The following is a 53,137-nucleotide window of genomic DNA, read 5'->3' as shown; positions in this document are numbered from 1 at the left end:
AGCGTTGAACGCATGAGCGCTTCAGAACGTCAGATCTCCACCACCGTCCTCGTCATCGGCACCGGCGGGTCCGGCCTGCGAGCCGCGATCGAGCTCGCCGAAGCCGGGGTCGACGTGCTGGCTTTGGGCAAGCGTCCCAAGTCCGACGCGCACACCTCGCTCGCCGCCGGCGGCATCAACGCGGCCCTCGGCACCATGGACACCGAAGACAGCTGGCAGCAGCACGCCGCCGATACGCTCAAGGAGTCGTACCTCCTGGCCAACCCGCACACTGTTCAGATTGTCACTGAGGGCGCGGCCCGGGGCATCGACGATCTCGAGCGCTACGGCATGCCGTTTGCCCGCGAAGCGGATGGTCGGATTTCCCAGCGTTTCTTCGGTGCCCACACGTATCGCCGCACGGCGTTCGCCGGGGACTACACCGGTCTGGAGATCCAGCGCACGCTCATCAACCGGGCCGCGCAGCTGAAGGTGCCGATCCTCGACACGGTCTACGTCACCCGCATCCTGGTCAACGATGACGGCGCGGTGTTCGGCGCCTACGGCTTCGACGTGGAGGACGGCACCCGGTATCTCATCCACGCCGATGCCGTCATCCTCGCCGCCGGCGGGCACAACCGAATCTGGCGGCGCACCTCGTCCCGCCGCGACGAGAATACCGGTGACTCGTTCCGGCTCGCCGTGGAGGCCGGCGGCCGGTTACGCGACCCCGAGCTTGTGCAGTTCCACCCCTCAGGAATCATCGAACCCGAGAACGCGGCCGGCACCCTCATCTCCGAGGCGGCGCGCGGCGAGGGCGGCATCCTGCGCAACGGGCTTGGTGAACGCTTCATGCACAAGTACGACCCCGAGCGGTTGGAGCTCTCCACCCGCGACCGGGTGGCGCTGGCCTGTTACACCGAAATCCAGGAAGGCCGCGGCACCCCCAACGGCGGAGTGTGGCTGGATGTCTCCCACCTGCCTCGCGAGACCATCATGACCCGCCTCCCCCGCGTGTACCAGACGATGCTCGAGCTGCAAATGCTCGATATCACCCGGGAGCCGATTGAGATCGCTCCCACGGCGCACTACTCGATGGGTGGCGTGTGGGTTCGGCCCGAGGATCACGGCACCGACGTTCCCGGGCTGTATGCCATCGGCGAAGCCTCGTCGGGCCTGCATGGCGCGAACCGGCTCGGCGGCAACTCGCTCATCGAGCTACTCGTGTTCGGGCGCATCGTGGGTCAGGCAGCGGCCGCGTATTCCTCGGCGCTGACCGCGCACACCCGTTCGGCTGCGGCGGTGCACACCGCGCGCGACGAGATCGCCGGGCTGCTCAAGGCGGACGGCACCGAGAATGTGCGCACCCTGCAACGCGCGATCCGCAACACCATGACCGAGCACGCCGGGGTGGTCCGCGACGAGGCCGGCCTCTTCGCCGGACTCACAGAACTCGACGCGATCGAGGCCCGTATCGGCGACATCGGCGTGCACCCCGACATCGCCGGCTTCCAGGACCTCGCGCACGCCTTCGACCTGAAATCGGCCGCTCTCGCGGCGCGGGCCACTCTCGAGGCGGCACTCGAGCGGCGCGAGACTCGCGGCTGTCACAACCGCTCCGACTACCCGGAGCTCGACCCGGAGCTGCAGGTGAACCTGGTCTGGTCGCCCGCGGCTGGCGTGGTCCGCGAATCGATCCCGCCGATCCCTCCGGAGCTTGCGGCTCTCATGCGGGAGGTTTCGGTGGTCGGCAAGCTGGTCGAGTAGTTCGAACCATGCCGCTCGCTTTCGGCGAATCCGCTTAGCTGAGTTGCGCCGTCGTCACACAGGTCGGGTCCTCCGCCCGAGTGCCCAGCGGCAACTCGACGGTGCGCTCACCATCGTCGATGAGCACGGTGATGTCCAGCCCCGCGGGCAGTGTCACGTCGAAGAACCCGTTCTCGAAGGTGGTGATGTCGCTGTCGAAGAGCACCTTCTCACTCGCGTCATCGGTGACTGTCACGTGGAAATCCTCCCCACCGAGCTCGCCGAGGCAGGTGGTGAGCGAATGGTAGAAGCACTCGTGCGTGTCGGTCAGGTACGGTGCGATGGACAGGTGGAACTCGTCCTCGGGCAGCGCCAGGCTGACTTCGTCGTCCCCGCTGACGAGCAGTAGCTCGTCGACACGCACCGAGGCCATCAGGCCGTCCGGGCGCTCAGAGAGGGGCTGTGCCTGCAGCTGATCGATGAGATCGGTCGCGGAGGCCGGAGCCTGGATGTCATAGTTCGCGAGCATGGCGGCCGCCTCAGCGCCGAGGCCGGCGGATGCGCCGGTGTCGGTCGGGGCGTCGTCCGTCCCGCCGGCGGCGGTGCAGGCGGTGAGGGACAGGAGCACAGTCAGCGCGGCGAGGCTTGCCGCAGTCTTCGAGGGGAGCATTCCTCCAGCCTGGGCGCATCCGTTCGGCCGCCGTAGTGACTAAAGACCTGGCACCGCAGACTCCCAGGTTCGGCCACGCCGTGTCCCCGCCGCGACCTCGTCGGCCATGCCGGCAGAAGCGTCAGCGCGGCAGCGGATGCAGGCTACGGCCTCAATGCGTGTGTCGGTGGTGACTGTCCGGGTAATGCTCGTGCCTGTGGGTCGTGACCTCGTGGGTGTGTTCGTGTTTGTGCCATCCGTTCGATACGACCGCGTGACCCGGTTCGTGGTCATGTTGGTGGTGCTCGTCGTGGGTATGCCAGTGCTCATGCGTCAGCTCCGGATGGGTGTGTTCGTGCTCGTGCCTCTCGGTGAGGTGCAGCCAGACACCCACTCCCATGAGGAGGCCCGCGACCACTATCGGCCAGCTGATCTGGTCACCAAAAACGAGGGCGAGTATTGCGCCGAAAAACGGGGCGATCGAGAAGTATGCGCCGGCACGGGCGGTGCCGACGTGACGCATCGCGATGATGAAGAGCGTGAGGCTGATCCCGTAGGCGACGAGACCGACGACCATCGCGGCCACGACGTTGAACGCACCGGGCAGCTGCGCGCCGAGGGCAAACGCGAGGATCAGGTTCACCGGGCCGGCGACCCCGCCCTTGACCGCCGCGAGCCAGGTTGCGTCGTTGAGCGCGATCTTGCGAGTGAGATTGTTGTCCAAACCCCAGCAGAGGCACGCGCCAAGGATCGCCATCGACGGCCATGGGCTGCCGAAATTCGCTCCTGACGGGATGCTCAAGACGACGGCTCCCCCAACGATTGCGAGCATGCCCAGCGCAATGCGGCGATCGAAGTTTTCCTTGAAGACGAACCAGGCCAACGCCGCGGTGAATACTCCTTCGGCGTTCAAGAGCAACGATGCGCCGGACGCCGGCATGTTGGACAGACCCAACATCAGCAGCACGGGCCCGGCGACTCCTCCGAAGAGCACCGCGCCGACCAAGGGCGGAACCTCGTGAGGAACAATGCGCACTCGGGGCGCGCGACGGATCACCCGATACAGACCCAGGCCGAGGCCGGAGCCGCAGTAGAGCAGGCCGGCAAGGAGCCACGGGCTCACGTCCTCATCAAGGAGCAGCTTCGCGAACGGTGTGCCAGCTCCAAAAAGGACAGCGGAGACGAGGGCCGCCTGCACCCCCCGGTGTTGAAAAGCACGGAGTATCACACGCCACCTCGGTGATGCGCCGGCACATTCGACACAGCATGCTCGGCTTGGAAGATCGCGTCAGCCACCAACCGACTCGCGTGTTCATTGGCCAGGCGGTAGAAGATGCGGGTACCGTCCTGTCGAGTCGCCACGATACGGGCGAGCCGCAGTTTGGCCAAGTGCTGCGAGACCGTAGCGGGTGACTTGCTCACGATCTCGGCCAGGTGATTCACGGACCGTTCACCGTCGCGCAGCGCGAGCACGATCCGCAACCGGGTCGCGTCCGCCAACATCGAGAAGACCTCCACCGCCAGCTCGACATACGGGCTCGCCGGATCCCGACCACACAATGACTTATCTGCATCCATACGCAGATTCTTGCACATGCCGTCTCGATGCCGGCTGCGACCGGAACTCCGTCAACGCGTGATTCACCCCAATCACGTCAGCCGATGCTGTAATGTCAGTGCATGCTGACTATTGCTTCTCGACTTGATGTGATGAATCGCCTCGGCCGGGCGATGGCCGATCCCACTCGGTCGCGCATTCTGCTGGCGTTGATTGAGCAACCGGGGTACCCGGGCGCGTTGGCGAGGTCGTTGGAACTGACGCGGTCCAACGTGTCGAATCATCTGACCTGCCTGCGCGGATGCGGGATCGTGGCCGCGATCCCGGAGGGACGCAGCACCCGGTACGAGATCGCGGATCCGCACCTCTCGAAGGCGCTGCTGGCGATGCTCGATGTCGTTCTCGCTGTCGACTGCGCGGATGAGAACTGCGACGTGCCACTGTGCTGTGCGGTGCCGGCATGAGCGCCGAGTGCTGCGACGACAACACCTCGACCACCTGCCTTGGTGGTGCGACCTGAACGTCCTGATCCCGCTCGCTGCCGGTGTGCTCCTGTTGATCGGCTACGAGCTGGAATGGGCCGGGTTCGACGTGGCCGGCACGATCGTGCTGGGCGCGAGCCTGGTCGCAGGCGCATCCACGTTCGTTCCTGGGGCCGTCCGGCGTCTGTTGCGCCGGAAGCTGGGCGTTGGTCTGTTAATGACGATCGCCGCGGTGGGTGCAGTGCTGCTCGGTCACGTCGGCGAAGCGGCGGCGTTGGCCTTTCTGTTCTCGATAGCGGAAGCACTCGAAGACCGGGCGATGGACAAGGCTCGGGGCGGGTTGCGAGCGCTCCTCGGGCTCATGCCCGACACAGCGGTCGTGTCTCGTCTCGGCGGCGAGGTCACGATCCCGGCTCACGAGCTGCGTGTGTTGGACCACCTTGTCGTGCGCCCTGGCGACCGGATCGCGACCGACGGCATCGTCATTTCGGGGAGAAGCAGCCTGGACACCTCGGCGATCACGGGCGAGTCGATCCCGGTCGAGGTGGGCCCGGCCGACGCTGTCGCGGCCGGGTCGATCAACGGCAACGGGCCGCTGCAGGTCGAAGCGACCGCGGACGGTACCGACAACTCCCTCACCACGATCGTGAAGCTGGTGGAGCAGGCTCATGCCCACAAGGGTGACCGGGCCCGCCTCGCGGACCGGATCGCGAAACCGCTCGTGCCTGCCGTGCTGATCGCGGCCGCACTCATCGCTCTCTTCGGCATCCTGGTCGGCGATACCGACACCTGGACAGAACGTGCGTTGGTCGTGTTGGTCGCGGCGTCCCCCTGCGCGTTGGCCATCGCGGTGCCGGTGACCGTGATCTCGGCCATCGGCGCCGCGAGCCGGTTCGGGCTGATCATCAAATCCGGTGAGGCGTTCGAGCGTCTCGGGTCCGTCCAGCTGGTCGCCTTCGACAAGACCGGCACGTTGACCCGCAACCGGCCGACCGTTGCCGAGGTGGCCGTCGCGGGGCCCGGCGACCGGGACGAGGTCCTGCGTGTGGCGGCGGCGCTGGAGGTGCACAGCACCCATCCGCTGGCGTCGGCGATCCTCGCCGCCGGTGCTTCCGCCGAGCCAGCCACCGACGTCACTGAACATCCAGGCGACGGCGTCACCGGTGTGCTCGACGGGTTGCCGATCCGGATTGGCAACCCGCGTTGGGTACCCGCCGGCACCCTGGCCGATCAGCTGAGCAGCATGGAAGAGCGCGGGATGACGGTTGTCGTCGCTGAGCGCTCCGGCACGGTCCTCGGCCTCATCGGGATCCGGGACGAACTCAAACCCGAAGCCGCCGAGACGATCGCCGAACTCAAACGACTCCACATAGGCTCGGCCATGCTCACCGGCGACAACATCCGCACCGCGCACGCTCTCGCCCGCCAGGTGGGGATCACCGAGATCCGCGCCGAGCAGAAACCCGCCGACAAGGCCGTGAGCGTCAGTGAATTCCAGAAACACCGGCACACCGCCATGATCGGCGACGGCATCAACGACGCCCCGGCACTGGCAACCGCTGATGTCGGTATCGCGATGGGCGCGACCGGCTCCGCCGCGGCCATCGAATCGGCCGACGTCGCCTTCACCGGCACCGACCTGCGTCTCATTCCCGCCGCGCTCCTACACGCCCGACGCGGCCGCCGGATCATGACCGTGAACATCGCGCTCGCGCTCGGCGTGATCGTCGTCCTGTTCCCCCTCGCCCTCACGGGAGTGCTCGGTCTGGCCGGCGTTGTCCTCGTGCACGAGCTGGCGGAAGTCGTCATCATCGCCAACGGCATCCGCGCTGCCCGCCACAACACAACCCGGCAGGCCGTCGCCAGATAACGACCACGCTGTAGGACCCGCTCTACTTCTCCGCAACACTAGAGGAAACCAGCTCCACAGCGTCGGCACTTCAAGCCAACGCTCACCGCGTCAACGTCGCACCCGTCGGCAAGGCTCAGCTCAGAGGCTGCAGCAGCTACTCGTCCTCGAATCGAAGGCTCCGGCAAACGTCGTGACCTGCGCGGCCGCGACGGCCTCTACCGGTCTCACGTGGGTTCTGCCGTCACTACGTGAATCAAGCGCGCTGCAAGGTCGGATGGAAGCGGCGATCGTATCTTCTGGAAATGGCGTCCAGCTGCGGGTCCTGCGCCTGCTCGGGCAGCCAGATATCACCGCGATAGGGCCGCCCTGGCCCGGCGTCCTGGCCTGACAGCAGAATGAGTCGGATCCTCTCCGTGAAGCCGCGACTCCAGGCTTCCTCGGTCGCGGGATGATCCCAATGCAATTCGAAACGCGCCAGCGCCTCGCCCAGAGGCATGGCGCAACTGCCCTGCAACTCCGTCATTCGGCCGCCACCGAGGATGACCAAGGCGTACATCCTCTCGCGCAACGGATGCTCTTGCGCCGATTCGAATGCGGCGTAAAGATCCACAATCATCGGCTCGCAATCGGGAACAACCCAACTCGAGATAGACGTCGCGTAGGAACTGGCCATTTCCCGCTTGGACGAGGACTCACTCCAATACCGCAACGGATCGGAGTGCAGCGCCTGAGCGGTCACCTCGCCCAGCATCTCCGGCCGGGCGGCTAGAAAGTCCGACGCGGGGAGCATCCGCAGATCGACCAAGGTCTTTTCCGACCACTCCGAAAGGTCCCCCACGACGTCGGCGACCCTGTCGCCCAGATACTCACGCATTATTCTCACGGTGGTTTCGGCGGAATGAAGGCTTACGACATTGAACGAGCAAACCGGAGCCAGCTGGTCAGGTTCGAAATGCATGCGTACCGAGACCGACACCTCGCGGGGCAGCGCACCGGATCGTTCGAAGAAGCCTTCGGCAACGCAGGTGGCGAGTTCCTCGTGCGTCATCCGGGTGAAGCGCCACGTTGCAAGCGCCGGCTCGTCGAATACCTGCAGGCGGATCTCGGTGACGACACCCACCCCGGCGATGGCTCCGCCCCGCATCGCCAGCAAAAGGTCGGGATGGCATTCCTCGTCCACCTCGAGGACGCTGCCGTCCCAGAGCACGACGCGACCTCCCACGACCGATTGACACCCCAGACCGTCCCGACGAGCGAAGATAAGGTCCCACCCGGCAGTGAGAAAATGCCCGCCCGCGCCGACACCGAAGCAGTCGCCATGCGGTACCGCCTTGTGATTCCTCGCCAGGATGTCGATGGTCTGTCCGAGAACGCAGCCGGGTTCTAGAACCAAAACGTCGCCCGCGATGCGGCGCTGGGTCATGCCCGCCATATTGATCATGATGCCGGCGCAGGTCCCGCCGTTGAAGTAGCCGTGCCCGCCGCTCCTCACCGACACCGGAACGGTTTCGTACAGATTCAGTTCGGCCATCAACAGCAGAGCCTGCGAGACGCCCCATTCGCTGCGCGGAGAGACGATCACGGCTGGCACCTCCGCCGCGCGGTCATGCATGGCGGAGTTCGGCGGGAAATCTATGCCGTTTCCCTCTTCAACAGGGATTCCCCTCAGCCTCAGACTGTCAATGAACTCTTGGTAGTCAGGTAGGTCTTCGTAAACGTGCATCCGGTGACTCCTAGCGACGACTGTGGAGTTCTCAGCACGTGCGCGCCGTGCGGAGAACTCCAAATCGCAGGACGTGGAGACGCGAAAATCCACTGCTCCTCGTCACCAACAATAGGGAACGGGTCCATTCACGCGCCACGGCGATGGCAGGATTCCACGTGCCGTTTGGCACCCGTTAACTCCGACTGAAAACAGGGCCGGCCGGCTCGAGCCGGTGTCACGCGCGCTGATCGTCGGCCACGGCGCCGCGGGAAGACCGAGCACCGGCGCCGGCGAAAAGGAAGGTGAGGATCACGGCGGTCCCGGTTGCGGTCAGCCAGTCGACAGCGCGAGCACCGACCGCATCCCAAGACGGGTCGGGGAACGAACGCGACAAGAAGGTTCTAGCCCGGATCAGATCGGACTCGAACTCGGCGACCATTGCGAGCACCTTGGAAAGGGAGCCGGCCGACAGGATCCTTGAGATAGTGGACGGACCCTCCGATGCTCAGTTTCACGTCCTTGGCGGTGAGTTCGTCGATGATGTCCTTGGCGTCGCGGAGGGAACGTGCCTGGCGGTCGAGTTTGGCGACGACCAGCGTGTCGCCGCCGCGGCAGGCCGGGCCGGGCACGGGTGGTGCCGGTCAGGGCGTGGCTTGCCCGACAGGCGTAATTTTGTCAGGGCGGCTTCGTCGAAGTAGACAACAGCCGGGAGTTGCGGATGCCCGGCTCGAGAGTGCCGAGTTCATTTCCGCGACTCGCGTCACTATGGCCGCGGCTCGTGCGATCAACTTGAGGAAGGAACTCGATGATTCGATCAGAGTCCAGCGTTGAGGTGCCGCGTTCGGCAGAGGATGTCTTCGCTTTTCTGGCAGACGGCACCAATAACGTCAAGTGGCGAAGCGGCGTGCACGCGATCCGTCACATTCGTGGACGGGGAGTGGGCGCTGAGTTCGAGCAGCTTCTCACCGGCCCGGGTGGTAGAACAATGCGTGCGAACTACCGCGTGGTGGCGTCGAAGGAACCGACCCTGCTTGAGTTCGAGGTTACCGCCGGACCGGCCCGGCCTCGAGGGTCATTCACGATCACCGCTGTCTCATCTGGCTCATGCCGGGTCCTATTCAAGATAGAGCTTGAGCCACATGGCGTGATGAAATTTGTGCGAGGGATGATTGAAGCGCAAGTGGCCGCGGAGGCCGCCGCAATTCAGAACCTTCCCCGGGCGATGCGCAGCGCGTAGCGCGGCTTCGGGCTTTCATTTGCCATTCACGATTGCACAGCTATCAGTACACGCCTGCACAACCGGTTCGGTGATTGCTTAACGAGGTCTGGTCTGCTCAGTTGGCCTCTGGATTGGTCGCCCCGTCGTGGGGCTTGTCTGCCGGTTCGGGGTGTCCTGACGGACGAGGGACGAGTTACGTCGTGCCCTGCGTGTCAGGGTTGGTGAGGAGTGGTGACCGCCAACTACTTCCATTGGTTGCGCCCGTCAGTCCGTAAGTGTCGCTGGCAAGCGATTGCTGGGCCTGGCAGGTTCCCGTGTGACACACCATCGGCACGCTTGGCAACCGCGCGGAGAAGCCAAGAATTCGTCGCGCATAAGGTCCGGCTTGCGGGCAGGACTCGCATCCCGCTCGTGCTGCGGAGAGAATCAAGGCATCCGCACATACGGCGGCTTCTGGTGCTATATTTGTATAGCACCCTGAGGAGAGGTTCCCCATGCCGCAAATCAATCTCCGCGTTGACGATGAAACAGAACGCCGCTTGCAGCACCTGGCTGAGCGTACTGGTCGTTCGAAAACGTTCTACGCGACCGAGGCGTTGAACCAGTATCTGGACGAGAACGAAGATTACCTCCTGGCTAAGGATGCGCTCGAGGAATTCACTCAGTCCAACGACGACGCGATTGACCTCGGCGATGTTGTCTGGCCCGCGTGAGCTACACGATCAGATTCACTCCGAATGCGGCAAAACAGGTCAGAAAGCTCGACTCGACCGCCGCGAAACGGATTCGCGATTTTCTCGAGCAGAAACTCGCCCAGCTAGACAATCCGCGCCAGCTTGGCAGGAAGCTTGTCAACGAAGAGTTCTGGCGCTACCGGGTCGGCGACTACCGAATCCTCACGAACATTGACGACGACCAGATCCTCATTCTCATCGTCGAGGTCGCACACCGACGCGAGGTCTACAACAAGTTCTAGACAGGGTTCCGTTTGCGGGCGCCGCGTGCATGAGGATTGACTATGTGATGCATGCGGGTCAAGTGGAGCTTGCCGCGGACGAGGTGGCCGCGGCGATTGCGGCGCAGTTTAGAGATTTTGCGGGGTTGCCCGTAGAGCGTGTCGAGTCAGCCGGCACCGTTGTCGCGCCGTTTCGCGTCGGTGAGCACATTGTCGCCCGACTGCCGCTCGTGCCGACCGATTCGGATGTCGCGCGAGAGAATGTTCGCGGTGAACACGAGCACGCGGTCTTTCTGGCGGACCTTCTCGACGTTGCCGTGCCGCAGCCGATTGGTGTCGGTGAACCGTTTGAAGTGTACGCGGGTGTTTGGTCCCTCTGGACATGGTTACCTGGAAGATCACTCGACCGGCTATCAGTGTCTCGGGATGTTCGGCTCGCGACTGACCTCGCAACCGTTATCGGTTCGATCCAGTCGGTGCGGTCGGGCGGTCGGCCGTGGAATGGCGTGGGTCGAGGGGGAAGCCCGCTCGCCGATACGACTTGGGTGCGGGAGTCGATTGACCGATCAGCCCATCTCATCGATCGGGTGAGGGCGACTGCCGTGTGGGAGCGGGCGCTATCGGCCCGACCACATATCGACGCTCCGCTGCGCATCCATGGCGACCCGATGCCTGGCAATTTCCTCATGAACGACGGTGTGCTCACGGGCATGGTGGATGTTGGAATGCCGGCAATTGGCGATCCGGCCGCAGATCTCCAGCCTGCGTGGGTTCTCTTCGAGGAACCGGCACGCAGTGTATTCGTCACCGCAATGGGGCTCGACGTTGCGGCCCAGGAGCGCGGACGTGGCTGGGCTTTCGAGATGGCGATTGGTGGCCTGCACTACTACGAACACACCAATCCGGTGTTCTTTAGCCAGGCGTTGCAAACCTTGGAACGGCTATTGACTGAATAAGCACCGCCGCACGGAGCTCGGCCCGTCGGCGCGCAAGCGGCCGTCTTTCGCGATTCAAGCGCGGCACTGAGCCTTCCCCAACGCCACTCCCCCGAGACTTCTGAACCTCGGCGAATTAGCGCCGAATCAGCAGCCGTGGACGTCCCTCGGCGCGACAGCCAGGGACCGCTTCTCCCGACTTCCGTGGGGCCCGCGGCCCGGGGGCTCTGGGAGGGGTGGCCGGGTCGCTCCCGGCGGCAAAAGTTTGCTCGGAAATGCAGATTGATCGCTGCGCCCGTATAGCTCAACCACCGCGTCGCCAGACGTTGCGTCGACGCATCTTCACTCGGGCCCTGTCTTGAAGTATCCAAACTAATGGAGTCGATTGCGGGATCACTTATCGGGATTCGTATATCTCGCGACGATGTCCGAGTCGGAGGATGAGCACGATTAACAGGTCGTCGTGGATCTCGTAAATGATGCGGTAGTCACCCGTTCGGACCCGCCATTCGCCAGAGCCCCCGACGAGTTGGATCGCCTTGGGTGGCCGCGGATCGTCTGCCAAGAGGTCGATCGCCGCTTGAACTCGACGTCGGACCTGCGGATCGAACTTGCGCAGTTGCCGTTCAGCGGCTGGTGCGATCTTCACCGAGTAAGTCATACGAGGCCGAGGTCCGCCTTCACCTGTTCCCAAGGAGTCGGTTCGCTTTTCGTGCGCCGCATCTCTTCTCGCGATGCCTCAGCGGCACGAATATCGGCCATGTCCTCGGCCAATTCAATGAGACGCTCCAAATCGTCGGCGTCGATAACAGCCGCGACTCGCCGCCCGCGGCGAGACAAGAAGACCGGCTCGTGCTCGGTACGAGCGCGGTCGATGATCGATGCGAGCTGGTCGCGTGCATCAGAGATGCTGACAGGGACTTTGGTCGACATGCTTCAATCGTACATTTAACCCACAGGATGTACTAGAGATCTTGAAATGTACAACTAGCCTCCCGCTAGGGGTTCCCGAGTGGACGGGTCTTACCGGCGAGGCCGTGCGCCTTGGCGCTAACTGAACTCGGCCAAGATGGCCTGCGGGGTCCAAGGCCGTCCATCGCAGTTGTTGGTCCACGTCACCGAGAGCGCGCACCATGCGATGACCCACGATCGCACCACGTCAAGGTCGAGCCCTGACTGCTCACTGACGATCGACAGGCGCCGGTGAAAGTGAGACACCGCCAAGTCTGTGGCGGGATTGCAGAAAACATTGGCATAGTCGAATGCGCGGTGACCAATCAAGCCCTTCGGGTCGATGGCCAGCCAGCGGCCATCGAAATCAAGAACATTGCCGTGATGGACGTCGCCGTGGAGAACCACCTGCGCTTCTGGAGCCGAGGCCTCCAGCAACTCTCGCGCCATGGTTGCCGCTCGCGCCATGCGACCGGTCTGAAGGCGTGCGGGCTGCCAAGCAACAACAACTCTTTACCCACAGTTCTCACCGCCACTACGCACGCAGACCGCCCGCCTCGCTCAAGCCGTTCACTTCCGTCACAGCATCAGCATGCTTGGCAATCGCGCAACGCGGCCGCATATCCGTCCCGTTGAGCGTTCCCGCTTCGGGCCGCACGCGGGCTACGCCGTCTGCATCGTCTGTCGGCCGAGGTCGCCGACGAACTTGGATGGACCGTAGCCGATGATGAGATAGCCGAGGGGAGAGAACAGCCAGAGCAGGAAAATACTGAACGCTCCACCCTTGCCAAACGCACGACCACAGCCGAGCGCAACAACGATGCCCACGATGATGTTCACGATTGGGATGAGGTACAAGACAGTCAGTGCCCCATGATGGCCAGCGATTTTGACCAAAACGTAAGTGTTCACGATCGGAATCAGCGCGCCCCATCCGGCAACGCCTGCCTTCGCGAAAACTGGCCACAGAGCGATAACCGTAATCGGGTAGAAGCCCACACAGACGAGAAGGTATGCGGTGGTGTAGCTGCCGGCATTCTGGGAGCCTGCCAATTCGCCGACCGCGTGCACATCGAACACGAAGTCCCCCCCCTATTACACTCGCCACCCTAGCCCAGTGACGCACGAGGGCCCCTAGGCGGTTCCCAAACGCCACTCCCCCGAGACTAAGAAATGCGGCGGGTTGGCGCCGATTCTGCGTCCATGGACGTCCGTCTTGTGGGCCACCTTCGGGGAGTAGCACTCGACCTTGGCGCCGCGACGCTGCACGCCAATCGGTGATCAGACGATGAGCAGAGCCCCATGCAGCGCCTGCGTAAGCAACTGGCAGACGCGGTCACATTCGCCAGCGGTCGGGCGTCGACGGGTAGTTCTCGGGACGATATCGCCAGCGGCCATTTTCAACATACCAATAGCCGATCTCAACGGCGAGTATCCAGCCTTCGATCGACTCGGTGAGGGTGAACTTTGGGAAGGCGTCCAATGGCGATGTCGGATCTTGGATGAGCACCGGGCAGTCCCCGAGTCCTGGGTCTGTCACATCTATCTCCGTCGACGTTTGGCCGCCTTTCAAGGTCACCCATCTGGTGGCTGCGGACGGTTCCCGATCCGCGCCCCAGGTATCATCAGCATCTCCGGCCCGGCGGATTCGCAAAGTAAGAGCTGCCCAATCGATCGCTGCTGTCAGTTGCGGAAATAGATTCCCGAAGCCGGAGTTGGCTGTTCTGTCTGCGCCGTCGTGCCAACCCCACAGCGCGCGGACATCGGCTGGTAGCGGGAGCTGGTACTTGCGTTCGATCTCGTCGAGCTCAACCTGGGTCAACCCGGGGCGGAATCCCTGAAGGCTACCAGCCCCGATGGACAGCGCTAACGCTGTCCATCGGTCCAACGCATCGACGACAGATTCAGCCGACAAGTGTTGCCGTTTGTCTGTTGATGTCGACCTTTAACATGAAGCTGACAGTATCAGTCGACCTTCCCAGGGCGAAGATCCCCTCCACCAACGGCACATGGGATCCGTCCAACCGCGACTGTGCCATTCCCAGGAGATGGATTGGCCTCAACCTGAACCAGTCTGCTCTGAGCGGCTCCTGCTTGCACCCCTCTCGGTGGAGCATGCAGCTTCGATGGTCGACGTTCTGGCCGACCCGTCCCTATACAAATACACCGGCGGCAAAGGTCCGTCCTTAGACCCGCTCCACAGCAGATACGTCGCATAAAAGGTGGGTCAGTCTGATGACGGTTCCAAACAGTGGCTGAACTGGCTAGTCACCGACCGAGACACCGGTGAGTCAGGCGGTTTCGTACAGGCAACCGTCGAGTGCGACTGTTCGACGCTCGTTGCTGAGATCGCCTGGGTAATTGCGCCGAGGCGCCAAGGCATAGCCACAGAAGCTACCCAGATGATGATCGGATGGTTGCGAGCACACGAGGTTAACCGCTTCACCGCACATTTCCTTCCGGAGCACCGGGCCCCGAATGGCGGCGGCCACGTCGCCTCAGCGCTCGTCGCTGCCGACGTCAATGCGTTCCGCGATATCCGAAACGTCATCAAGGCGCCCGAATCCAACATCCATGATGAATTCGTAGGCCTCATCATTGGACCAAGTCAAGCGTCTTCCGTTCATACCAAGGAAGGCGATCAGCGCAGCGAGACTCAGCATCATATTTCCGTCAATCAAGCCGCGATTGCGGGCCAGGGAATGCGTCAGCGCCGCGGCCTTCTCGCTGAGACTGCCGTAGGCATCCCTTTCGAACGCGCTCGCGCGCGGACGAGCCAGCGCCGACTCGAGCAGGCCCTGGTCACGGACCGGCATGTCTCCCCCGAGAGCTCGCTGCCCGACGTAGAGGAGGTCCGCGTAAGTGAGGTAAATCACTTTCCGAGGCGTTCAAGCGCTTCGGCGTAGCGCGGAAGCTCCTCGGCAAGGACAGTGCTCAGTAGATCCTGGCGACTGTGGTTCTCAACGTATTCCCGCACCGCCTGCTTGGCGACCTCCTGCATGGACCGTCTCTCGTACTCGGCACGGCGACGCAGGGCGTCCGCCTCAGCATCCGTCAAGCGAAGGGTCATAGGCATGCACACATGGTATCACCGGTGACACCTTTGTCGACAGGGTTCCGATAAGGGTTCCCTTCTGAAACAGCAGCGCCACGCTGGGACATCGCGCGGAGATGCCAAGAATTCGTCGCGCAGACGGTCCCGCTTTCGGGCAGCTCGACCCGGCGCTCAGCGCGCCCAGTGGGTCAGCCGCTTCACCCCTTCAGGTAACAGGGTGTTGGCATCGCCATTGGCCGCATTCACTTGCATCTGAGTGAGGAAAATCGCCTCAGAAAGGTCGGCGCCACTTACGTCGGCGTCGCGTAGATCGGCAGCGATGAGATCGGCACGCCGCAAGTCTGCCTCTCTCAAGACGGCCCCGATTAGCCAGGATCCGCGAAGGTCGGCTCCGCGCAGGTCCTGGCCGGACAGGCGGGCACCCATGAGATCGGCGCCGGAGTGAAAACGCTTTGAAATTCTGGGCATCTGGGAATCCCCCGCTCCGTTGCGAACGAGCGTGCTTGCCTCGGAGAGTAGCGCATTCACTCGATTTCGCACGCCGTCGACGTTGAGCGCAAGGATTTCCTCCGCCGATCCTTCTGTGAGCTGCTCCACCTCCACGTACATCTCGTTCAATTCCGCAGTGATCGGCCGCGTCTGCACGCGAGCGCTCACAGTATGCAAGTACCAGAGCATCTCGTGCAGTTGCCGCACAATCGGGAACACCGTAAACATCGGGCCACGCACATCGAAATCCTCGCGCCAATTCTTGCCGCCGAAAGTAGTGCCCGTCACTTTCTGGCCCGCTCCATGGCAGTCGAAGACCGTGCAGCCTCTGAAGCCGCGATCGCGCAGTGTCGGATGAATGCGGCAGCGGAAATCCTCCTCGAGGTTCACGCATGGGTCGCCAGCCGGCTTGTCAAGAGCGAAATCCGCAGACCGAGCGAAAGCGAGAGCAACGCAGCACAAGCCCACGCAATTAGCGCAGTCGGCAACGAGGTTGCCGGCTCGATCGTCCGATGACATCGGCAGAGGTGCAGGCACAGGACTCCTCGAAAGGTTGATTGCGAAGGTTTCAGTCTCCCAGAACGGACCGCTTCTGTCCGCACCGCAAGACGGTGCCTCAGCGACACTTCCCGGTCAACGTACCGCGTGCGGTCGTTCTTCTGACGGCCGTGATGCCTCGCAGCGAGGTAACCGCGGCTTTCTTGTCAGCAGCCGATCGCGGACTGCGAGAATCAGTACATGACCTCCATCGATCACGCGGCGATGCTCGTTGGGCGGGAAAAGGGCCTCGAAGGGATCACACTGGGGTGGAATCTCCTCATCGTCTATTACGCGACTCGTGAGGCCCTCAGCATCTTTCCTTCGAACCGGGGCAGCTCATGACGACCTGGTGGGACGTCGCTCTGAGCGTGCTCGGCGGATTGCTGGTGCTGTGGCTGGCCCTTGTTCTGGTTCTCTGGATCGAGCAACGCCGGCATCCTGGCGGTGCTTCACTTCGTGATCTCCTGCGCCTCGCGCCCGACGTCGCCCGGCTACTCAAACGCCTCGCCGCCGATCGAACCGTGTTGATCGGCGTTCGAATCTGGATCGCGGTCCTTTTGCTCTACTTGCTGTCGCCGATCGATCTCATTCCGGATTTCATACCCGTTCTCGGTTACGCCGACGACGCCATCGTTGTGGCGATCGCTCTACGATTCGCGACTCGACGGGCCGGCAGCGATGCGGTCATGCGACATTGGCCAGGAACACCCCAAGGGCTCTCAGCCGTGCTACGACTGGCTGGCGTGCAACCCTCGGCGTAATGCTCGCGTTCACTGAACGATCCGAAACCGCCGAGCAGGCGCCCCGTTGAACCGTCACCCATCGAGTCGAAGCGGGAGATATTGGTCACGACCCTCCTGTCGGCCATCGATGACGCCGAACGTTATGTTGTTTGGATGGGCTTAGCCGTTCTGGTAGTACCGCGGTAGTATTCTGGTATGAAAATCAGCGTTAGCCTGCCAGACGAGGATGTTGCTGTCCTCGACGAGTATGCTCGCGCGGCCGGCCTATCGTCCAGGTCGGCCGCAGTGCACCACGCCGTGCGCATGCTGCGGCTTCCCGACCTGGAGCAGAATTATGAGGCGGCTTGGAGCGAGTGGGAGTCCTCGGGTGACCTCGCGGTGTGGAGCGTGACCGCGGCTGACGGGATTGCCGATGCTGCGCGGTGAGATCCGGCTCGTGGATCTCGATCCGGTGCGAGGGAGCGAGTCCAGCAAACGACGCCCGGCCGTAATCGTCAGCAACGATCGCGCGAATTCGATCGCGGCGCGGCTGGGCCGCGGAGTGGTCACCGTCGTGCCCGTCACCAGCAACACTGACCGGATCTTCCCCTTTCAGGCGCTGTTGCCCGCGGGCGCGACCGGGCTGCCTCAGGACTCCAAGGCCCAGGCCGAGCAGGTGCGCTCGATCGCCGTCGAGCGGCTGGGCGCGATCCTTGGGCGTGCCCCTGCGGATGTCATGGAACAACTTGACGACGCATTACGTCTTCACCTGCAGCTATAGCGACCCCACTGCTCCGCGGCGGGATCCGTTACCGGACTTTTGGCGTGCCCGCTGAGGGTTCCCCTTCGGGACAGCAGAGCGGTTCACCGTTTTCCGGGTCAGGTCTCCCGGTCCTCGTCGGGGTTCCGGAAGGGCGCCACGGTCGCGGAGCCCGGTGAGTGCGGCGTCCAAGCACCATTGTTACGTCGTCGCCGTGTCGGCCTCGGGTTCGCCGTCCGGCCGACTGGAACCATCGCGCCGGGCGCTTACTTCATCGGCGACCACCACCAGCGCGACGATGGAAGTGCTGATCCATAGCAGTGCCAGGCCAGCCAGCGGTGGAAGTACGGTCACGGTGGCCGCATAGACGGCTATGAGGGCGGCGACCCCGACCAGATGCGAGATCAGCCAGGGACGACCGACCGACCTCTTGAACAGCAGATTTCCGATCAGGTAGAGCACCGGGGCGCCGACCACAACCACGAGGCCGCCCGGACTCAGCTGGTCCTCAGGATGAGCGAGGACGAGTTCATCGCCGACGGCGCTCAGCACGACACCCGCGACGATAGGGATGTGCAGGTAGACATAGGTGAGCCGGGCGATCGGTCCGCTCAGCTCCGACGAACGGATGAAGCGAGAGCCGCGCTCCGCGCCATGGTTGAAATACAGCAGCCAGAACAGGATCGTGCCCACAAACGCAGCGAGCACCCCGCCGACGGCGGCGGCGCTGATGTCACCGCGGCTGAAGGCTGTGCCGGTCACCAGCACCGATTCGCCGAGGGCCAGAATGATGAACAGTCCGCTTCTCTCGGCGATATGCCCTCCGGACACCGACCAGGATGATGTCGGTGAGGCGCCGAGGATCGGCGTGTAATAGCGCACCGCCGGCCCGACGGTTTCGAACAGAATCGCCGCCGCCCACAGCGCGAGTTGCGCGTCGCCGCCGAGCACGGCGCCCAGGAGCCAGAGCGGAGCAGAGGCAAGGAACCAGATCGTGATCCGCGTGATATTCAACGCGTTGGACGGATCGACCGCCCGGTAGCACCAGGCCAAGAACGCCGTGCGACCGACCTGCATCACCACATAGGCGACGGCGAATCCCAGCGCCCGGTCGCCGAACGCCCCCGGGATCGAGGTGCTGAGCACCAGACCGAGAAGCATCAGCACAAACAGCATCAGGCGCACCGCGCCGGTCTCCGGGTCGAGCCAGTTCGTCGCCCAGGCTGTGTACATCCACACCCACCAGACCGCGACCAGGATGACAGCGGCCTCCACCAAGCCCCTGATGCTGAGGTGCTCCACGATCGTGTGCGAGAGCTGGGTGATGGCGAAGACGAAGATGAGATCAAAGAACAGCTCGATGAACGTCACCCGGTTCTGGCCCGCACTGTCGTCCCGCGGGCGGAAAAGACGCCTTCGATTCAGACTCAGGGTCATGCGACATCCTTGCGGTCGGCGCCGACCACCGTGGCGGCGATCGCACATATAGAGGACTGGAACAATTGCGGACTGGAACAGGGCAGCTCAGAACACGAACAGAATACTCTGGCGGTCGGTGTGCTGTTCGTGACAACACATCGAACATGGCCGGGGGCACGCACGGAACCTCAGGGTAGGTATACAACAAATGAACGGGATGTGAAATAGCCCAACATAGGTATATTTGTTGGCGGGGTTCGTGTCAGCATTTGAGGGTCCTGCTCCGACCGAAAGGCCGTCATGAAACTCCGCCCCGCCAGAATCGCCGCTGCACTCGCCGGCGCCACCATGCTCACCGTCGCACTCGTCGGCTGTTCCAGCCCGGCGTCCACTGACTCCGGCGAGCCCGCAGCCGCCGCATCCGGTTCACCCGACGGCACCTTCGCTGTCGACGAGAACACTCTGGTGTTCGGTGTTGTGCCCGACTCGGTCGATACCGAGACCAATTATCAGCCGCTGATGGACTATGTCGCGAAGAAGACCGGTAAGTCCGTGGAGTATCACGAGTCGACCGACTACGCCGCGCTCATCGAGGCTGCCATCGCCGGCCAGATTGATGTCGCGTCGTTCTCGGGCTTCACCTACGTCACGGCCGCGAACAACGGCGCCGCCCTCACGCCCATCTCCTCCATCATCACCAAGGAGGGACAGGAGCCCGGTTACTACTCCCAGGCGATCGTGCCGACGGGCAGCGAGATCACCTCGCTCGACGGTTTCGCCGGCAAGAAGGTCTGTTTTGTCGACCCGTCGTCGACCTCGGGCTATCTCTTTCCCTCCTACAAACTGATGGAGGCCGGAGTCGACCCCGAGACTGACATCACCCCGGTGTTCGCGGGCAAGCACGACGTCAGCGTGACCAAGGTGGGCGAGGGCGTCGAGTGCGAGGCCGGTTTCGCAGAGGACAGCGAGGTGGCGCAGTCAGACATGGTCAAGGTCGTCGACGAGACGATGGTGCCCGGCGCGCCGATCGTCATGTCCACCACCCTGCCCGACGATCTGAGGACCCAGCTCGACGAGCTTCTGAGCGAGCTCACCACCGACCAGATCGTCGAAGCCGGCATCGAGGGCGCCGACTCTGACGGCTTCCGCAGCGTGTTCTACGCCACGACTCCGGTCGACGACGCCTACTACGACACGATCCGCGACATCTGCGAGAAGACCAACGCCACGCAGTGCCAGGGCTGACCTGCGCCCACCGCGCACTGGTCCCCTGACGAACCATCAGACGAACCCTGGAGACGACCATGACGAACGATGACGCATCCGCACCCGCAGTGGTGCAGCTCACCGGCGTGACCAAACGTTTCGGCGCGACAACGGCGCTCGAGAACGCCTCCCTCACGGTTCGGCGGGGCGAGGTCGTCGTGTTGCTGGGCCTCTCCGGTTCTGGGAAATCGACCCTGCTTCGGCACGTTGACGGCCTCGACCAGCCCACGTCGGGAGTCATCGAGGTTCTCGGCGAGAGGGTGCCCGACCTGTCCGGTCGCCGGCTCCGCAGCCTGCGCAGCAAGGTCGGCTTCATCTTCCAGCAGTTCGAGTTGGTGCCCTCGCTCACGGTGCTTGAGAACGTGCTGACGGGCTCACTCGCCACCGTGCGTGGCCCCCGGCTGGGCCTCTGGTCGTACGGTGCGGCCGGTAAGCGCGCCGCACTCGGCCACCTCGACAGGGTGGGCTTGCTTGACCGCGCCTACCAGCGCGCCGACACCCTGTCGGGCGGTCAGCAGCAACGGGTGGCCATCGCCCGGGCGCTCATGCAAGACCCGGAGATCCTCCTCGCCGATGAACCCGTTGCCTCGCTCGACCCGGAGTCGAGCGACCAGGTGATGGCCCTGATCCGAGAGATAGCCCTCGATCGCGGCCTCACCGTGATTTGCAGCCTGCACCAGGTTGATCTGGCGCTGTCCTGGGCCGACCGCATCGTCGGGCTCCGGCATGGCGAGGTGGTGCTCGACACCGTCACCGAGGGGCTCACGAAGTCGCGGGTCTCGGAGATCTACGGCCGGGTCGCGACGAGCACCAGGCAGCTCGAGGCCATCCAGAGCGAGTTGATCGCCGACCACGTCGGGGATGTCGTGCGATGAGCACCACACTTCGCCCACACTCCGACGCGGCCCTCCGCCCCGTCGGCCCCCCGTCGCTACCGCCCCGACGTCGACTTTCGCCCGAGCGGGTTGCGGCCGGGCTCACCCTGGCGGCGTTGCTCGTGGCCTCGGTGATCGCCCTCGGCTCCGTGGGCATCGACCCCGCGAAGATGCTGCAGAGCTGGTCGAACGCCGAACGCTTCTTCGGCCGTGTCGGTGCCATCAGCTTCCCTGACCCCGGCGAGCTCGCCTACCTCACGGCGCTCACACTCGGCCTGGTGATCTGCGGCACACTCCTCGCCGCGGTCATCTCCGTGCCGGTGGCCTACCTCGCCGCGTCCAACACCACCCCGGGAACGCTCTGGCTGGCCTGTGCCCGTTTCGTGGGAGTACTCACCCGGGCCATTCCCGACGTCGTGTTCGCGATGGTCTTTGTTCTGGTCTTCTCCCTCGGCACGCTGCCCGGCATCCTGGCCATCGGCATCCACTCCATCGGCATGATCTCGAAGCTGTTCGCCGACGCCATCGAGCAGATCGACGAAGGCCCCCGGCTCGCCATCCGCGCCGCCGGCGGCAGCAGGCTGCAGGAGTTCACGGCGGGAGTGCTGCCCCAGGTGATGCCCTCGTGGGTGGCAACCGTGCTGCACCGCAACGACATCAACCTGCGCGGCTCCGTCATCCTCGGCTATGTGGGCGTGGTCGGGCTCGGCATGGAGATGTCGTTCGCCTTCAAATCGCTCGACTACGGACTCGGCCTCGGCTACGCCGTCGTCATCTTTGTTCTCTGCGTGGTGATGGAGGTTGTCTCCAGCGCCGTGCGGGCCGCGATGCTCGGCATCTCCCCGGCCGGGCGCGGGCTCGGCGACCGGATTCTGCGGGGACTCCGGCGATCGCGGAAACGTCACGCCGGCACCGCCGCGCCCGCCTCTTCCATCGAGGCGCAGTTACACCGTCCGTGGACCCGCACCCGCGTGCGGAACACCGCCTGGGGCTGGATCAGCGTTGCCGTTGTCGTCGGCAGCGTGCTGGTCTGCGACATCCGCTGGTCCGACCTCGTCACGGTGTGGGCCAAGATTCCGGCGATCGCCGGCAAGTTCTGGCCACCCTCGTTCGGCAGCTACGACGCCGGAATCATGTTCGGCGCCATGGGCGAGACCATCGCGATCGCCCTGGCCGCCACGCTGATGACCCTGGTGGTGTCGATTGTGGTGGGCTCGCTCGCGGCCCGCAACGTCGCCCCCAACCGGGGTGTGCGCACAGGCATGCGTTTTCTGCTCGTGCTGGTGCGCGGGATTCCCGAGATCATCCTGGCCATCGTGCTCATCGTCATCACCGGGCTCGGCACCCAGGCCGGAACGGTGGCGCTGGCCGTCGGCGGCGTCGGCCTGCTCGGCAAGCTGATCGCCGACTCCTTCGAGGAGGTGAAGACCGGCCCCGAGCGAGCCCTCACCGCCGCGGGCGCCTCGCGCCTGCAGGTCTACGCCGGCGCCACAGTGCCGCAGGGCACTCCAGCGCTGATCGGCCACACCTTCTACATGCTCGACACCAACATCCGCGCCGCCACCCTGCTGGGCATCGTCGGCGGCGGCGGCGTGGGGTATTACCTGCTGAACGCGAGCCAGGGCTCGAACTACAGCGCCGTCACAGCAATCGTGCTGATGATCCTCGTCTCCGTGCTGCTCGTCGAAGGCATCGCCGTGTGGATACGGCGGGTGTTCCGATGAGCGCCGGTATCCGCACCGCAAGCCGCTACGACGTGGCGGTGGTCGGCGCCGGCATCGTGGGGCTCGGCGCCGCCCTCGCGGCCGTGGACCGCGGCCGCTCGGTGGTTGTGATCGACCGCAGTGCGAGCATCGTGGGAGCCACGATCCGCAATTTCGGGCACCTCTGCTTCACCCCGCAGAGCGGAGCGGCGAGGGACTACGCGCTCACGGCACGTGAGATCTGGCTGCGCCTGGCCCGCGATGCCGGTTTCTGGATCGACGACGCCGGCACCCTCGTCGCGGCTCGACACGACGACGAGCTCACACTGCTACGACAATTCGCCGCTGACCGCGACGGGTGCGCGCCGGGTGACCGCCCACCCCTGGGGCGCGCCGAGGTGGAGCTGCTCTCGCCGACCGAGATCGAGCGCCGGGCGGCCCTGCCCGCCGGCTCGACGATCGGCGGGGCACTGCTGCCCTACGACCTGCAGGTGAACCCGCGCGAAGCCGCTCTGGCCATCCGCCGGTATCTCGAAGGCCGGGGCGTCGAATTTCGGATGCGCACCAACGTCACGCGAGTGGCCACCGGCCGTGTCGAGACGAGTCGTGGGCCCATCGACACCGGGCTCGTCGTGGTGGCGGTGAACCACGACATCGATCAGCTCTACCCCGAGCTGGCCGAGCGGCACGGGGTCACCCGGTGCGGGCTCGACATGTTGCGGGTGCGCGCCGATCTCGCCACGCCGCTCGGTGGCCCCCTGCTGACCGGCTGGTCGCTCATCCGGTACAGCGCCTTCGCCCGGGTGCCGGCCTTCGCCGCCGTGCGGGAGCGGCTGCACCGGGAACGCCCCGATCTCGCCGCGCTCGACCTCAATCAGATGTACACCCAGTTGCCCGACGGATCGTTCATCGTCGGCGACAGCCATTGGACGGGCCCGGCAATCCAGCCCTTCCAGCCCGAAGCGGCGGCTCACGCCTTCCTCGGGGCGTTCGAGGAGCTCTTCGGGGTCTCCCCCGAGGTCCTCGAGCGCTGGCAAGGCGTCTACGCCACCGCGCCGGAGGAATTCCTCGTCGACGAGGTCGAGCCCGGCGTGCTGGTCACCGTTGTCACCACCGGCATCGGCATGACAACGGGTCTCGGCCTCGCCGAGCACGTTGTCGGCGGCTGGCTCGACAACATTTTCGTTCCGCCAACAAGAAAGCACACGATCATGACACTCACTCTCGATCACACCCACGCTCCCGTCGCCGCCATCGAGCTGGTGGTGCTCGACATGGCCGGCACCACCGTTCTCGACGACGGCATCGTCGAGAGAGCCTTCGACCGTGCGGCCCGACGGGTGCACCTCGCCGAGGGCGACGCGCTCGACGAGGCCCTGCAGTACGTGCGGGACACCATGGGTCAGTCGAAGATCGAGGTCTTCCGTCACCTCACCGGCGGCGACGAAGCGGCCGCCCAGAACGCGAACCGCGAGTTCGAGATCGCGTACTTCGAGCTGATCGACGAAGTGGGCGTCCACGAAATCCCCGGAGCGACCGCGGCCATCGCGGAGCTGCGCGGCGCGGGAATCGCCGTGGCCCTCACAACCGGCTTTTCACCGGAAACCCGCGACGCCCTACTCACCCGGCTCGACTGGACCGTCGATGCCGCCCTCTCCCCCGCCGACGCCGGCCGCGGCCGCCCTGCGCCGGACCTGATTCTCTCGGCGCTGATCGCCACCGGCGCGAGCGCGGTCGCCGCCGTCGCCGTCGTCGGGGACACCATCAGCGACATCCTCTCCGGCCGCAACGCCGGCGCCGGACTGGTGATCGGCGTCGTCACCGGCGCCCACACCCGTCAGCAGCTGCAGGATGCGGGAGCCGACATTGTGCTCGACAGTGTGCGCGACCTCGCCGCGGTGCCGCAGCTCGGCCTCCGATGACCCAGGCCGCCAGCGAGCTCCGGCCGGGGCTGTCGGTGCAGCTCGACCCACCGCCGACCGCGATGGTCTGGCTCGCGCCCGGCAAACAGCACGAGGCCATCGCGGTGCCGACAGTCGTGCTCGCGCCCGGCGACGCCCTGGTCGAGATCGAACTGGCGACCATCTGCGGTTCCGACGTACACACCACCCTGGGGCATCGCACCGTGCCCGCGCCACTGGTGCTCGGGCACGAACAGGTGGGCCAGGTCGTCGCACTCGGTACGGGCGCGATAACGGCCGCGGGCTCACCGCTCGCTCTGGGCGACCGCGTGGTCTGGTCTGTGACTGTCGGATGCGGCAGCTGCGCGGCGTGCGGCCGCGGGCTCCCGCAGAAGTGCAGCACCGTCAGGAAGTACGGGCACGAACAGCTCGAGCGTGGCTGGGAACTCAGCGGCGGATTCGCCACCCACGTGCACCTGCGTGCCGGCACAGCTGTCGTGCCGGTGGATCGGGCGCTCGACGCCACTGTCCTCGCTCCCGTGTCGTGCGGAACCGCCACCGCTGCCGCCGCTCTGGACGCAGCGGCGGCCGTCACCCCCATCGCCGGCGAGGCCGTCGTCGTGTTCGGTGCCGGTCTCATCGGGCTCACCATCTGCGCCATGGCGACCGATCGCGGAGCCCGGGTCGTGGTCGTCGACCCGGAGAGCAGCCGCCGCGCGCTCGCCTCCCGATTCGGCGCCGTGGCGACCGCCGACCCGGTCCTGGATCCCGAGGTCGCCGGCAGCCTCGCCCGCGCGCTCGCGACGTTCGACGAGCAGCCCGCCGTGGCTGTCGACGCATCCGGGTCGCCCGCGGCCGTCGCCTCGGCCATCGGGGCGGTGCGGATCGGCGGAGTGTGCATTCTGGTCGGCAGCGTCTTTCCGACCGACGCGGTGCCGTTGGATCCGGAGCGGGTGGTACGACGTCTTCTCACCCTCCGCGGCGTGCACAATTATGCCCCTCGACACCTGATCGAGGCCGCCCGCTTCGTTGAGGCCCGCCATACCGTCTATCCGCTGCACGAGCTTGTCGGCGCGACCGTGGCCCTGAGCGACCTCGACGCCGGCATCGCGGCGGCGGCACACGGCCGCGCGGTGCGAATCGCGGTCGCACCCGACTGACTCTCCCGCTACGCGCCGATCGCTCGGATGAAGTGGCTGCCCTCACGGGCCCGACCCGAGGCCGACACCGTGAAGCGGATGATGTCGCTGCGGTAGCGGTCATCCGAGGCCTCGAAGACCCGGCCGTCGGTGCCGCGAGTGACCCTGTGCAGGCGCAGGATGGGTGTTCCCGGTTGGACATCAAGCAGTCGGCCGTCCAGCTCGTCGGCCGCGACCGCATCGATCTCATGGTCGATGTCGGTGTAGCCCCAGCCGCGCTGGTCGAGGTACTCGGTGATCGACACGGTGTCGAGATCGACATCGAACAGCACCCTGCCGACCTCCTCGATGAAGGTCAATCGCTCGAGCATCGTCGGCCGGCCATCCAGTAGGCGCAGCCTCACCACATCCACGATCGGTGCACCCGTCTCGATACCCAGGGTTCGGGCCTTCTCCTCATCCGCGCGACGACGGGTGATTTCCTGAGTCACGGCTCCGGGTACCGCACCCATGCCCAGGGCCCAGCGCGTGAACGGGATCGAAACATCCGCCGCTTGCTGCGCCTTGCGCTCGGTGACGCGCGCTGGACGCCCGCGGTGCGTCTCGATGAGTCCCTCGGTGCGCAGAGCCGCCAACGCATTGCGAATCGGCCCCCGGGAACTGTGCCACAGCTCGGCAAGCTCACCCTCACTGGGAACCTCGGCGCCCGGCGCCATCTCACCACTGACGATGCGACGACGCAGGTCGTCAGCGATCTGAACGTACAACATTGAAGCCACGTAGGCATACTAGTGGCGGCAGGTTTCCGAAAGCGTTGCGGCTGTCCCGGCCTTGGTTGAAGCGTTCACGATCATCACCTAAAGATTTAGCAGCTAAACTAATTTCATGACCACTATTGGTATCTTCGGCGCCACAGGCAGAACTGGCAGCCGCGTGCTCACTCGCGCCCTCGATGCGGGATTCGAGGTACGCGCTCTCGTCCGAGACCCCGGCAAGCTGACGGTGTTCTCTCCACGACTCACGGTCATTCCCGGGGACGTCCTCGACGCAGCAGCCGTCGACCATACGGTGCGGGGCTCGGATGCTGTGCTCAGCCTCTTCGGGCAGGTGAAGGGCTCCCCTCACACCTTGCAGACCACCGGGACAGCGCTGATTGTGGCGGCGATGAAGCGCGACGGTGTGACTCGCGTCGTCACCCTGTCCGGTGGAGGGCTCCCCGCGCCCTCCGACCGTCCCGGCGTGCCTGACGTGGTCATCCGGTTCTTGCTGAAGACTCTCGCCGGCCACGTGCTGGCCGATGCCAAGGGCCACCTGGCCGTGCTGGAGTCCTCCGGACTGGACTGGACGGTCGTCCGCGGCCCGCGCCTTACCGAGAAGCCGGGTACGGGCTCCTACCAGGTCGGATGGGTCGGGGTGAACGCCAGTACGCAGATCAGCCGTGACGATCTGGCCGACTTCATCCTCACCCAGATCGATGACCGCACCTACAGTGGCCAGCTACCGTTTGTGAGCGCGTGATGGACACTTTGTTCATCGACCGGGCCACGCAGATCGGTAGCGTGTTGGAGTCGGTCATCACGCTGTCCCGCGCGTTGGCCAGCCCCCGGATGACGCCGTTCGGTGACGCGGTTCTCACGCGGACCCAGCTGGAGATCCTGTTCGTGCTGGCCCACGAGACGGAGCCAGTAGCCCCCGGCCGGCTCGCCGCGACGCTTCGAGTCACACCGGGTGCGATTACTCAGACCATGGACCAGCTGCGCGACCAGGATCTCGTCGAGCAGTCGCCCTCCGGCCTCGATGGGCGGGTTCGTGTGTGGCGACTGACCGATGCCGCGGCCACCCAGGTCGCTGCGTTCGAGGCGGCAACGGTCCTGCGAACGACCCCATGGTTCACCTCACTCTCACCCGATGAGCTAGATACACTCGCGGCACTGATCAGCCGGGTCGAGGTCGCGTGATGGGAGCGGTCTTCGTCACCGGCGCGACCGGCACAGTCGGCTCCGCAGTCGTCAAGCACCTGCTCGAGCTCGGGCAGTCGGTGATCGCGGGAATCCGAGACCCGCACGACGCCCACCGCGTGCCGCCCGGGGCAGAGGTCCGGAAGTTCTCCTTCGATGATGCACCGGAGATCATCGAGCAGGCGCTCGAGGGAGCGGATCGGTTGTTCCTCATGCGTCCGCCGGCCATCGCGGATGTGCAAACGAAGCTCTTCCCCGTCATCGACGCTGCGCAGCACCGCGGCATCCGGCAGATCGCCTTCCTCTCGCTGCAGGGTGTGCAGGTGAACCGGAACACGCCGCATCACGCCGTCGAGAAGTACCTGCGTTCGGTGCGGAGCCCCTACACCTTCCTGCGGCCGAACTTCTTCATGCAGAACCTGTCCACAACGTACGCCAGACCAATCCGTGAACGCGGCGAGATCTTCGTCCCCGCCGGCCGGTCCCGCACCGCGTTCATCGACGCGCGGGACGTCGGCCGGGCCGCAGCGGCAACCCTCACCCATCCCGGGCACATCGGAAAGGCGTACACACTCTCAGGCCCACAGAGCCTCAGCTACCGCAAGGTGGCCGAGACCATGACCGACGTACTGGGTCACCCGATTCGCTACGACAGACCCAGCGAAGCCGCCTACCTGGCCCAGCTCACCGCAGAGGGCGCCCCCGCGGACTACATCGCCGTGCAGAAGATGATCCACAGAATCGTGCGACTCAACATCTCGGCGCTCCCCAACCGCTCCATCCGCAAGCTCACCGGGCAGCCCGCGATCACCTTGGAGCAATTCATCGACGACTACTCCGACGTCTGGAAAACCTGACCAAGCGCTCCGCCGGTGCCGGACTCGCCAACGATCAGAGTAGCCGGTGCCAAATCCAAGCGAGGTCGTGCACGGTGCGCGGTGACGATCCGTCGGTCGGCGGGAGCGCCGAGCTGAGCATGAGCGCCGACGCCATCTGGGTGATGAGCGCGGCCGACGTGTCGAGTTCGTCCTCGGATCGGTTCGGGTCGAGGTCTCTGAGTTTGAGCTTGACGATGCTCTGCACCTCGTCTGCGAGGGGCAGCATCCGCATCGCCTGTCGCTCCGCGAGGGCGGGTGAGGTTCTGAGAATAGCGATCCGGGCCCGCAGAAGTTCCTGGTCGACCTCGTCGACCACGGGGATCCGCACGAGATGGAGTGCGCCCGACAGCACCCCGATACTGCGCGAGCTGAGGTACTCACGGGTGCGCTGCTCGTCGATCCGGGGCAGTTCCTTGCCCAGCAGGGCGTCTTCTTTGGTGTCGAAGTGATTGAAGAACGTTCGCTGCGCGATACCGGCTTCCGTGCAGATTTGGTCGACGGTCAGTGCGGCTGCGCCGTGTTCGGCGGCGAGCCGCACTACCGCGGATTCGATGGCGCGAGCGGTCGCTCGACCCCTGGCGTTGCTCCCGCGCGTGCTCATCGTCTCGTTCATGGTCTATTCGTAGCGTAGAGCGTCGATGGGATTCTTCCTCGCTGCCCTGCGGGCGGGAAGTGTGCCCGCGAGGAACGCGATGACCACGATCAAGGCGATCACGCCGATGATTCCCGAGGGCTGAAACAGCAGGAGGTCGAGGCCGGAGAGTCCCGAGAGCGGGCCGCCGGCGAGCGCCACGTTCAGAGGCAGTCCCACGGCGATCGCCACGACGACGCCGAGCGCACTGCCGAGGAAGCCGATGACAATGGCTTCGAGACTGAACAAGGCGAAGATACGACCGCTGCCCATTCCCATCGCTTTCATCAGACCGATCTCTCTGGTGCGTTCCTGCACGCTCATCAGAAGGGTGTTGACGATGCCGAACGCAGCGGCCAGCAGGGCGATGATGGCGAACGCGTTGAGGACGCCCGTGATGCCGGTGATAATCGTCTGCACTGTCCCCAACTGATCCTCGATGGTTTGGGCCGACATCCCGGCAGCGGCGATGTCGTTCTTCAGCTGGGCGATGTCTTCGTCGGAAGCATCCGTAGGGAAGTGGGCGACTGCCACCTGAAACCGGTTCGGGGCCTCGGATCCGGCTTTCTGCTGCTCGGCGACCGCATCGACCAGTGCCGAGTTCGCACCCGCTCCGGCGTTGAGCAGGCTCGTGTTCGACACTCCGACGACTGTAGCCGTCTCGGTGTGCTGACCGCCCACGACGTCGGTGAATCCGAGGGTGACCGTTGCACCCACAGCGTCAGCAGTGTTCCCCAAACCAAGCGGTTCCACATAGTCCTCCGGCAAGACAACGTGAAAGTCTGGGCTCGAGGAGTCCAGCTGGCTCCCGGCCGCGAGGTCCGATTGGGCGATCGATGACGTCGGCGCGATCGTGAACTGGTACTTCTCGCCGCCGGCCTGTTCGATCCAGTCGATGGCGACTGCTGAGATGGGGGCGACGTCTCGCAGGCCCTCGATGTTGTACAGGGTCGTTATGTCGGCGTCGGTCAGCGCACCCGCAGAACCGGTGAGTGGGTTGCTCGTGCCGGTTCCAGGGCTGGAGGTCGCGGGGTCGTACTTCTGGGGGCCACTGTCGGTGGCCGTGGCGGTTGAGGCCCGCGAAATGAGAAAGACGTCGTTCGCGCCGAGGGAGGCCACCTGTTTGGTCACGTAGTCCGAGACGCCGGCCCCGAGTGCGGTCGTGATGGTGAGAGTGAATGCGCCAACAAACAGGGCGAGAACGGTCAGCGTGGTGCGCACCTGCTGCGGAAGGTGTTGGCGAAGGCTGTGCGCACGAGATCAGTGGTTTTCATGCTGCCACCTCCGAACCGCTGACGATGCGGCCATCGCGAACCGGGATCTTGGTCAGATTTCTCGCCTCGAGCATCGTCTCAGGCCTTGGTCGTTCGTCAGAGAACATCATGCAGCAACCGTATCAAGTTGTGGCAGTAACCGCCATATGTTCTCGACCCGTCTGTGAGTCGTCTTGCGAGGGATGCTAGTGAATGCTGGTCTGGTTCTGGGCCCAGTGCGTGCCAGCGACGATGACAGCGGTCGCGGCGAAGGCGGCGCGCACTGTGTTTGCCCTCGTCCAACGGACGCTGTATTCGGCCCAGAAGGTCGAACCATCGCGTTCGAGCCGCCGGTTGAGTGGGACGTTGATGGCCATTGTCACGACGGTACTCGCCAGAGACGCTCCCGCGACGACCAATTCGATGATGGCGCCTCGGGGCACCGCGGCTGCGGCCAGACCAGTGGCTGCCACTGCTGCGGCGGCGAAGATCAAGATGAACGGGCCGCGTTCGGCCGTCCTGTTGATCTGGATCATGGCAGTTGTGGCATCGCCGTCGTCAAGACGCCTCAGCGCCGGCATCACCATGGTCGAGAAAGCTGCATAGACCCCGCTGAGCAACCCTGCCCCCACGACTGCAGCGACCTGGATCACGACCACACTCCGGATTCAGCCGTGCGCCGCGCGTACGTCTGGAATGACGATGGCTGGCGGTGGAGTAGGGCTTGGATTCTGTCAGACAATGATGCGTTTCGTCCATCGAGGATGTCAGTGAAGAGGTACGCAAGGGGTTCAGCTTCATGGGCTGGCACGCCGTCCAGGGCGAGGTCTTCAACGAAGGTCGGAACGTCGACTGACTCGAAGGTGACCGGTCGCCTGACAGCGGCGGCCAGGATCTCTGCTGCTTGCGCGAAGGTCAGCAGCTCGGGCCCGGATAGCTCGAACGTTTCATTCTGCGGAGCGGAGCTGGTCAGGGCCAGAACTGCGGCGTCCGCGATGTCATCGAGATCGACAAATGCTTCAGGTGTGTCGGGCGCTGGTAGCCGCAGCCGACCGCGACGCACGGGACCGGCGAGAAAGTGTTCCGAAAAGTTTTGCTGAAACCAGGAACAGCGCAATACCGTCGTCGGCACCCCGCCACTGCGAAGCGCCTCCTCGCTCGCTCTCGCGCCCTCTTCGCCACGACCCGAGAGCAGCACGAGCCGCTGGAGGCCGTGCTCAGCAGCCAGCATGCCGAGTGCCTCCATCTTTTCCGTCACTCCCGGAAAAGCAAGGTCGGGGGTGAAGCACACGTAGGCCGCCGTGACGCCGCGAAGAGCGCTACGCCAGGTCTCTCGGTCTTCCCAGTCGAAGCCGGTTCGACGTGAAGCGGACCGCACCGGAAAAACGTCAGCGGTCAGGCGATCGAGTATGCGCGAGCCGGAACGTCCGGCCCCGCCGAGGATGAGAGTGGTCATGACATAAGTACACAGGCATCCAACTGGACTGAGAATAGGTCAGACTAGGAAAACCCTTTGTCATCGTCTAAATTAGGTGGATGGACCCCCTGACTTATTTCTTGGACGGCCCTCGGGCGGTGGGTGCTTTCGCACTGGCGATGCACATGAACGCCCCCTGGGCTATCCGCGTCGATGACAACGCCGCTCTCACTGTCGTCGCCGTCACCCGCGGGCACGCCCGCGTGGATGATGTGCTGCTTACAGCCGGTGATGTCGCCCTCATTCGTGGCCCTGATGCCTACATCGTGACCGATGAAGCTGCCAGCGCACCCTCGATCGAGATTGGTCCCGGCCAGAGCTGCACCACCCTGGACGGCCGCGATCTTCGAGATGAACTCCGGCACGGCATCCGACGGTGGGGCAATGCGGCCGAGGGCGAGACGTCGTTGCTCGTCGGTACCTATGAACGCCCCGACGAGGCCGGCGGCCTCGTCGCTCGCGCGCTGCCCAGGCTCACCATCGTGCCCCACAACCGTTCCGACGGCACTCTGATCGGGTTGCTCGAGCGTGAGCTGGCAACCGATGACCCTGCCGCTCAGGTAGTGGTCGATCGCCTTCTTGATGTGCTCGTCATCAGCACTATCCGTAGCTGGGTCGAGGACCCTAGCCGCGCTGGTGAAGCAACGTGGCTCACGTGTAGCGACCCGTTGGTAGCACGCGCTCTCGAGTCCCTCCATGCTGAACCCGCCGCTCCCTGGACAGTGGAGTCCCTCGCCCGCCACGTCAACACCTCTCGCGCTTCGCTTGCTGCCCGGTTTCGAACCAGCGTCGGTGAACCGCCGATGGCCTACCTCACCCGCTGGCGGCTCACTATCGCCGGCGACCTGCTCCATTCACCTGGCACCACGGTTTCAGAAGTCGCTCGTAGCGTGGGATACAACAACGCCTACGCCTTCAGCACTGCCTTCAAGCGGCAAGTGGGAACTACGCCCTCGGAGTTCCGTCTACGCCGGCCCGCGCTATCCACGGCATCATGACCGGGTCCAAGGCGGCCATCGGGTCATCACAATCGAACGGTGTGATGTCAGTTTTGCCAACATGGCAAGGCAGAGAAATATGCCGCCCTCGCCAACGCTGTTGCTGCGTCTCACCGCGATTGGCGCGGCCCTCTGCGCGTCTCAGAAAACTACAGCTCTCTGAGCCGCTCGGGTCCTTTGGCCGACCCCGCCAATGTGTACCGTGGCTCGAAACTCTAAGTCAGATGGGAACGGCTGCCCGAGCGTACCGAGCTACGCGTTCCCGGTTACCGCAGCCGTCCGGGGTGCACCATTGGCGCTTAGCGTTTAGAGCGACGAAGAACATACTGCAGGCGTGTGACGCGCAGCGCCGCAAACGGTCGGCATTTGGTCCGGTCAACACCTCAATGGCGGACCGCGCGGCCACGGCCAGGGATAGGGCGCCGGGTGTCTCGGAGATCCAGTTCACCCGCGCGACGGGACGTTCCTCGGTCGTCGAGAGCTGCGGTTGCGCGATAGCGGCGGCGGCGAATTGGTTGATCAGATGGAGGGCGTCTGCGTCAAGCGGGGCACCGTCTACTTTCGCATCGAAGAGTCGCCGGATGCCTGCGCGGAGTCGCTTGGTACTCTCCAGGTCTGCCGCTCCGGCTCCCTCGGGCAGTTGTGGCTGCTCGACCTTCCAGAAGATCTCGTTGCGCTGGACGTCCTGGATCAGATCCCGAGGGGGATCAAACGACATCCTGATGGTGTCCGCTAGATCAACGGCCAGGGGCTCCCCGGCAATGACCAGGCCGGCGTCGCGAGCAGCTACCTTGATGGACGGAGTGCTCATGTCCCCAGACTACCTGAAATAACGGATAAGTTGATATTTGTGCATTAGTTCCTGCGCGCTTGTCGATGCCACGCACGCGGGGCGCCCTGACCACGACGCCCCGCGGGGTCGTTGAGCCTTCGAGGACGGTTAGGCCACATCACCGCCGAATACGCCATCGGGGTCGAATCGACGGCGAAGGTCGCGCACTCGAGAGGCTGTTGCCTCGTCGAATGACTTCTGAGGCGCGCCGAGCCTCTCGACAAAGCTCGGCACGGTGTATTCCGACGTCCACGGGGCAAGGACCGCGCGGAGGCGGTCGAGTTCCGCCGCCACGTCCTTCTCGGTGACCGGCCCTGCGATGATGCCGACGGCGAAGAAACCAAATTCTCCGCTCACCGCGTTCACGGCGCCGCCGCTTGGATCGGCAACCGCGAGCGCCCCGCCGAGCTGGCGAAGTTCAACAATCGCCAGGCTGGCGGCCGACGGTTCCGCCAGGGCCGTGGTCAGCGCACGGATGCCGTCCGCGCCGAGCCCGGTGAGCGAGACATGGTCACCGAAGAACGGCACCGGCTCGGCGGGGTCGGCATGCGTGGTGGAAACCTCGGACGGACTTCCCGTGTGCCAGGTGTCCAGAAGCGGGGCCGCATCGGTGCGGAGCGGGTCGAGCAGTTCGTTGATCAGCACCAAACCATTGGTCTCGTCGTCGTCGAGGACGGCGCCGTCGATGCAGATAACGGGGCCATCAGTGAGCGCGGACGGCAGGCCAGGTTGCGGCGGGATACGCATCATGCGGAACGCCGTGGACGCACTGTCGCTTGCCGTGCGGGACCATTTCTCCCAGGCCTCGAGGACGGCGACCGCGCTGGACGCGGGCCAGAACGTCGACCCGGTTGCGACGGAGGGCACCTCGACGAGAGCGATGGTGACCGAGGTCACGATTCCGAACCCGCCGCCACCACCGCGCAGGGCCCAGAACAGCTCACTGCTGCTCTCGGCGTCGACCGTGACCAGGGCGGCATTCGCGAGTACGAGGGTGATCGAGCGAATGGAGTTCGCAGCCACACCGTACTTGCGGCCGTAGAAACTGATGCCGCCCTGCAGGAGATATCCGATGGCACCGACGGTGGGGCTGGAGCCGTGCAGCGGCGCTAGCCCGAAGGGCGCAGCAGCCGCCGTGACTTCTCCCCACGTCGCCCCGGCCGGGACAACCGCGGTCTTCTCGGACAGGCTCACTGAGACCGGAGCGGCCATCTTCGTCCGGATCAACAGGGCGTCCCCCATCGGGCGGACCGAATTGAATCCGTGGCCGGTCGAGTGAACCCGGATCTTGAGCCCGCGGTCCCGGGCGAGCGCAACGAGGTCTTGCACCTGAGTGGTGGTGGTGGCCACCGCTGCGGCCGCCGGGGCAATCGTGGAGCGCAGGTTGTAGCTCGCCGTTGCGGCGTCATAGCCCGCTTCGCCGGCGTGGGCAACGATGGGCGGGGTCGAATTTGTGAGGGGAGAGGTCATGAGTGCTCCTTGGGAGTGCGTCGGTGGTCCAGTTGTATTTGCGGTGTCGGGTGGGCGAGATAGGTGTCAGGCCTTTCGGATGGTTCGCCCCACGAAGTCGAGCTAGTTATCCGCGAGGAGCGGAATCAGGTTCCGGAAAATGTGCGAGCTCGCCGGAGCACCGTGGAGAAGCAGGATGTGCGGGGCTGTGGCGTCTCCGGCCTCGCGATAGAACACTTGCCGGCCTTCGATCTCGACAAAGCGGTGATGAATCTGCATGGTCATTCGTTCCTTAGCTGTCATGTTGCGTTACTCGCCCCGTGGGTCTGGTTTCGGTGAGCAGGTGCGGGGGTTTACGAGATGGTGAGCTGATCGATCGCCGTTTCGCTGTCGTTGAGCGTGAAGCGGTGGCGCAACTCGACGATTCCGCCCGGGAAGTTGCCTTCTGGCGGCCACACCTCGTTCTGCCCGCGTAGCGGGTGCCGCTGCCGGAGACAATCGCGGTTGGAGCGAACAGGGTGATCGCCGTTGCCGGGTCCGGCCCGTGGGATCGTTCAAGATAGGCGACAACTACCTTCGGAAGCGCAGCGGTGTCGATATCGGTCATGGTGTTTCCGGTCCCTTTGGGTCAGTTCGATGGGGCGATGAGGGCTGAAGCCGGGTTGGCTGAGTGGTCGACGCCGCTCTTGTCGGCGGCGGCGAGTTCGTGAGCTTTCTTCCCGCTCGAGGCAGAGGCGAGGTGGAGGGACTTGATTCCGATCGTGCCGATCAGCACCGTGATGCCGAACAGGATGGCGGCAATCAGCAACTGCCAGCCAAACGGCCGCAATAGGAACAGCCACTCGATCGCATAGCCGCTCACGGCCGCGAAGGGGAAGGTGAAGGACCAGAATCCGAGCGAAAAACTCAGTGTGCGGTAGCGGGGTAGTAGGAAGAGCTGCATCAGCACCATGAGAACGGTCACGGCGGCGAGGGCATACTCCATTGGCCCCTGGCGCCCCCCGCTGATCGCGAACCACGCCGTTCCGGCGACCGCCGGTGGGGCGACGATGATGGCGAGCGTGGGTGCCAACGGTGCGGCCAGTTCCGGTCGGGTTGCGAGCCGAGCGAGCAGCAGGGCAAAGATCATGACCCAGAAGAGGATGCCGACAGCGAACGCACCGAGGGCGAGCGAGGTCAGTCCCACCTCGGTGGCGGTCGTCGCCGCGATGAGCCCGGAGGCCACCGTCGGCAGGAAGTACCCGCCGTGGACCGAGTCGACCTGAAGATTCCCGCCTGCCCAGAAGCTGAGCAGCCAGCCCGCGAAGATCGTCGCCACCGCTATCGAGGCGACGACCAGAACGATGCCTGCCACCGGCGCCACCCGGTAGAGGGTCGCCCCCAGTAACATTCCGACGATCGGGACGAGAGCGGCGATCGGGCCCTGCGCCGGGTGCCGGAGTTGGCTGGCCAGGGACTCGGTGCTCTTCGCGCCGCGCACCGTGTGCGCCACAATCATCCACACCCACACGATCGCCGCGAGCACCCACAGAGCGTCCGCTATCCCGGGCGACCACCCGAGGTCGCGGCTCGCGCCGGTCCACACCACCGCGAGCCCGGACAGGCCGAACGGGATCGCGAGAGTGTTCATGGGGATGCGGGTGGGACTGCCGATTGTGGTCATGTCGCTTTCCTAACGCTTAATCTCATTTGGATTCATTAGTTTCTGGGTTGAACTGATTCCCGGTTTATTGTGCGGGGATGATGACGGGCAGGTCGCTTTGGATGTCCAGTCGAGAGATCGACCAGGATTCGTGACTCTTGACGAACGTCGCTGCGTAGTAGCCCGACTCGTACGGGGTGATGCTTCCCTGAGCTCCCGCCGTGCCCGCCGGCCATCCACCGGCGGGCTCTGCGGCGCCGTGAATGGCGTAGGTCGTGAACTGCATCGTGAGATGCCCGTCCGACCCGGACGCGCTTGAAATCGGTGCGGTTATGACGTGATGCTCCGCCCCGAGTGATGGAAGCGGCTCTTGGGCATGGGCTACAGCGTCGGCGATAGCCGAGCGTCCCACGATCGGGGCGGTCACTGGCTTGTATCCGCCCTCCCCGTCGGGGGCGAGGATGTTTACCGAGCCGTCCGCGGTGAAGAGCGCTGCGAGCGTCACACCGTCACGGTGGTCCGTCGCGTGGACATACTCGGAGAGGATCTCTTGCATTTCGACCGACGAGGCAGCATCGAGTTGAGTCGAGTTGGCGCTCGAGGCGTGGCCCGGCGCCGTTGACGCGGCGACGGTGCCTGCTGCGCCGATCACGAGTACCCCTGCGAGCGCGGCGGTCCGCCAGGCTACGCCGGGAGTGATGAGAAACGGATTCAGCACGGTTGTTCTCCTTGTCGATTGTTGACACTGTCCATGACCGCCAATCGCCGCGGCGACCGGCAGGGCGCCGTCATACGAAGTAGGCGTCCATCATCGGAATGTCGCTGACGTAAGTGTCGATTCGTGACGCTTTACCGTCGTCGAGGGTGACGGCTGAGACGAGATACTCGTCCAGAATCGCGCCGTTGTGGATGCCGGTGTTGTGCAGAATCATTGCCACCCCGTCCGGGCTGACCATTCCGTTCTGGATCTCAATGCGAACATCAAAAGCGGAAAGCATCTCCAGCCGGGAGAAGATTCCCTCCACTCCAATGGTCTCTCCGGAGACCGCGTTGCTCCCTGGCAGGACCCACACCACATCCTCTGTTACAAGATCGGTCAGTCGCCCTCGATCCTGGGACGAGAGGGCCGATCGCAGATCGTTCACGAATTCGGCACGACGTTCGTATGTGCTCATGGGGGGCTTCTCCGATGTGTGGTTGACGCGGATCATGTGGGTGAGTGATTCACCCACACTCACCCAACTAATGCTTAAAGTCAATGAAATCCATTAAAACCCTGTCGACCCGTCTCGAACTGCCGAGCCATCTCGTCAGGCGAGGGTGCTCTCTTCCAGTGCGCGAAACTGGGTGGCGCGGTCTCAGCGCTCGCCGCGCGGCGCCGGGCGAGCATTTCGGCTCAACGCGGTGACTCTCCGCCTAGACGGAAACACTTTTACGTGTATATACTCGCAAATATGAAGACCGACTGCTACTCCACCACTATTCGGTCGGCGACCCGCAAGGTGACCGGCATGTACGATGCCGCCTTGAAGCCGGCGGGAATCACCATCGCTCAGCTGGCCCTGCTTCGCCGGCTCAGTGACGAGACCGCGCTGTCCGTTGAAGACCTCGCCAAGTCAGCCGAATTGGAACGATCGACCGCTGCGCGCAATGTGCGTCTTCTGGAGAAGCAGGGGCTGGTGAGCATCGGGAAGTCGGACTCGGACCGTCGCGCGGTCACCATCCTCCTCACCACGCACGGTGTCGAAACCCGCCACCGGAGCGAGCCGCTGTGGGAGCAAGCCCAGCGAGATTTCGAGGCGAAGGTTGGTGTGGACGCCGCGAACGCCCTGCGCTCACTGTTGCAGGCGGTGTGACCCCGGAGCCTTGGCTCCGCACAGATTTTCGAGCCCGATCATGGGCGGACGGCCCCGGACACTAGCGAGGGGAACACGACAGTAAGGAATTCGCATGCCGTTGGTCAAAGTAAACCTACGCAAAGGCCGCACAGCCACGGAAAAAACTGCAATCGGGACCGCCATTCAGGCGGCGCTCGTGAGCACCCTGAACGTTCCGGAAGCGGACCGATACCAGCTCTTCACCGAGTTCGACGATGACAACTTCCAGCACACCGATGCCTACCTCGGAATGGACTACACAGCCCAACTTCTCATGATCGAGATCACCTTCCTGGAAGGTCGCGACGATGTGATGAAGAAGGCCCTCCTGGCGGCGATGAACAAAAACCTCGTGGATGCCGGACTGGTTCGCCCGGAGGATGTCTTCGTGATGATCACCGAAGCCGGACTCGCCAACGTGTCGTTCGGGCGAGGTCTGGCACAGCGCGCCGCCGAGTAGGCGCCTGGCCGACCTGGATTCACCCGTCTGCGCCAATTGTTCCACCCAAATTGAGGGACTGTAGTCATGAGAATTGCTGTTATCGATTCGCGGGCCAAGATCGTCCGCGGTGACGAGGTCTTCGACATAGCGGGTGCGAGCGCCGGCTTGTTCGGGCCTGATGCCCAGGATGTCTACGACCAGTGGAAAGGGTTCCTCTCGTGGGCGGACTCCGCTGACCTCGGGCCCGGCGCTGCCTTCGCGCCCGAAGAGTGCGACTCCCCCGTTCCTCGTCCCCGACAGATATTCGGAATCGGTCTGAATTACCATGCCCATCAGATCGAGTCCGGTCTTCCCGCGCCGGCCACCCCGCTGGTCTTCGCGAAGTTCGTCACGTCTGTTGCCCCAGCCATCGGCGAGCTCGTCCTGTTCACGGACCAAGTGGATTGGGAAGTCGAAGCGGCCATCGTGATCGGTACCGAGGCGCGGCACGTCGACAAAGCGAACGCGTGGGCACATGTTGCCGGCGTCACTGCAGCGCAGGACTACTCGGCACGAGACGTGCAGATGCGGCCGGTCGGAACACCGCAGTTCAGTCTCGGTAAGTCGTTCCCCGGCTACACCCCGCTCGGCCCCGTCCTGGTCAGCCCGGACGAGTTCGAAAACCCAGATGACATCCAACTCTCCTGCGCGATCAACGGTCGGACCGTCCAGTCATCGAGTACCGCCGACATGATCTTCTCCGTTGGCGAACTCATCGCCTACCTGTCCGCGATCCTGCCACTTCTGCCCGGAGACGTCATCCTCACCGGAACACCGTCAGGGGTAGCGCTGGGCATGAACCCCCCGGAGTACCTGCGGGCGGGTGATCAGATCACCAGCGTCGTCGGAGACCAGACCCAGCGCCACGTCGCTATCGCCCAATCCTGAACCGGGCACCCTCGTTCGACCGCACCGAGTAGAAAAGGATTCAAGAAATGGCAATCAATCGCACCTCCGCAGGTTCCGGTCTGCCCTCCGGATTCCCGTTCAGCCTCTCCGGGGACGTCAACGGAACCTGCTTCATCAGCGGCATGCCCGCGCTCGACGCTGAGGGTAAATTCCAGGCCGGAACCTTTCTCGAGGAAACCGAACTGGCCTGGCACAATATCGCGTCCATTGCAGAAGCCTCCGGCTACTCCAGAGACGAGATCATCTACGTCCAGTGCGTGCTCGCAGACATCGGCGACTACAGTGCCTTGAACGACTGGTGGAGGGAGACATTCCCGGATATCGCCACTGCCCCCGCACGTTTCACCTTCCAGGCCGGTGCGCTGCCCTTCGGCGCGAAGATCGAGATCCAGGCGGTGGCCGGACGTGGACACTGATCCGGCACGCCGCCTCGCGGTCACTGCCGCTGACGTGGCGGCCGCGCAGGAACGACTCGGCACCGAGGTGCGCCGCACACCGGTCATCCGCATCGAAGCCAACCAGCTCAGCGCCAGCCATCCCGCGTTCTGGCTCAAGCTGGAATCTCTCCAGTCCACAGGCGCATTCAAAGCCCGCGGAGCGCTGAACAGTCTGCGGGCGACCACGATCCCGCCCTCCGGCGTCATCGCCGCCAGCGGCGGAAACCACGGGCAGGCTGTCGCCTGGGCGGCTCGACTGCTGGGAGTGCCTGCGGCCATTTTCGTCCCGACGACGTGCCCTGAAATCAAACTGCGGCGACTTGCTGAGTACGGGGCGAACGTCACCGTCGTCGGTGACGTGTACGACGAGAGCCTGGCAGCGGCGCAGCTGGCCGCCGCCAAGTCCGGGGCGGCGATGATCCACCCATTCGACCAGGTGCTCACGGTCGCCGGAGCGGGAACGGTGACCTCCGAGTTCGTCGAACAGGTCCCTGGTCTCGACTCGATTCTGCTGCCGGTCGGTGGCGGCGGGCTGTTGGCCGGTGCGCTGGCGGCTTTGACCGGGTCGCCTACTGTAGTGGTCGCCGTCGAGCCAATCAGCGCGCGCTGCCTCGGCGCCGCCATGGATGCCGGACACCCGGTCGATGTGTCCGTGTCGGGCCCAGCCGTCGACAGCCTCGGTCCACGGAGGGTGGGACAGTTGTGCTTCGACGCCGTGCTGGCACAAGGGGTGCACCACGTCGACGTCGCCGACAAAGCGATCACCGCCGCCCAGCTGGCGGCCTGGAACGAACTACGCATCGGACTTGAGGGTGGCGGTGCCACTGCGTTGGCCGCGCTGCTCAGCGGCGCGTACGTTCCCGCGGAAGGCGAAGTTGTCGGCGTGCTCGTGACCGGCGGGAACGTCGATCTCCCCGCACTTCTCGCTTCTGCCGCACACACGAGTTGACAAGGCGGGAATCATGTTTTCGCACGAGCACGTGGTTGGGATCCTGATTTACGACAATGTCACCATGATCGACGTTGCCGGGCCCGCCGATGTGTTCCATCACGCCAACCGGTTCGGCGCCTCATACAGAACGGTCCTCCTGTCGCCGGACGGCACCGACGCACGAGCCTCCAACGGCCTGCGCTTGGTCGCCGACGAGGCCGTCCTGGACTCAGTTCATCTCGACACCGTGATCATTCCGGGAGCATACGGAGCGATCTCCAAACCGTTCCCTCCCAACCTGACCGAGGCGGTCACAACTATCACCCGACAGGCAGACCGGATCGCGTCGGTGTGCACCGGAGCTTTTCTTCTCGCCACAATCGGCTTGTTAGACCATCGCAAAGCGACAACCCACTGGCTTCGGGTGGCGGAGTTCGCTCGGATTTTCCCTCTCATCTCGGTGGAACCAGACGCGCTGTTTGTGCGCGACGGCAACATCATCACCTCCGCCGGCGTCAGCTCCGGGATCGACCTGGCCCTCGCTCTGGTCGAAGACGACCACGGGCCAGACGTAGCCCGGGATGTCGCCCGACAAATGGTCGTCTTCATGCAACGTCCCGGAGCCCAGTCCCAGTTCTCCGCCCCATCACGCTCATCGGTGCCGCAGGACAACCCATTGCGCGTGCTGCTCGACACCATCGCCGCGGACCCGGCGGCGAACTATTCACTCGCCCACATGGCCACCCTCGCACGGGTCAGCGTTCGCCAGCTGGCACGCCTCTTCCACGACGGGGTCGGAACAACACCCGCCCGTTACGTCGAAATTGTGCGCATCGAAGCGGCACAGACGCTCCTCCAAAACGGGGAGACCGTCGCATCCGCGGCCCTGCTGAGCGGCTTCGGCACAGCGGAAACGCTCCGGCGCGTCTTTGTCAGCCGCGTAGGCCAGAGCCCAGCCCTCTACCGGGACCAACTCAAGAACCCCGAACCACCAGTGCAGGCGCGGTGATCAACACGTGCCTGGCACGATCTGTGGGCACCCCGGCACGCACAGCAGGTCCGCCCAGAACCGCCTGAACACAAACTTGGAACACGGCCAGGAGATTCGCTCCCGACCAAACCTTCCAAGGAGAACATCATGCCTCTCGTCCGAGTCTCACTCGTCGATGGAGTATTCACCGAGCAAGAAAAGCACGCCCTCGCCGCAGAACTAACCGACGTCATGGTCAAGTTCGAGGGATCTGAAGCCTTCCGCGAAGTCGTCTGGGTGATGATCGAAGAACTGCACACCGACGGCTGGCACATGGGAGGCAAGCCCTTCCGAGGTCCAGCCACCCTCATGGATCAGATGGGCCGCGTCAAGGCCCTCTACGAGTCGATCGATGGCCACCCCGTCACGCGTCCTGAATTCGCAGCAGCACTACCCGTCGTCGAAAAGTAGCCGGCTCAGTCCCCGAACGCGTCGAGGCTGAACACTTTGACGGTGACTGCTCAGCACCAACCACACCCACCAGACCTACCAGACCCACGAAAGGTCACCATGAGCACCTTCCTCATCATCGGCGGCACCGGCAAAGTCGGCAGTCGCCTCAGCCACATCCTGCGTTCTCAAGGGCACGACGCCCGGGTCGCAAGCCGCACCCACGGCGACGTGACCTTCGACTGGACGGCGCCCGAGACGTTTACCCGGGCGCTCCACGGGGTCCAAGGCGTCTTCATCATCGGCCCCGGATCAGCCACCGACTGGTCATCATCGCTCACCCAACTCCTCGCTGTCGCGCAAGCCCAGGGCGTCAGGCACGCTGTCCTCCTCTCCGCGCGGGGCGTCGAATTCCTCCGTGACGGAGCTGTGGCTCGCGCAGAGACAGCCCTGCGAGTCGGCCCACTCGTCTGGACCATCCTGCGTCCCACGCACTTCGCACAGAACTTCACCGAGGCCATGTTCGTTCCCATCGACGGAACTGTCACCGCGCCGGTCGCACGCGGAGCCCAGCCGTTCATCGACGTCGAAGACATTGCACACGTGGCCGCCACCGTGCTGGTCGACGACGCCTGGGCGTGCGAGACCATCGAGCTTTCCGGACCGATTGCCCACACGTTCCACGAGGCAGTCGAAATCCTCGGAGAGCGCAGCGGCCAGCCAATGGACTTCCGAGACGAGGATCCACTGGAGCACACCAGGCGCCTCCGCGACGCCGGAACACCAGAGGGCTACATCGCCTGGCGGATGGCGATGCTTGACGGCATCCGCCGCGGCGACGACGCGTACCTCAGCGACGGAGTTCTGCGTGTCCTCGGCCGCCCCGCGACATCATTCACGGATTGGGCGGCCCGGGAAGCGGCAGTGCTGACGGTGGCCTCGTGAACGACGCCGGCGGCACCCACACCGTCATTCTCATCGTCATCGCCGTTGTGTGGATAACCCTCTGGGTGCTCGCCGTCATCAGCATCGCCCAACGCCCCGGGCTCAGCGGATTCGAGCGCGGCGTGTGGGTGGCCATCGCCATCCTTTTCCCCGTCATCGGCCCGCTCGTCTGGGCCGCCTGGGGGCGCACCCGCAGTCGCGCACCCCTCCAAAACCCCTGAGTTCAACCCCGATTAACCACATGAGTTCGCCCCCATCCACAAGGAGAAGCACATGAGCACATACGAAAGCCGCGCGACTGTCCAGCTTTGACGTTCACATCGAAATTCAGAACGGAATGGTCAGTCCAGACGGTGTAGTCAGCAACAGACCGCCGCCATTCGCGACGTCCGACTGTCCTGCTCTGTCACCTGAACACGATCACTCCAGCTTGGAACCGAAGATCTGAGCTTCTACGAGCGGACGCACGGCCGCCTCGAAGTCGTCGTCGACGAAGTAGTGCTTGAGCCGGTCGTCGAGCAGTTCGTTGGCGATCGCGGCCATGATCATCGACTGGTCGAGGGAGAGATACCGGTCGGCGATGGTGCCAGTCTGCGTCGCGACGGCGTCATAGAAGCCGCCCGGGCCATAAGCGCCCAGGTCGTTCTTGATACCCGCGAGGTTGCTCAGAACGGCCGGCTTGTCATACGGAAGGGCGAGAAATGATGCGTGCGGCGTCACGACGCCATCGCCGAACTCGGGGTTCGGGTTGCCGGCCTCGCGGCATCCCTCGTAGCCGGCATCGACGTTGGTTCGCTCCCGGTCGGAGGCGTAGCCGTCGGTGCTCATTCCCACTCCCTCGACTCCGTACTCCGCGTACTCGCCGAATGGATCGCTCGCCGGGGAGAAGCCCCAGTAGCCGTAGCCGGCCTCGTCGAGACCGTGCTCGATCTGGGCGCGCACGCTCGCCGCGTGGTTCACAGCCCAGGACTGCGGCCCCCAGTCGGCTTCGGGCACGAGCAAGTCGGGCATCAGGGCCTCGAACATGCTGCCGCCCCAGGCCGGGACGAGTTTCATGCCTCGGTATTCGTAGACGCCCTCGTAGACGGGCACACCGAGGTACTCCCTCGTTTCGCCGGTGGGCTTCTGTTCCTGCCAGTCGAAGTCGCAGCCCTGATCGGGCATGGTGCGCAGGGTTCCGAAATAGGCCTCAGCGGGAATCTGTCCGTTGGCGATTCCGAGGTAGTTCACGATTCGCGCCTCGCTCACGCTCGTGTCGTAGTGGTGGCAGGTGTAGTACAGCTCTGAGCCGTCGTCGCCGTAGTTGCCGGGAACGCTGCAGCCCGGAGGAGGTGTCACCCAGAAACCGCCGCGATTAAGCCCGGCGCCGTTGACGGCGTTCGCTCCGCCCTCGAGATTGTGAAAGTAGCCGAAGTCCATGCTGGCGTAGAGAGCATCGGCCGATCGGGCGAGGCGGGGTTCGGCCTCGGCGACGATGCGGAAGGACGCGGCGAGCCAGCCGTTGTCGACCGAGCTCAGGAAAGGGTCGACGGGGTCGTCACTACCCGGCCAGGTCGTGAGCTTGTGACCGTCGCGCGGCGAGTACCAGTTGTAGAACATGCCACTGGGCTCGTGCCGCTCGATCTGCTCGAGGGTCTTGAGGGTGGATTTCATGCGCTTGAAGGCATCCTGCTTGCTGATGATGCCGAGGTCCCGCGCCGAGATGACCGACCACAGGTAGCCGCCGATATTGGTGGGGCTGGTGTTGTCGCTCGGACCGGACAGGTCGCCCTGCAGCGTGTCCGCGGGCAGCCCGGTCTTCTTGTCGGTCATGGCGTCGAGGGAGGCCCAGGTGTCGACGGCATAGCCCTTGAGGACCGTGTCGTCTCCGGCGGGATCACCCTTCGTGGGCCCCGTCGATGGGCCGGGGTCGGCGGCGGCGCTCGGCACGATGATGAACGTTCCCGCCACCAGCGCGGCGCACATCACGGCAAACTTCGGTGTTCGTTTCACAGAGTGTTCCTTCGTGTCGTCTTTGAAGCACGTTCTGACGAGTGTAAGCGCATACATCACCAAGGCGCAAGGAATTCCGGGCCGGGCGGGCGGGGCCGTCGGGCGTGAAAGTGACCACGACGGGCGCCGTCAACGGGTCATGGACCGCATGAGCTGCTCCAAGTCAGCCTCGCCCTCCGGGGTCTGTGCGCCGTGCTCAAGCGCCCTGCTCATCAGCCCGAGCGCGGTCGGCCCCGCGATCAGGCTCGACCAGGCCCTCTCCTCACGCGCGTAGCCCTCGAGCGGACGAGCGGGCGAGAGCACCTCCTTCGCACGCAGGGCGACGCCGGTTGCGAGGTCGGCGATGTTGCGCGCGACGCGATCAACGAATGCATCAAGCTCGGCGGCGGGCACCGCGCGGTTGATCCACCCATACGCAGCTGCGGTTGTCGCGTCGTAGAGGTCTCCGGTCAGGATGATCTCCAAGGCCCGGTTGCGGCCGACACGCTCAAGGAGATACTGGGTTCCGCCGCCGGAAGGCACGATGCCCATGAGGCTCTCGATCTGCCCGATCCCGGCGGTCTCAGTCGCGGCGAAGACCATGTCGGCGGCCCCGACGAATTCGGCACCGCCGCCCCGCGCCTTGCCGGCGAGCTTGACGATGATCGGTTGCGGCTGGTTGCGGAGCAGTTCGCCAATGGCCTGGAACACGTTCACTCCCGGCGGGGTGGCGGCCGTGAGCTCGTTGAAGAGGTCTTCCTGGTCGAGGATATGTATATCGACGTGAGCGAGGAAGAACTCAGGGTTCGCCGAGGAGAACACGATCACCCGCACCGAATCGTCTCCGCGAAGCTCCCCAAGGACGCTGTCGAGCTCCTTCATCATCATCGCGCTGATGACGTTCACGGGAGGGTTGTCGAGCACGATGTCGGCGACACCGTCCGCGACGGTCACCTGCAAGGTTGAATACATTTGAGACATGAGGGCCTTTTTCTAGTATGCGTTGAGCATGTAAGTTTGTTTCGCATACCTATGCTGCGTGCAGGCACAGAAACAGTCAAGAACGCACTTTGGAGGTCCTAAGGCACATGGTGGATACCAGTTCCTACACGGCGCACGGTGACGGGAGCGTGCCGTTCGCGGCGGACTGCCCAAGCCGGCCGATCCTGGATCAGATCGCCGACAAGTGGTCGATGATGGCACTGGCAGTGCTTGAGAAGCCGACCCGGTTCAACGAGATCAAGCGCCAACTGTCCGGGGTAACCCAGCGCGTCCTCACCCAGACGCTCCGGCGTCTCGAGCGGAACGGGATGATCACCCGCCGGGTCATCCCCACATCCCCGATCGGCGTCGAATACGCCCTCACCCCCCCCTCGGCGAATCGCTGCGCGAACCATTCGGGAGGCTCTATGACTGGACAATTGAGCACGCCGCGACCATCCGGGCGGCCCAAGCTGACTACGACGCAGAACCCCGACCAACACTCGGTGACGGCACAGCCTGACGCTGAACGCATCCTTTGTGGCACCCGAACCGGGCCCGTCGAACGCTAGGCAGGTACAACGCGACGGGTCAGAGTTCTTTGCGCCGGAACACCACGTCGGCCGTGACAGCCCAGGTCACCAAGGTACCGATGATTGCCAGAGCGGCGAGGACGTTTCGTGCTCGCATCGCGACGTAGCTCGCGTGCGGCAGGAGGTTGAGGCTCGGGGTCTGAGCTCGGCGGACGTTGTCAGCGCCATCGTACTGGCGGAATGGTTCCCCGACGGCCGCCGGAAAGTCTCAGAGGACTGTAGTCAGCCCGACCTGGCGCGGGTGTTGGCGGCTCACCGAATTTGAGGGTGTAAGTGGGTCTGAACGCGCCGGTTGCCAGGAGTGATCTGGCGATGAAGTTCCTGAGGTTGCGGAAGCCGGGGGCTGAGCCGCGTAGGTGTTCGAGCCTGCCATTGATTGCTTCGGTGGGTCCGTTGCTGGTGCCTGGCCGGTCGAGAACGCGAGGACGTCGGCCGCTCGCTGCTTCGAATAAATGCGTCCAGTTGAACAGTGGTGCAGGTGCCGAAACCTCCGTCACTCGCCGAGTGCTAGCCGAGGCGCGAAGGCCACATGGGTTCGTCAGCCGCGGCCTCAACGTCGCGCATGACCCGCAGCACGTTCTGGCCGGCGAGCTTGCGCAGATCGACGGGCGTCCATTTCCGCGAAGCGAGCTCCGCGAAAAGGGCCGGATAGGTGCTCACATCCTCCAAACCGATGGGCAATGAGTCAGTGCCGTCGAAGTCGCCGCCGATTCCCAGGTGGTCGATTCCGGCGATCTCCCGCGCGCGCGCGAGATGATCCGCAACATCCCGCACGGTGGCCCTGGGCTGGGGATGCCGCTCCCGCCACCGTGAGAGGGCGTTCCGCGCCGTCGCAGAGGCACCAGCATCCGCATTGCCGGCTTGAGCCAACAGGGGGTCGTTGCGCTGTTGCGCCTGTGCGCCCGACTCCCCCGGCCGCGGTGCCACCGGGTAGTCGAGGCGCGGGGGGCGCGGGGCGTCGGCATGGGGCAGATCCAGACCTAGCTCCATGCGTTTCTCGGCCAGATCAGTGCCCCAGTCGATGCAGGACTGCGACACGAATTCGGGCACAAAGGTAATGTGCACGGCCCCTCCGTTCTGGGCGAGCAGGCCCAACACCTCATCGGATACGTTTCGAGGATGGTCAGCGAGGGACCGCACTGAAGAGTGGGAGAAGATGACGGGGGCGGATGCGACCGCGAGCGCGTCCAGCTGGGTGGATTCTGCGGTGTGAGAGAGGTCGACAATCATGCCGATCCGGTTCATTTCGGTGACGATGGCCCGGCCGGCATCGTCGAGTCCGGTGGTCTGCCGCAGCCCCGTCGCCGAGGCAGCCCAGGACGTGTCGTCGTTGTGGGTCAGTGTCAGATAGCGCACTCCGAGGCGGGCGAACATACGCAGTGCGCCGAGTGAACCGGCGATCGACTGGCCACCCTCGATCCCCATCAGCGAAGCGATGCGCCCTGACGCGTAGGTGCGCTCCACTTCGTCAGCACTGCTCGCCAGAGCGAACACGTGCGGATACCGTGACACCAACCGGTGTACCGCATCGACCTGCTCGAGGGTGGCCACGACCGCTGCATCCTCAGGGATATCCGAGGGCACCCATACTGACCAGAATTGGGCACCGACCTGCCCCTGTCGCAGCCGGGCGATGTCCGTGTGTAACTCCTCGCGGTGCCCGTCGAGGCCCTCGACCGAGTACCCGGCTCGTTTGCGCAGGGCTGCCGGGAGGTCGTTGTGACCGTCAATCAGCGGGGTTCCGGCAAGCAGATCTGAGAGCGAGGGAGGGATCACGGCATTCCTCACGTCTGGCGAGAGAGGGGCGCGGCCCCGGGCAGGCGCCCGAGACCATCGACCGCCGGAATCGCCGCCAGAAGCCTGCGGGTGTACGGATTCTGCGGGTCGTTCCACACCCGCTCAACGGTCCCCCGCTCGATCACGACGCCGCGGCTCATTACCGCGACCTCGTCCGCGATGACCCGCACGACGGCGAGGTCATGAGAGATGAAGAGCAGGGCGGCATCGGTCTCGAGGGCGAGTTTGCGCATCAGCCGGGCGATCTTGGCCTGCAGGGACGCGTCCAGCGAGGCGATCGCCTCATCGCCGATCAGTAGGTCAGGCCCTGCGGCGATCGCACGGGCGATGGCGATTCTCTGGCGTTGGCCGCCGGAGAACTCGTGGGGGTAGCGCGTGGTATCCGTCTGGTCGAGTTCGACCTCGTCGAGCAGCGTGGCAACGGTCCAGCGAGCCGGGCGGGTCGATGCTCGGAGTCCGTCTTCGATCTGGCTGCCGATCGTGCGGCGGGGGTTGAGGGAGGCAAAGGGGTTCTGGAAGACCATCTGGATCCCGATCAGGTGCTGGGGGCGCCGGCGCAGGCCGAGCCGTCCGACGGGCTGCCCGTTGAAGAGGATGCGCCCGGATTGCAGCGGTTCGAGACCGCAGATGGACCGGGCGAGGGTGGACTTGCCGCAGCCCGACTCTCCGACGAGGCCCAGCACCTGGCCGCGGTCGAGATCCAGCGAGACGCCGTCCACCGCGGTGAGCCGTCTTCGTCCGGGCTGGCGGTAGCTGACGGTGACGCCCTGAACGTCAAGGAGAGGTTCGGTCATGAGTCTGCACCTTTCTCGGCACCCCAGGTTTGGGCATTGGGGAGGGAATCGATGAGCGAGCGGGTGTAGTCCTGCTGCGGAGAGGTGATGACGTCGAACCGCGAACCCGATTCCACGATCTTCCCGCGGCGCATGACGACGATACGGTCCGCGAGTGCTGACATGACGCCCAGGTCGTGGGTTACCAGCAGCACGGCCAACTGCCGCTCCGTGCAGAGTTGCCGAATCAGTCTCAGGATTTCCGCCTGCACCGTCACATCCAGGGCCGTGGTGGGCTCGTCGGCGATGAGGACCTGAGGATTGCAGATGATGGCGCCCGCAATGGCGATCCGCTGCAGTTGTCCGCCGGAGAACTGGTGTGGGTATTTCTTGAGGGCGGATTCCGGATCCGGAACCTGCAGGCTTCCCAACGCCTCGACCGCTCTGACTCGCGCCTCATCCTTGCGGATTCGCTCATGGTGGCGGAGATGGTCGGTCAGCTGCGTGCCGATGGTCAGCATGGGGTGCAGGGATGCCGACGGGTCCTGGAAGATCATGGCGATCTCCTTGCCCCGGAGCGTGTTCAGCTCTCGTTCGGGCAGGCCGACAAGTTCCCGGCCGTCGTACCGAATCGAGCCGCCCACCTGTGCGTCTGCGGGCTGGAGGCCGCAGACGGACATGCCGGTCATCGTCTTGCCGGAACCGGACTCCCCGGCCAGGCCGGTGATCTGCCCGGCCGGAACATCGAAGCTGATGCCACGGAGGATGTCCACGCTGCCGATCCGGAGAGTGAGGTCGCTGATGCTCAGCCCTGTGCTCATCGTTTGCCTCTGTTCAGTACCGTCGCCGTGCGAGGGTCGAGTGAATCCCGCAAGGAATCCCCGACGAGGTTGAACGCGACGACGATCGTGAGAATCGCCAGACCCGGGTAGAGCGCGATCCACCAGGATGAGAACTGCTGCACCCCGTCGGAGACCATGGCGCCCCAATCCGCTGTGGGCGGGATGGCGCCGAGGCCGAGGAAGGACAGACCGGAGAGTTCGAGGATGGCCGTGCCGACGTTGAGCGTGGCCAGGACGAGGATCGGGGAGATCACGTTGGGCATCACATCCCGGCGCAGCGAGGTCAGCGCCGAGGCGCCGAGGAGGCGCCCCGCCACGACGTATTCGTTCTGGCGGGCCACCATCACCAGCGACCGCGCCACACGGGCGTAGCCCGGCCAGGAGACAACCAACATGGCGATGAAGGCGTTGGTCAGGCTCGGGCCGAGGGCCGCGGCGATGACCATCGCCAGGATGATCGTCGGGAACGCGAAGACCAGGTCCGCGATGCGCATGATGACCTCGTCGACTCCCTTGCCGAAGTACCCGGCGACAGCGCCGGCTACCGTGCCGATCGCCATCGAGCACACCACGACAAGGAAGGCCAGCGGCATGGAGACGCGTGCGCCGTAGATGACACGGGTCAGCACGTCGCGGCCCACCGCATCCGTGCCCAGGAGGTTCGCTCCGCCGGGCTCTTGCAGCCGCGGGAAGACCTGGGCAAGCGGATCAGCCGGGGTAATCCACGGGGCCAGCAACGCAGCGACGATCCACAGGCAAATGATGATCGCCCCGATCAAGCCCAGCCGTGACCGGAGGGCGGCCGGCAGCCGAGATCTGCCCGGCAGCCGGAGTCGGCGGCCCTGGGGCCGGCCGCGTTCGAGAACGCTCATCATGCTCTCCTTACCCTTGGATCGAGGAAGCCGTACAAGACGTCGACGATGAGGTTGATGGCGATGTAGGTGATGCCGACCACAAGTCCGACCCCCATGACGGCCGGCAGGTCGAGGCGGGTGGCGCCGTTGTAGGCGTATTCGCCGATGCCGTGCCAGGCGAAGATCTTCTCGGTCAGCACGGCCCCCGACAGGAGTGACCCGAAGGCGATCCCGGCGACGGTGATGATCGGCACCAGGGCGCCGCGCAAGACGTAGCGGAACGTGACAGCGGATGCCGGCAGCCCCTTCGCCCGCGCGGCTCGCACGTAGTCCAGGCCCAGTACTTCGAGCACAGACGACCGGGCGAAGCGGGTGAGCAGACCGATGGTGGACAGAGCCAGCACGGCGCCCGGCAGGACCAGGTGGCCCAGCGCGTCTCCGAAGGTGGCCCACTGTCCGGCCAGGGCCGAGTCGATGGTGAAGAAGCCGGTGACGTTCTGCGGTGCGATCGCTCCGGGTGACAGCCGGCCGGAGCCCGGCAGCAGCCGCAGTTTGAAGAAGATGAAGTAGTAGGCCACCAAGGCCAGCCAGAAGGTGGGCGCGGAGATGCCGACCAGACTGATGATCCGGATGAGATGGTCGGTGGCCTTGCCGCGGCGGAGAGCCGCCCAGAGGCCCAGCCCGATCCCGATCAGGATCGAGAGGATGATGGCTGCGACGGCCAGCTCTGCCGTGGCGGGGAACGCTCGTTGCAGCTCGACCGCCACCGGCGTCTTCGTCTGCACGGAGGTGCCGAAGTCGCCGCGCACCAGGTTGCCCAGGTAGGTCACGTATTGAACAGGGAGGGGTTTGTCGAGTCCCATGTCCTGCCGGAACTGCTCGACGATCTCCGGGTTCGCGGAGGCCTGCTCGCCCAGCGCCGCCTGCACCGGGTCTCCCGGCACGAGGCTGGCCAGGGAGAAGGTGACCAGGGTGACGCCGAAGACGAGGAGTACCCCCACCGCCACTCGCATCATCAGGTAGCGGGCCAGCGGGTGGAGCGTGCGCGCCGAGGCGGCGGAGCGGATCGTGATGATCCGTTCCGTCGCACCGGCCCGGTTACTCGATGCTGGCGATGTCAATAGTCCACACCGAGTTCGAGTTGTAGGAAGAAATCGACGTGGCCGTCACGATGTTCGAGACCGGCTGGAACAAGGCGATGAACGGACCTTCCTCGTTGAATGCCGTCTGCAACTGCTCGTAGGCCGCACCGCGATCCTCGAAGGACGCTGCCTGTGCGGTCGCTCGCAGAGAGTCAACGTTGGCGCT

At 64.7% G+C, this 53,137-nt stretch carries 63 protein-coding genes and 3 pseudogenes (1 of these 66 running past the window's edge); 31 read left to right on the top strand and 35 right to left on the bottom strand.

The window, feature by feature from the left end; all coding sequences use genetic code 11:
• The first annotated feature begins 12 nt into the window (after positions 1 to 12).
• Positions 13 to 1,746: an L-aspartate oxidase gene (locus BJQ95_RS06675; protein ID WP_130178523.1), complete on the top strand. Its 1,734-nt coding sequence runs from the start codon at positions 13 to 15 to the stop codon at positions 1,744 to 1,746.
• A 34-nt stretch (positions 1,747 to 1,780) separates the two neighbouring features.
• On the opposite strand, the gene BJQ95_RS06670 is transcribed toward BJQ95_RS06675, so the two are convergent.
• From BJQ95_RS06670 to BJQ95_RS06660, 3 genes are all read right to left on the bottom strand, one after another.
• Positions 1,781 to 2,395 carry a CueP family metal-binding protein gene (locus BJQ95_RS06670; protein ID WP_130178524.1) on the bottom strand — a complete coding sequence of 205 codons (615 nt, stop codon included), beginning with the start codon at positions 2,393 to 2,395 and terminating at the stop codon, positions 1,781 to 1,783.
• Between the two features lie 151 nt (positions 2,396 to 2,546).
• The gene (locus tag BJQ95_RS06665) at positions 2,547 to 3,572 is read right to left on the bottom strand and encodes a DMT family transporter (protein ID WP_130178525.1); all 1,026 of its coding nucleotides are present in this window, start codon (positions 3,570 to 3,572) and stop codon (positions 2,547 to 2,549) included.
• Positions 3,573 to 3,598: 26 nt separating this feature from the next.
• Positions 3,599 to 3,952 carry a metalloregulator ArsR/SmtB family transcription factor gene (locus tag BJQ95_RS06660; protein WP_130178595.1) on the bottom strand — a complete coding sequence of 118 codons (354 nt, stop codon included), beginning with the start codon at positions 3,950 to 3,952 and terminating at the stop codon, positions 3,599 to 3,601.
• Between the two features lie 102 nt (positions 3,953 to 4,054).
• Here BJQ95_RS06660 and BJQ95_RS06655 point away from each other — a divergent pair, with 102 nt between their 5' ends.
• Entirely contained in the window at positions 4,055 to 4,396 is a 342-nt protein-coding gene (locus BJQ95_RS06655; protein ID WP_130178526.1) for a helix-turn-helix transcriptional regulator, read from the top strand.
• Positions 4,353 to 6,284 carry a cation-translocating P-type ATPase gene (locus BJQ95_RS06650; protein ID WP_130178527.1) on the top strand — a complete coding sequence of 644 codons (1,932 nt, stop codon included), beginning with the start codon at positions 4,353 to 4,355 and terminating at the stop codon, positions 6,282 to 6,284. The genes BJQ95_RS06655 and BJQ95_RS06650 overlap by 44 nt, the downstream gene beginning before the upstream one ends.
• Positions 6,285 to 6,519: 235 nt before the next feature.
• Here the strand turns inward: BJQ95_RS06650 and BJQ95_RS06645 are convergent, their stop codons facing one another.
• The 3 genes from BJQ95_RS06645 to BJQ95_RS06640 form a co-directional block, all read right to left on the bottom strand.
• Positions 6,520 to 7,989: an FAD-binding oxidoreductase gene (locus BJQ95_RS06645; RefSeq protein ID WP_130178528.1), complete on the bottom strand. Its 1,470-nt coding sequence runs from the start codon at positions 7,987 to 7,989 to the stop codon at positions 6,520 to 6,522.
• 217 nt (positions 7,990 to 8,206) lie between these two features.
• Positions 8,207 to 8,410, bottom strand: a complete 204-nt coding sequence (locus BJQ95_RS19515; RefSeq protein WP_370688405.1) for a hypothetical protein — start codon at positions 8,408 to 8,410, stop codon at positions 8,207 to 8,209.
• Positions 8,373 to 8,600, bottom strand: a complete 228-nt coding sequence (locus BJQ95_RS06640) for a recombinase family protein (RefSeq protein ID WP_370688376.1) — start codon at positions 8,598 to 8,600, stop codon at positions 8,373 to 8,375. The genes BJQ95_RS19515 and BJQ95_RS06640 overlap by 38 nt, the downstream gene beginning before the upstream one ends.
• Before the next feature lie 176 nt (positions 8,601 to 8,776).
• Between BJQ95_RS06640 and BJQ95_RS06635 the strand changes: the two genes are divergently transcribed.
• From BJQ95_RS06635 to BJQ95_RS06620, 4 genes are all read left to right on the top strand, one after another.
• The gene (locus BJQ95_RS06635) at positions 8,777 to 9,208 is read left to right on the top strand and encodes an SRPBCC family protein (RefSeq protein WP_130178529.1); all 432 of its coding nucleotides are present in this window, start codon (positions 8,777 to 8,779) and stop codon (positions 9,206 to 9,208) included.
• Positions 9,209 to 9,684: 476 nt separating this feature from the next.
• Complete coding sequence (locus tag BJQ95_RS06630) at positions 9,685 to 9,903, top strand: TraY domain-containing protein (protein WP_130178530.1); 219 nt, start codon at positions 9,685 to 9,687, stop codon at positions 9,901 to 9,903.
• A complete protein-coding gene (locus tag BJQ95_RS06625) occupies positions 9,900 to 10,166 on the top strand; it encodes a type II toxin-antitoxin system RelE/ParE family toxin (protein ID WP_130178531.1) in 267 nt (88 codons plus the stop codon). Before BJQ95_RS06630 ends, BJQ95_RS06625 begins: the two co-directional genes overlap by 4 nt.
• 29 nt (positions 10,167 to 10,195) lie before the next feature.
• The gene (locus BJQ95_RS06620) at positions 10,196 to 11,101 is read left to right on the top strand and encodes a phosphotransferase (protein WP_130178532.1); all 906 of its coding nucleotides are present in this window, start codon (positions 10,196 to 10,198) and stop codon (positions 11,099 to 11,101) included.
• Positions 11,102 to 11,477: 376 nt separating this feature from the next.
• Here BJQ95_RS06620 and BJQ95_RS06615 read toward each other — a convergent pair whose 3' ends face one another.
• The 5 genes from BJQ95_RS06615 to BJQ95_RS06595 all read right to left on the bottom strand — a co-directional run bounded on the left by BJQ95_RS06615 (position 11,478) and on the right by BJQ95_RS06595 (position 13,853).
• Positions 11,478 to 11,741: a type II toxin-antitoxin system RelE/ParE family toxin gene (locus tag BJQ95_RS06615; protein WP_130178533.1), complete on the bottom strand. Its 264-nt coding sequence runs from the start codon at positions 11,739 to 11,741 to the stop codon at positions 11,478 to 11,480.
• The gene (locus BJQ95_RS06610) at positions 11,738 to 12,013 is read right to left on the bottom strand and encodes a type II toxin-antitoxin system Phd/YefM family antitoxin (protein WP_130178534.1); all 276 of its coding nucleotides are present in this window, start codon (positions 12,011 to 12,013) and stop codon (positions 11,738 to 11,740) included. The genes BJQ95_RS06615 and BJQ95_RS06610 overlap by 4 nt, the downstream gene beginning before the upstream one ends.
• A 117-nt stretch (positions 12,014 to 12,130) precedes the next feature.
• Positions 12,131 to 12,499 (bottom strand): aminoglycoside phosphotransferase family protein, encoded by a 369-nt coding sequence (locus BJQ95_RS06605; RefSeq protein WP_130178535.1) that lies wholly within the window; start codon positions 12,497 to 12,499, stop codon positions 12,131 to 12,133.
• 195 nt (positions 12,500 to 12,694) lie between these two features.
• Entirely contained in the window at positions 12,695 to 13,111 is a 417-nt protein-coding gene (locus BJQ95_RS06600; protein ID WP_240694855.1) for a DUF5684 domain-containing protein, read from the bottom strand.
• A 256-nt stretch (positions 13,112 to 13,367) separates the two neighbouring features.
• On the bottom strand, positions 13,368 to 13,853 hold the full coding sequence (locus tag BJQ95_RS06595) for an SMI1/KNR4 family protein (RefSeq protein WP_130178536.1): 486 nt from the start codon (positions 13,851 to 13,853) through the stop codon (positions 13,368 to 13,370).
• Positions 13,854 to 14,253: 400 nt separating this feature from the next.
• Here BJQ95_RS06595 and BJQ95_RS19510 point away from each other — a divergent pair.
• Positions 14,254 to 14,445, top strand: a pseudogene (locus tag BJQ95_RS19510) (GNAT family N-acetyltransferase); the annotation flags it as partial.
• A gap of 84 nt (positions 14,446 to 14,529) precedes the next feature.
• Here BJQ95_RS19510 and BJQ95_RS06590 read toward each other — a convergent pair.
• The 3 genes from BJQ95_RS06590 to BJQ95_RS06580 form a co-directional block, all read right to left on the bottom strand.
• On the bottom strand, positions 14,530 to 14,907 hold the full coding sequence (locus BJQ95_RS06590) for a type II toxin-antitoxin system death-on-curing family toxin (protein WP_130178537.1): 378 nt from the start codon (positions 14,905 to 14,907) through the stop codon (positions 14,530 to 14,532).
• Positions 14,904 to 15,107: a ribbon-helix-helix protein, CopG family gene (locus BJQ95_RS06585; protein ID WP_205750184.1), complete on the bottom strand. Its 204-nt coding sequence runs from the start codon at positions 15,105 to 15,107 to the stop codon at positions 14,904 to 14,906. The genes BJQ95_RS06590 and BJQ95_RS06585 overlap by 4 nt, the downstream gene beginning before the upstream one ends.
• A 150-nt stretch (positions 15,108 to 15,257) precedes the next feature.
• A complete protein-coding gene (locus BJQ95_RS06580) occupies positions 15,258 to 15,965 on the bottom strand; it encodes a pentapeptide repeat-containing protein (RefSeq protein ID WP_370688375.1) in 708 nt (235 codons plus the stop codon).
• A gap of 348 nt (positions 15,966 to 16,313) precedes the next feature.
• Between BJQ95_RS06580 and BJQ95_RS06575 the strand changes: the two genes are divergently transcribed.
• From BJQ95_RS06575 to BJQ95_RS06560, 4 genes and pseudogenes are all read left to right on the top strand, one after another.
• The gene (locus BJQ95_RS06575; protein ID WP_165384987.1) at positions 16,314 to 16,457 is read left to right on the top strand and encodes a hypothetical protein; all 144 of its coding nucleotides are present in this window, start codon (positions 16,314 to 16,316) and stop codon (positions 16,455 to 16,457) included.
• Between the two features lie 206 nt (positions 16,458 to 16,663).
• A pseudogene (locus BJQ95_RS19505) lies at positions 16,664 to 16,748 on the top strand (DUF1232 domain-containing protein); the annotation flags it as partial.
• Between the two features lie 305 nt (positions 16,749 to 17,053).
• Positions 17,054 to 17,284, top strand: coding sequence for a ribbon-helix-helix domain-containing protein (locus BJQ95_RS06565; RefSeq protein WP_130178540.1), 231 nt, complete (start codon positions 17,054 to 17,056; stop codon positions 17,282 to 17,284).
• Complete coding sequence (locus tag BJQ95_RS06560) at positions 17,271 to 17,618, top strand: type II toxin-antitoxin system PemK/MazF family toxin (protein ID WP_130178541.1); 348 nt, start codon at positions 17,271 to 17,273, stop codon at positions 17,616 to 17,618. The genes BJQ95_RS06565 and BJQ95_RS06560 overlap by 14 nt, the downstream gene beginning before the upstream one ends.
• Positions 17,619 to 17,798: 180 nt before the next feature.
• Here the strand turns inward: BJQ95_RS06560 and BJQ95_RS06555 are convergent, their stop codons facing one another.
• A complete protein-coding gene (locus BJQ95_RS06555) occupies positions 17,799 to 19,034 on the bottom strand; it encodes a low temperature requirement protein A (RefSeq protein WP_130178542.1) in 1,236 nt (411 codons plus the stop codon).
• 282 nt (positions 19,035 to 19,316) lie between these two features.
• Here BJQ95_RS06555 and BJQ95_RS06550 point away from each other — a divergent pair, with 282 nt between their 5' ends.
• The 5 genes from BJQ95_RS06550 to BJQ95_RS06530 are packed head-to-tail and all read left to right on the top strand — an operon-like array spanning position 19,317 to position 25,921.
• Complete coding sequence (locus BJQ95_RS06550; RefSeq protein WP_130178543.1) at positions 19,317 to 20,261, top strand: phosphate/phosphite/phosphonate ABC transporter substrate-binding protein; 945 nt, start codon at positions 19,317 to 19,319, stop codon at positions 20,259 to 20,261.
• A 59-nt stretch (positions 20,262 to 20,320) separates the two neighbouring features.
• On the top strand, positions 20,321 to 21,157 hold the full coding sequence (gene phnC / locus BJQ95_RS06545; protein WP_130178544.1) for a phosphonate ABC transporter ATP-binding protein: 837 nt from the start codon (positions 20,321 to 20,323) through the stop codon (positions 21,155 to 21,157).
• Positions 21,154 to 22,881 carry a phosphonate ABC transporter, permease protein PhnE gene (phnE, locus tag BJQ95_RS06540; RefSeq protein ID WP_130178545.1) on the top strand — a complete coding sequence of 576 codons (1,728 nt, stop codon included), beginning with the start codon at positions 21,154 to 21,156 and terminating at the stop codon, positions 22,879 to 22,881. The genes phnC and phnE overlap by 4 nt, the downstream gene beginning before the upstream one ends.
• The gene (locus BJQ95_RS06535; protein ID WP_240694856.1) at positions 22,878 to 24,782 is read left to right on the top strand and encodes a TIGR03364 family FAD-dependent oxidoreductase; all 1,905 of its coding nucleotides are present in this window, start codon (positions 22,878 to 22,880) and stop codon (positions 24,780 to 24,782) included. The genes phnE and BJQ95_RS06535 overlap by 4 nt, the downstream gene beginning before the upstream one ends.
• Positions 24,779 to 25,921 carry a zinc-binding dehydrogenase gene (locus tag BJQ95_RS06530; RefSeq protein ID WP_130178546.1) on the top strand — a complete coding sequence of 381 codons (1,143 nt, stop codon included), beginning with the start codon at positions 24,779 to 24,781 and terminating at the stop codon, positions 25,919 to 25,921. The genes BJQ95_RS06535 and BJQ95_RS06530 overlap by 4 nt, the downstream gene beginning before the upstream one ends.
• Positions 25,922 to 25,929: 8 nt before the next feature.
• Here the strand turns inward: BJQ95_RS06530 and BJQ95_RS06525 are convergent, their stop codons facing one another.
• Positions 25,930 to 26,670, bottom strand: a complete 741-nt coding sequence (locus BJQ95_RS06525; protein ID WP_240694864.1) for a GntR family transcriptional regulator — start codon at positions 26,668 to 26,670, stop codon at positions 25,930 to 25,932.
• A gap of 115 nt (positions 26,671 to 26,785) precedes the next feature.
• Here BJQ95_RS06525 and BJQ95_RS06520 point away from each other — a divergent pair, with 115 nt between their 5' ends.
• The 3 genes from BJQ95_RS06520 to BJQ95_RS06510 are packed head-to-tail and all read left to right on the top strand — an operon-like array spanning position 26,786 to position 28,715.
• Positions 26,786 to 27,418 carry an NAD(P)-dependent oxidoreductase gene (locus BJQ95_RS06520; RefSeq protein ID WP_130178547.1) on the top strand — a complete coding sequence of 211 codons (633 nt, stop codon included), beginning with the start codon at positions 26,786 to 26,788 and terminating at the stop codon, positions 27,416 to 27,418.
• On the top strand, positions 27,418 to 27,858 hold the full coding sequence (locus BJQ95_RS06515) for a MarR family winged helix-turn-helix transcriptional regulator (RefSeq protein WP_240694865.1): 441 nt from the start codon (positions 27,418 to 27,420) through the stop codon (positions 27,856 to 27,858). Before BJQ95_RS06520 ends, BJQ95_RS06515 begins: the two co-directional genes overlap by 1 nt.
• Positions 27,858 to 28,715: an SDR family oxidoreductase gene (locus BJQ95_RS06510; protein ID WP_130178549.1), complete on the top strand. Its 858-nt coding sequence runs from the start codon at positions 27,858 to 27,860 to the stop codon at positions 28,713 to 28,715. Before BJQ95_RS06515 ends, BJQ95_RS06510 begins: the two co-directional genes overlap by 1 nt.
• A gap of 34 nt (positions 28,716 to 28,749) precedes the next feature.
• Here the strand turns inward: BJQ95_RS06510 and BJQ95_RS06505 are convergent, their stop codons facing one another.
• The 4 genes from BJQ95_RS06505 to BJQ95_RS06490 form a co-directional block, all read right to left on the bottom strand.
• The gene (locus BJQ95_RS06505) at positions 28,750 to 29,349 is read right to left on the bottom strand and encodes a TetR/AcrR family transcriptional regulator (RefSeq protein WP_130178550.1); all 600 of its coding nucleotides are present in this window, start codon (positions 29,347 to 29,349) and stop codon (positions 28,750 to 28,752) included.
• A gap of 3 nt (positions 29,350 to 29,352) precedes the next feature.
• Positions 29,353 to 30,588, bottom strand: a complete 1,236-nt coding sequence (locus BJQ95_RS06500; RefSeq protein ID WP_240694857.1) for an ABC transporter permease — start codon at positions 30,586 to 30,588, stop codon at positions 29,353 to 29,355.
• A 238-nt stretch (positions 30,589 to 30,826) separates the two neighbouring features.
• Positions 30,827 to 31,279 (bottom strand): DUF1772 domain-containing protein, encoded by a 453-nt coding sequence (locus tag BJQ95_RS06495; RefSeq protein WP_130178551.1) that lies wholly within the window; start codon positions 31,277 to 31,279, stop codon positions 30,827 to 30,829.
• Entirely contained in the window at positions 31,270 to 32,076 is an 807-nt protein-coding gene (locus BJQ95_RS06490; protein ID WP_130178552.1) for an SDR family oxidoreductase, read from the bottom strand. The genes BJQ95_RS06495 and BJQ95_RS06490 overlap by 10 nt, the downstream gene beginning before the upstream one ends.
• 80 nt (positions 32,077 to 32,156) lie before the next feature.
• On the opposite strand from BJQ95_RS06490, the gene BJQ95_RS06485 reads away from it, so the two are divergent.
• Positions 32,157 to 33,095, top strand: a complete 939-nt coding sequence (locus tag BJQ95_RS06485; RefSeq protein WP_130178553.1) for an AraC family transcriptional regulator — start codon at positions 32,157 to 32,159, stop codon at positions 33,093 to 33,095.
• Between the two features lie 220 nt (positions 33,096 to 33,315).
• Here the strand turns inward: BJQ95_RS06485 and BJQ95_RS06480 are convergent, their stop codons facing one another.
• From BJQ95_RS06480 to BJQ95_RS06455, 6 genes are all read right to left on the bottom strand, one after another.
• Positions 33,316 to 33,906 carry an ABATE domain-containing protein gene (locus BJQ95_RS06480; RefSeq protein ID WP_130178554.1) on the bottom strand — a complete coding sequence of 197 codons (591 nt, stop codon included), beginning with the start codon at positions 33,904 to 33,906 and terminating at the stop codon, positions 33,316 to 33,318.
• Between the two features lie 129 nt (positions 33,907 to 34,035).
• A complete protein-coding gene (locus tag BJQ95_RS06475; protein ID WP_130178555.1) occupies positions 34,036 to 35,397 on the bottom strand; it encodes an FAD-binding oxidoreductase in 1,362 nt (453 codons plus the stop codon).
• A gap of 102 nt (positions 35,398 to 35,499) precedes the next feature.
• The gene (locus tag BJQ95_RS06470; RefSeq protein ID WP_205750185.1) at positions 35,500 to 35,661 is read right to left on the bottom strand and encodes a hypothetical protein; all 162 of its coding nucleotides are present in this window, start codon (positions 35,659 to 35,661) and stop codon (positions 35,500 to 35,502) included.
• 343 nt (positions 35,662 to 36,004) lie between these two features.
• Entirely contained in the window at positions 36,005 to 37,039 is a 1,035-nt protein-coding gene (locus tag BJQ95_RS06465) for a hypothetical protein (RefSeq protein WP_130178556.1), read from the bottom strand.
• A 64-nt stretch (positions 37,040 to 37,103) separates the two neighbouring features.
• Positions 37,104 to 37,736 carry a nuclear transport factor 2 family protein gene (locus BJQ95_RS06460; RefSeq protein WP_130178557.1) on the bottom strand — a complete coding sequence of 211 codons (633 nt, stop codon included), beginning with the start codon at positions 37,734 to 37,736 and terminating at the stop codon, positions 37,104 to 37,106.
• A 70-nt stretch (positions 37,737 to 37,806) separates the two neighbouring features.
• A complete protein-coding gene (locus BJQ95_RS06455) occupies positions 37,807 to 38,193 on the bottom strand; it encodes a nuclear transport factor 2 family protein (RefSeq protein ID WP_165384988.1) in 387 nt (128 codons plus the stop codon).
• Between the two features lie 279 nt (positions 38,194 to 38,472).
• On the opposite strand from BJQ95_RS06455, the gene BJQ95_RS06450 reads away from it, so the two are divergent.
• The 9 genes from BJQ95_RS06450 to BJQ95_RS06410 all read left to right on the top strand — a co-directional run bounded on the left by BJQ95_RS06450 (position 38,473) and on the right by BJQ95_RS06410 (position 44,239).
• Positions 38,473 to 38,874 carry a MarR family winged helix-turn-helix transcriptional regulator gene (locus tag BJQ95_RS06450; protein ID WP_130178559.1) on the top strand — a complete coding sequence of 134 codons (402 nt, stop codon included), beginning with the start codon at positions 38,473 to 38,475 and terminating at the stop codon, positions 38,872 to 38,874.
• Positions 38,875 to 38,968: 94 nt separating this feature from the next.
• Entirely contained in the window at positions 38,969 to 39,355 is a 387-nt protein-coding gene (locus BJQ95_RS06445) for a tautomerase family protein (protein ID WP_130178560.1), read from the top strand.
• Positions 39,356 to 39,421: 66 nt separating this feature from the next.
• A complete protein-coding gene (locus BJQ95_RS06440) occupies positions 39,422 to 40,264 on the top strand; it encodes a fumarylacetoacetate hydrolase family protein (protein ID WP_130178561.1) in 843 nt (280 codons plus the stop codon).
• Between the two features lie 47 nt (positions 40,265 to 40,311).
• Entirely contained in the window at positions 40,312 to 40,701 is a 390-nt protein-coding gene (locus BJQ95_RS06435; protein ID WP_130178562.1) for a RidA family protein, read from the top strand.
• On the top strand, positions 40,691 to 41,671 hold the full coding sequence (locus BJQ95_RS06430) for a serine/threonine dehydratase (RefSeq protein WP_130178563.1): 981 nt from the start codon (positions 40,691 to 40,693) through the stop codon (positions 41,669 to 41,671). Before BJQ95_RS06435 ends, BJQ95_RS06430 begins: the two co-directional genes overlap by 11 nt.
• A gap of 13 nt (positions 41,672 to 41,684) precedes the next feature.
• Entirely contained in the window at positions 41,685 to 42,662 is a 978-nt protein-coding gene (locus BJQ95_RS06425) for a GlxA family transcriptional regulator (RefSeq protein WP_130178564.1), read from the top strand.
• 129 nt (positions 42,663 to 42,791) lie between these two features.
• Positions 42,792 to 43,094, top strand: a complete 303-nt coding sequence (locus tag BJQ95_RS06420) for a tautomerase family protein (RefSeq protein ID WP_130178565.1) — start codon at positions 42,792 to 42,794, stop codon at positions 43,092 to 43,094.
• A 99-nt stretch (positions 43,095 to 43,193) separates the two neighbouring features.
• Positions 43,194 to 44,018, top strand: coding sequence for an NAD(P)H-binding protein (locus tag BJQ95_RS06415; RefSeq protein WP_130178566.1), 825 nt, complete (start codon positions 43,194 to 43,196; stop codon positions 44,016 to 44,018).
• Positions 44,015 to 44,239 carry a PLDc N-terminal domain-containing protein gene (locus tag BJQ95_RS06410; protein ID WP_165384990.1) on the top strand — a complete coding sequence of 75 codons (225 nt, stop codon included), beginning with the start codon at positions 44,015 to 44,017 and terminating at the stop codon, positions 44,237 to 44,239. The genes BJQ95_RS06415 and BJQ95_RS06410 overlap by 4 nt, the downstream gene beginning before the upstream one ends.
• A 199-nt stretch (positions 44,240 to 44,438) precedes the next feature.
• On the opposite strand, the gene BJQ95_RS06405 is transcribed toward BJQ95_RS06410, so the two are convergent.
• On the bottom strand, positions 44,439 to 46,010 hold the full coding sequence (locus tag BJQ95_RS06405; RefSeq protein WP_240694858.1) for a glucoamylase family protein: 1,572 nt from the start codon (positions 46,008 to 46,010) through the stop codon (positions 44,439 to 44,441).
• A 129-nt stretch (positions 46,011 to 46,139) separates the two neighbouring features.
• Positions 46,140 to 46,961, bottom strand: coding sequence for an enoyl-CoA hydratase/isomerase family protein (locus BJQ95_RS06400; protein ID WP_165384991.1), 822 nt, complete (start codon positions 46,959 to 46,961; stop codon positions 46,140 to 46,142).
• A 116-nt stretch (positions 46,962 to 47,077) separates the two neighbouring features.
• Between BJQ95_RS06400 and BJQ95_RS19500 the strand changes: the two genes are divergently transcribed.
• On the top strand, positions 47,078 to 47,542 hold the full coding sequence (locus tag BJQ95_RS19500) for a helix-turn-helix domain-containing protein (RefSeq protein ID WP_205750186.1): 465 nt from the start codon (positions 47,078 to 47,080) through the stop codon (positions 47,540 to 47,542).
• Between the two features lie 273 nt (positions 47,543 to 47,815).
• On the opposite strand, the pseudogene BJQ95_RS06395 reads toward BJQ95_RS19500, so the two are convergent.
• The 7 genes and pseudogenes from BJQ95_RS06395 to BJQ95_RS06365 form a co-directional block, all read right to left on the bottom strand.
• A pseudogene (locus BJQ95_RS06395) lies at positions 47,816 to 48,008 on the bottom strand (transposase); the annotation flags it as partial.
• A 62-nt stretch (positions 48,009 to 48,070) separates the two neighbouring features.
• On the bottom strand, positions 48,071 to 49,339 hold the full coding sequence (locus tag BJQ95_RS06390; RefSeq protein ID WP_240694859.1) for a dipeptidase: 1,269 nt from the start codon (positions 49,337 to 49,339) through the stop codon (positions 48,071 to 48,073).
• Between the two features lie 8 nt (positions 49,340 to 49,347).
• Positions 49,348 to 50,154 carry an ABC transporter ATP-binding protein gene (locus tag BJQ95_RS06385; RefSeq protein ID WP_130178569.1) on the bottom strand — a complete coding sequence of 269 codons (807 nt, stop codon included), beginning with the start codon at positions 50,152 to 50,154 and terminating at the stop codon, positions 49,348 to 49,350.
• On the bottom strand, positions 50,151 to 50,954 hold the full coding sequence (locus BJQ95_RS06380; protein ID WP_130178570.1) for an ABC transporter ATP-binding protein: 804 nt from the start codon (positions 50,952 to 50,954) through the stop codon (positions 50,151 to 50,153). Before BJQ95_RS06380 ends, BJQ95_RS06385 begins: the two co-directional genes overlap by 4 nt.
• Positions 50,951 to 51,847, bottom strand: coding sequence for an ABC transporter permease (locus tag BJQ95_RS06375; protein WP_130178571.1), 897 nt, complete (start codon positions 51,845 to 51,847; stop codon positions 50,951 to 50,953). Before BJQ95_RS06375 ends, BJQ95_RS06380 begins: the two co-directional genes overlap by 4 nt.
• A complete protein-coding gene (locus tag BJQ95_RS06370) occupies positions 51,847 to 52,950 on the bottom strand; it encodes an ABC transporter permease (protein ID WP_240694860.1) in 1,104 nt (367 codons plus the stop codon). The genes BJQ95_RS06375 and BJQ95_RS06370 overlap by 1 nt, the downstream gene beginning before the upstream one ends.
• Positions 52,928 to 53,137: the end of an ABC transporter substrate-binding protein gene (locus BJQ95_RS06365; RefSeq protein ID WP_205750187.1), read on the bottom strand. The gene runs 1,359 nt beyond the window's last position; the window shows 210 of its 1,569 coding nt (coding positions 1,360–1,569); its start codon lies off the right edge, out of view; its stop codon occupies positions 52,928 to 52,930. Before BJQ95_RS06365 ends, BJQ95_RS06370 begins: the two co-directional genes overlap by 23 nt.

This window comes from Cryobacterium sp. SO1, assembly GCF_004210215.2.
Taxonomy (GTDB): Bacteria; Actinomycetota; Actinomycetes; order Actinomycetales; family Microbacteriaceae; genus Cryobacterium.
The sequence above is the reverse complement of the archived record's forward strand: the minus strand, read 5'-3'. Positions and strand labels throughout refer to the sequence as shown.

What these genes read in the sequence shown, in the direction of transcription:
- BJQ95_RS06560 (WP_130178541.1), top strand. Translation starts at nt 17,271, where the DNA reads ATGCTGCGCGGTGAGATCCGGCTCGTGGATCTCGATCCGGTGCGAGGG.
- BJQ95_RS06505 (WP_130178550.1), bottom strand. Translation starts at nt 29,349, where the DNA reads ATGAACGAGACGATGAGCACGCGCGGGAGCAACGCCAGGGGTCGAGCG.
- BJQ95_RS06620 (WP_130178532.1), top strand. Translation starts at nt 10,196, where the DNA reads ATGAGGATTGACTATGTGATGCATGCGGGTCAAGTGGAGCTTGCCGCG.
- BJQ95_RS06525 (WP_240694864.1), bottom strand. Translation starts at nt 26,670, where the DNA reads ATGTTGTACGTTCAGATCGCTGACGACCTGCGTCGTCGCATCGTCAGT.
- BJQ95_RS06485 (WP_130178553.1), top strand. Translation starts at nt 32,157, where the DNA reads ATGGACCCCCTGACTTATTTCTTGGACGGCCCTCGGGCGGTGGGTGCT.
- BJQ95_RS06610 (WP_130178534.1), bottom strand. Translation starts at nt 12,013, where the DNA reads ATGTCGACCAAAGTCCCTGTCAGCATCTCTGATGCACGCGACCAGCTC.
- phnE (WP_130178545.1), top strand. Translation starts at nt 21,154, where the DNA reads ATGAGCACCACACTTCGCCCACACTCCGACGCGGCCCTCCGCCCCGTC.
- BJQ95_RS06435 (WP_130178562.1), top strand. Translation starts at nt 40,312, where the DNA reads ATGGCAATCAATCGCACCTCCGCAGGTTCCGGTCTGCCCTCCGGATTC.
- BJQ95_RS06645 (WP_130178528.1), bottom strand. Translation starts at nt 7,989, where the DNA reads ATGCACGTTTACGAAGACCTACCTGACTACCAAGAGTTCATTGACAGT.
- BJQ95_RS06445 (WP_130178560.1), top strand. Translation starts at nt 38,969, where the DNA reads ATGCCGTTGGTCAAAGTAAACCTACGCAAAGGCCGCACAGCCACGGAA.
- BJQ95_RS06475 (WP_130178555.1), bottom strand. Translation starts at nt 35,397, where the DNA reads ATGACCTCTCCCCTCACAAATTCGACCCCGCCCATCGTTGCCCACGCC.
- BJQ95_RS06650 (WP_130178527.1), top strand. Translation starts at nt 4,353, where the DNA reads ATGAGAACTGCGACGTGCCACTGTGCTGTGCGGTGCCGGCATGAGCGC.
- BJQ95_RS06465 (WP_130178556.1), bottom strand. Translation starts at nt 37,039, where the DNA reads ATGACCACAATCGGCAGTCCCACCCGCATCCCCATGAACACTCTCGCG.
- phnC (WP_130178544.1), top strand. Translation starts at nt 20,321, where the DNA reads ATGACGAACGATGACGCATCCGCACCCGCAGTGGTGCAGCTCACCGGC.
- BJQ95_RS19515 (WP_370688405.1), bottom strand. Translation starts at nt 8,410, where the DNA reads ATGGTCGCCGAGTTCGAGTCCGATCTGATCCGGGCTAGAACCTTCTTG.
- BJQ95_RS06385 (WP_130178569.1), bottom strand. Translation starts at nt 50,154, where the DNA reads ATGACCGAACCTCTCCTTGACGTTCAGGGCGTCACCGTCAGCTACCGC.
- BJQ95_RS06565 (WP_130178540.1), top strand. Translation starts at nt 17,054, where the DNA reads ATGAAAATCAGCGTTAGCCTGCCAGACGAGGATGTTGCTGTCCTCGAC.
- BJQ95_RS06440 (WP_130178561.1), top strand. Translation starts at nt 39,422, where the DNA reads ATGAGAATTGCTGTTATCGATTCGCGGGCCAAGATCGTCCGCGGTGAC.
- BJQ95_RS06425 (WP_130178564.1), top strand. Translation starts at nt 41,685, where the DNA reads ATGTTTTCGCACGAGCACGTGGTTGGGATCCTGATTTACGACAATGTC.
- BJQ95_RS06605 (WP_130178535.1), bottom strand. Translation starts at nt 12,499, where the DNA reads ATGGCGCGAGCGGCAACCATGGCGCGAGAGTTGCTGGAGGCCTCGGCT.
- BJQ95_RS06670 (WP_130178524.1), bottom strand. Translation starts at nt 2,395, where the DNA reads ATGCTCCCCTCGAAGACTGCGGCAAGCCTCGCCGCGCTGACTGTGCTC.
- BJQ95_RS06575 (WP_165384987.1), top strand. Translation starts at nt 16,314, where the DNA reads ATGACCTCCATCGATCACGCGGCGATGCTCGTTGGGCGGGAAAAGGGC.
- BJQ95_RS19500 (WP_205750186.1), top strand. Translation starts at nt 47,078, where the DNA reads ATGGTGGATACCAGTTCCTACACGGCGCACGGTGACGGGAGCGTGCCG.
- BJQ95_RS06555 (WP_130178542.1), bottom strand. Translation starts at nt 19,034, where the DNA reads ATGACCCTGAGTCTGAATCGAAGGCGTCTTTTCCGCCCGCGGGACGAC.
- BJQ95_RS06415 (WP_130178566.1), top strand. Translation starts at nt 43,194, where the DNA reads ATGAGCACCTTCCTCATCATCGGCGGCACCGGCAAAGTCGGCAGTCGC.
- BJQ95_RS06585 (WP_205750184.1), bottom strand. Translation starts at nt 15,107, where the DNA reads ATGCCTATGACCCTTCGCTTGACGGATGCTGAGGCGGACGCCCTGCGT.
- BJQ95_RS06630 (WP_130178530.1), top strand. Translation starts at nt 9,685, where the DNA reads ATGCCGCAAATCAATCTCCGCGTTGACGATGAAACAGAACGCCGCTTG.
- BJQ95_RS06535 (WP_240694856.1), top strand. Translation starts at nt 22,878, where the DNA reads ATGAGCGCCGGTATCCGCACCGCAAGCCGCTACGACGTGGCGGTGGTC.
- BJQ95_RS06510 (WP_130178549.1), top strand. Translation starts at nt 27,858, where the DNA reads ATGGGAGCGGTCTTCGTCACCGGCGCGACCGGCACAGTCGGCTCCGCA.
- BJQ95_RS06420 (WP_130178565.1), top strand. Translation starts at nt 42,792, where the DNA reads ATGCCTCTCGTCCGAGTCTCACTCGTCGATGGAGTATTCACCGAGCAA.
- BJQ95_RS06660 (WP_130178595.1), bottom strand. Translation starts at nt 3,952, where the DNA reads ATGGATGCAGATAAGTCATTGTGTGGTCGGGATCCGGCGAGCCCGTAT.
- BJQ95_RS06635 (WP_130178529.1), top strand. Translation starts at nt 8,777, where the DNA reads ATGATTCGATCAGAGTCCAGCGTTGAGGTGCCGCGTTCGGCAGAGGAT.
- BJQ95_RS06675 (WP_130178523.1), top strand. Translation starts at nt 13, where the DNA reads ATGAGCGCTTCAGAACGTCAGATCTCCACCACCGTCCTCGTCATCGGC.
- BJQ95_RS06615 (WP_130178533.1), bottom strand. Translation starts at nt 11,741, where the DNA reads ATGACTTACTCGGTGAAGATCGCACCAGCCGCTGAACGGCAACTGCGC.
- BJQ95_RS06480 (WP_130178554.1), bottom strand. Translation starts at nt 33,906, where the DNA reads ATGAGCACTCCGTCCATCAAGGTAGCTGCTCGCGACGCCGGCCTGGTC.
- BJQ95_RS06515 (WP_240694865.1), top strand. Translation starts at nt 27,418, where the DNA reads ATGGACACTTTGTTCATCGACCGGGCCACGCAGATCGGTAGCGTGTTG.
- BJQ95_RS06655 (WP_130178526.1), top strand. Translation starts at nt 4,055, where the DNA reads ATGCTGACTATTGCTTCTCGACTTGATGTGATGAATCGCCTCGGCCGG.
- BJQ95_RS06520 (WP_130178547.1), top strand. Translation starts at nt 26,786, where the DNA reads ATGACCACTATTGGTATCTTCGGCGCCACAGGCAGAACTGGCAGCCGC.
- BJQ95_RS06380 (WP_130178570.1), bottom strand. Translation starts at nt 50,954, where the DNA reads ATGAGCACAGGGCTGAGCATCAGCGACCTCACTCTCCGGATCGGCAGC.
- BJQ95_RS06470 (WP_205750185.1), bottom strand. Translation starts at nt 35,661, where the DNA reads ATGACCATGCAGATTCATCACCGCTTTGTCGAGATCGAAGGCCGGCAA.
- BJQ95_RS06450 (WP_130178559.1), top strand. Translation starts at nt 38,473, where the DNA reads ATGAAGACCGACTGCTACTCCACCACTATTCGGTCGGCGACCCGCAAG.
- BJQ95_RS06550 (WP_130178543.1), top strand. Translation starts at nt 19,317, where the DNA reads ATGAAACTCCGCCCCGCCAGAATCGCCGCTGCACTCGCCGGCGCCACC.
- BJQ95_RS06455 (WP_165384988.1), bottom strand. Translation starts at nt 38,193, where the DNA reads ATGAGCACATACGAACGTCGTGCCGAATTCGTGAACGATCTGCGATCG.
- BJQ95_RS06490 (WP_130178552.1), bottom strand. Translation starts at nt 32,076, where the DNA reads ATGACCACTCTCATCCTCGGCGGGGCCGGACGTTCCGGCTCGCGCATA.
- BJQ95_RS06530 (WP_130178546.1), top strand. Translation starts at nt 24,779, where the DNA reads ATGACCCAGGCCGCCAGCGAGCTCCGGCCGGGGCTGTCGGTGCAGCTC.
- BJQ95_RS06375 (WP_130178571.1), bottom strand. Translation starts at nt 51,847, where the DNA reads ATGAGCGTTCTCGAACGCGGCCGGCCCCAGGGCCGCCGACTCCGGCTG.
- BJQ95_RS06400 (WP_165384991.1), bottom strand. Translation starts at nt 46,961, where the DNA reads ATGTATTCAACCTTGCAGGTGACCGTCGCGGACGGTGTCGCCGACATC.